The following is a 56,318-nucleotide window of genomic DNA, read 5'->3' on the forward strand; positions in this document are numbered from 1 at the left end:
CGGGCCGGGCCGGAGGAAACACCACCCGATGTCCATCAAGTCCGACAAATGGATTCGCCGCATGGCGGAACAGCAGGGGATGATCGCGCCCTTCGCGCCCGAGTTGGTCCGCCACAACGGCACGGGGAAAATCGTCTCGTACGGCACTTCGAGCTACGGCTATGATGTGCGCTGCGCGAATGAATTCAAGATCTTCACCAACATCAACTCGACGATCGTCGACCCGAAGGATTTCGATGCGCGGAATTTCGTCGATTTCGTCGGCGACGTGTGCATCATTCCGCCGAACTCGTTCGCCCTCGCGCGCACGGTCGAGTATTTTCGCATCCCGCGCAATGTCCTGACGGTGTGCCTGGGCAAGTCGACCTACGCGCGGTGCGGCATCATCGTGAACGTCACACCGCTCGAACCCGAGTGGGAAGGTCACGTGACGCTCGAATTTTCGAACACCACGCCGCTGCCGGCGAAGATTTACGCAAACGAGGGCATCGCACAGATGCTTTTCTTCGAGGCCGACGAGGTGTGCGAAACATCGTACAAGGATCGCGGCGGCAAATATCTCGGCCAGACGGGCGTGACGTTGCCGAAAATCTGATTCATCGACTCGATCCGCTGCGCGCGGACCACACGACGAACGGGGCCGGCTGACGGCCCCTTGTCCTTTCCGCTAGTCGGGAAGCAGGATTCACGTGGGTATGATGCCCATGGCCCCAACGCAAGAAGCTGGAGAAGAGGGATGCGCTTTCACTTTCCGATCATCATAATCGACGAGGATTTCCGCTCGGAAAACACGAGCGGCCTCGGCATTCGCGCGCTGGCCAAGGCGATCGAGGAAGAGAGCATGGAAGTGCTCGGTGTCACGAGTTATGGTGACCTGACCTCGTTTGCGCAGCAGCAAAGCCGTGGCTCCGCCTTCATCCTGTCGATCGACGACGAGGAGTTCTCGTCGCCGGAGGCGTCCGACAAGGCGATCGCCGACCTGCGCGCGTTCGTCGAGGAGATCCGGTTGCGCAACGCCGACATCCCGATCTTCATCCATGGCGAAACCCGCACCAGCCGGCACATCCCGAACGACGTGCTGCGCGAGCTGCACGGCTTCATCCACATGTTCGAGGACACGCCCGAGTTCGTCGCGCGCTACATCGTGCGCGAAGCGAAGAACTATCTCGAGAGCCTGGCGCCGCCGTTTTTCCGCGCGTTGGTGCATTACGCAGCCGACAGCTCGTATTCGTGGCACTGCCCCGGCCATTCGGGCGGAGTGGCGTTCCTGAAGAGCCCGGTCGGGCAGATGTTCCACCAGTTCTTCGGTGAAAACATGCTGCGCGCGGATGTGTGCAACGCGGTCGAGGAGCTCGGGCAGCTGCTCGATCATACGGGGCCGGTGGCGGCTTCCGAACGCAACGCGGCGCGCATCTTCAACTGCGACCATCTTTATTTCGTCACCAACGGCACCTCGACGTCAAACAAGATGGTGTGGCACACCACCGTCGCGCCCGGGGACGTCGTCGTCGTCGACCGCAACTGCCACAAGTCGATTCTCCACTCGATCATCATGACTGGCGCGGTGCCGGTGTTCCTGACGCCGACACGCAACCACTACGGCATCATCGGTCCGATCCCGCTGGAAGAATTCAGCATCGAGACGATTCGGCGCAAGATCGAGGCGAACCCGTTCGCGCGCCCGAGCGCCGGCAAGAAGCCCCGCATCCTGACGATCACGCAGTCGACGTACGACGGTGTCGTGTACAACGTCGAGACGATCAAGGAGATGCTGGACGGCGAGATCGACACGCTGCACTTTGACGAAGCCTGGCTGCCGCACGCGGCGTTCCATGATTTCTATGGCGATTACCACGCGATCGGCGCGGATCGCCCGCGCTGCGAGCAATCGATGGTGTTCTCGACGCAGTCGACGCACAAGCTGCTGGCCGGGCTGTCACAGGCTTCGCAGATCCTCGTGCAGGACTCGCAGACCCGCAAGCTCGACCGCGACATCTTCAACGAAGCCTACCTGATGCACACCTCGACGTCGCCACAGTACGCGATCATCGCTTCGTGCGACGTCGCGGCGGCGATGATGGAGCCTCCCGGCGGGCCGGCGCTGGTGGACGAGTCGCTGTCGGAAGCCGTCGAATTCCGCCGCGCGATGCGCAAGGTGGAGGCCGAATTCGGACCCGCCGACTGGTGGTTCAAGGTCTGGGGGCCCGAATACCTGCCCGAGGAGGGCATCGGCGAGCGCGAGGACTGGATGCTCAAGGCCGGCGAACGCTGGCACGGATTCGGCAATCTCGCGCCGGGGTTCAACATGCTCGACCCGATCAAGGCGACGGTGATCACGCCGGGGCTCGACGTCGACGGTGACTTCGCAGATTCCGGTATCCCCGCCGGGATCCTCACGCGTTATCTCGCCGAACACGGCATCATCGTCGAAAAGACCGGGCTGTACTCGTTCTTCATCATGTTCACGATCGGCATCACTAAGGGCCGGTGGAACACGATGGTGACCGAATTGCAGCAGTTCAAGGACGACTACGACCGCAACCAGCCGTTGTGGCGCGTAATGCCGGAGTTCATTGCCAAGCATCCGCGCTACGAGAAAGTCGGCCTGAAGGACTTGTGCGCGCAGATCCACAGTTTCTACAAGTCCTACGATATCGCGCGCCTCACCACCGAAATGTATCTGTCGGATATGGTTCCGGCGATGAAGCCGGCCGATGCGTTCGCCAAGATGGCGCACCGCGAGATCGAGCGGGTGCCGATCGATGAGCTCGAAGGGCGTGTGACCGCGATGCTCGTCACGCCGTATCCGCCTGGGATCCCGCTGCTGATTCCGGGCGAGCGTTTCAACGCGACGATCGTGCGTTACCTGAAGTTCGCGCGTGATTTCAACGCGGGCTTTCCGGGGTTCGAGACCGATATCCACGGCCTCGTCAGGGAGCTGGCCGAGGGACGGTTCGACTATTACGTCGACTGCGTGAGGCAGGACTGACCGATGACGCTGAACTGGGAGCGAGCTTCCCGGTTCAGCGTGTCTTGCGCCGGTACTCGACGAAATCGAACGAAAATTCGTTATGCGCGTCCGCTTCGTGCCTTTCGCGCCGCACCTCGTCGAAGTCTCCGCGGTCGAACGCCGGGAAATGCGCATCTCCGTCCACATCGGCGTGCACTTCCGTAAGCAGCAGCGCGTCGGCCCTGTCGAGCAACCGGCGATACAGTTCGGCGCCGCCGATGACGAAGACGGTCTCGTCGCCCGCAGCTTCGAGCGCTGCTTCCGGATCCGGAAAAACCTCCGCCCCGGTCGCGGAGTAACTACGGTCACGGGTCACGACCAGATTGCGTCGGGCCGGTAGCGGCCGCCCCAGCGATTCCCAGGTTTTGCGCCCCATCAGCACGGAATGCCCGGTCGTCGTTTCCTTGAAACGGGCGAGATCCGACTTCAGTCGCCACGGCAATTGATTGTCTCTTCCGATCGCGCCGTTTCGCGCAGCCGCTGCGATGATGATCACTTGCCGCTTGCCCGCGCTCATACGGCCACTTCCGCTTTGATGTGGGGGTGGGGGTCATAGCCTTCGAGGCGAAAATCCTCGAAGCGGAATCCAAAGATGTCGGTGACGCCGGGATTCACGATCATCCGCGGCAAAGCGCGTGGTTGCCGCGAGAGCTGCACGCGTGCCTGCTCGAGATGGTTGAGGTACAGGTGGCAGTCCCCCCCTGTCCAGACGAAATCGCCGGCACGCAGCCCGCAAACCTGCGCCACCATCAGCGTCAGCAGCGCATAGGACGCAATGTTGAACGGCACCCCGAGGAAGATGTCGGCACTGCGCTGATACAACTGGCAGGACAGGCGTCCGCCTGCGACGTAGAACTGGAACAGGGCGTGACACGGGGGGAGCGCCATCCCTTCGACCTCGCCCGGATTCCACGCGGAGACGATGTGGCGGCGCGAGTCCGGGTTGCGCCGCAGACCGTCGATCAGTTGCCCGATCTGATCCACCGTTCGCCCATCGGCCGTTTCCCAGCGTCGCCACTGCTTTCCATACACCGGCCCGAGATCGCCATTCTCGTCGGCCCAGTCGTCCCAGATCGACACGCCATTCTCTTTGAGGTAGCGGATATTGGTATCGCCGCGCAGAAACCATAGCAATTCATAAATTATCGAGCGGGTGTGCAGCTTCTTCGTCGTAAGGAGAGGAAAGCCGTCGTCGAGATTAAACCGCATCTGCCAGCCGAAGGTCGAAAGTGTGCCGGTGCCGGTCCGGTCGGATTTCCGGTCGCCATGATCGAGGACATGGCGCATCAGATCGAGATACTGTTTCATGGGAGGTCCCTGGCGTCGAGGCCGAAATTCTACGGTGATGGAAGACTCTCCCGATTTTATTTTTGAGTGGCTTCGCTTCAGCAACCGGTTGACTGCCTGTTGGAAGTGTCTATAATTCGCCCCTCTTCGCGGCACCGAGCGGTTTTGGCAGTACGGTGCGAGGCGCGGTGGCGATGGAGAGAGCTTCCCCGGTGGTCAGGAAAAGGTCCGGTGGGGGTTGACGGCAGCGGCGAAGTCGATCAGAATCTCTTTCTCGCTGCAACGGCAGCAGTTCTTTAAAAAGTTGAACAACCGATAAGTGTGGGTACTGGGTTGCTGCGGTGGTCGAACTGCCTTCGGGTGGATTCGGCAATTGCAAAGATTGAGTGCTCGCAAGTCAGAGATGATTTTGAGTACTTTGTTGGATTGAACTTAAGAGTTTGATCCTGGCTCAGATTGAACGCTGGCGGCATGCTTTACACATGCAAGTCGAACGGCAGCGGGGGCTTCGGCCTGCCGGCGAGTGGCGAACGGGTGAGTAATGCATCGGAACGTACCCAGTCGTGGGGGATAACTACGCGAAAGCGTAGCTAATACCGCATACGCCCTGAGGGGGAAAGCGGGGGACCTTCGGGCCTCGCGCGATTGGAGCGGCTGATGTCGGATTAGCTAGTTGGTGGGGTAAAGGCCTACCAAGGCGACGATCCGTAGCTGGTCTGAGAGGATGATCAGCCACACTGGGACTGAGACACGGCCCAGACTCCTACGGGAGGCAGCAGTGGGGAATTTTGGACAATGGGCGCAAGCCTGATCCAGCCATGCCGCGTGAGTGAAGAAGGCCTTCGGGTTGTAAAGCTCTTTCAGACGGAAAGAAATCGGGCGGGTGAATATCCCGCCTGGATGACGGTACTGTCAGAAGAAGCACCGGCTAACTACGTGCCAGCAGCCGCGGTAATACGTAGGGTGCGAGCGTTAATCGGAATTACTGGGCGTAAAGCGTGCGCAGGCGGTTGTGTAAGACAGGTGTGAAATCCCCGGGCTTAACCTGGGAACTGCGCTTGTGACTGCACGGCTAGAGTACGGCAGAGGGGGGTGGAATTCCACGTGTAGCAGTGAAATGCGTAGATATGTGGAGGAACACCGATGGCGAAGGCAGCCCCCTGGGCCGATACTGACGCTCATGCACGAAAGCGTGGGGAGCAAACAGGATTAGATACCCTGGTAGTCCACGCCCTAAACGATGTCGACTAGTTGTTCGGGAAGGTAACTTCCTGAGTAACGCAGCTAACGCGTGAAGTCGACCGCCTGGGGAGTACGGCCGCAAGGTTAAAACTCAAAGGAATTGACGGGGACCCGCACAAGCGGTGGATGATGTGGATTAATTCGATGCAACGCGAAAAACCTTACCTACCCTTGACATGCCTGGAATCCTGCAGAGATGCGGGAGTGCCTTCGGGAGCCAGGACACAGGTGCTGCATGGCTGTCGTCAGCTCGTGTCGTGAGATGTTGGGTTAAGTCCCGCAACGAGCGCAACCCTTGTCGCTAATTGCCATCATTAGGTTGGGCACTTTAGCGAGACTGCCGGTGACAAACCGGAGGAAGGTGGGGATGACGTCAAGTCCTCATGGCCCTTATGGGTAGGGCTTCACACGTCATACAATGGTCGGTACAGAGGGTTGCCAAGCCGCGAGGTGGAGCCAATCCCACAAAGCCGATCGTAGTCCGGATCGTAGTCTGCAACTCGACTACGTGAAGTCGGAATCGCTAGTAATCGCAGATCAGCATGCTGCGGTGAATACGTTCCCGGGTCTTGTACACACCGCCCGTCACACCATGGGAGTGGGTTTCACCAGAAGTAGGTAGCTTAACCTTTCGGGGAGGGCGCTTACCACGGTGAGATTCATGACTGGGGTGAAGTCGTAACAAGGTAGCCGTATCGGAAGGTGCGGCTGGATCACCTCCTTTCAAGAGATGACGCCGCGGCGGCGCAGTATCCACAACTTATCGGTTGTTCAGGCAACGAGAGCCTCGAAGGCATGAGGGTCTGTAGCTCAGCTGGTTAGAGCACCGTCTTGATAAGGCGGGGGTCGTTGGTTCGAACCCAACCAGACCCACCACACGATCAAGCGGGGGGATTAGCTCAGCTGGGAGAGCACCTGCTTTGCAAGCAGGGGGTCGACGGTTCGATCCCGTCATCCTCCACCAGCGTTCGGGGGTGGGCAGAAGCAGGCGTCGAAGGGCTAAGCGGTGCGGATCGTCGGGTCCGCAGCGCTTAGGCCTTGGCAGGTTTTTGAGGTCGCGTTCTTTAACAAAGTGGAAGAAGTAAAGTGTGCGACAGTGGGCCGCAAGGCGCACTGTTGCATGGGTTGGTGTGATTGCATTTTTGCATTCATCTGCGCTTTGAACCAGCGGCAGGTGAGTGCGCGCACAAGCGTGAGTTCGTCTATGGCGGTGGGTGCCCTGGCAACACAGGGTCCATGGTTATAGGATCAAGCGACTAAGTGCATGTGGTGGATGCCTTGGCGATCACAGGCGATGAAGGACGTGCAAGCCTGCGAAAAGCGGGGGGGAGCTGGCAATGGAGCTTTGATCCCCCGATGTCCGAATGGGGAAACCCACTCCTTTTGGAGTATCCCGCGCTGAATACATAGGCGTGTGGAGGCGAACGCGGCGAACTGAAACATCTAAGTAGCCGCAGGAACAGAAATCAACCGAGATTCCCCAAGTAGTGGCGAGCGAACGGGGAGGAGCCTGCACGACTAAACCATCTACTTAGCAAAACGGTCTGGAAAGTCCGACGATACAGGGTGATAGTCCCGTATGCGAAAAGTAGGTGGCGGGTCTGAGCGTGCGACAAGTAGGGCGGGACACGAGAAATCCTGTCTGAAGATGGGGGGACCATCCTCCAAGGCTAAATACTCGTGATCGACCGATAGTGAACCAGTACCGTGAGGGAAAGGCGAAAAGAACCCCGGGAGGGGAGTGAAATAGATCCTGAAACCGCATGCATACAAACAGTGGGAGCCTCCTTCGTGGGGTGACTGCGTACCTTTTGTATAATGGGTCAGCGACTTACGTTCAGTAGCGAGCTTAACCGAATAGGGGAGGCGTAGGGAAACCGAGTCTGACAAGGGCGATTGAGTTGCTGGGCGTAGACCCGAAACCGGATGATCTATCCATGGCCAGGATGAAGGTGCGGTAACACGCACTGGAGGTCCGAACCCACTAATGTTGAAAAATTAGGGGATGAGCTGTGGATAGGGGTGAAAGGCTAAACAAATCCGGAAATAGCTGGTTCTCCCCGAAAACTATTTAGGTAGTGCGTCGTACGGACACTTGCGGGGGTAGAGCACTGTAATCGTTGGGGGGGTCACTGCGATCTACCCCGCGATAGCAAACTCCGAATACCGCAAAGTGATATACGGCAGACAGTCCTGGGGTGCTAACGTCCTGGGACAAGAGGGAAACAACCCAGACCGCCAGCTAAGGTCCCAAATACATGGCTAAGTGGGAAACGAAGTGGGAAGGCCCAGACAGCTAGGAGGTTGGCTTAGAAGCAGCCATCCTTTAAAGAAAGCGTAATAGCTCACTAGTCGAGTCGTCCTGCGCGGAAGATGTAACGGGGCTCAAGCCATGAACCGAAGCTGCGGATCTCGCAAGAGATGGTAGGGGAGCGTTCCGTAAGCCTGCGAAGGTGTCTCGAGAGGGATGCTGGAGGTATCGGAAGTGCGAATGCTGACATGAGTAGCGATAAAGGGTGTGAAAAGCACCCTCGCCGAAAGCCCAAGGTTTCCTGCGCAACGTTCATCGGCGCAGGGTGAGTCGGCCCCTAAGGCGAGGCAGAAATGCGTAGTCGATGGGAAACGGGTCAATATTCCCGTACCGGTCCTAGATGCGATGGGGGGACGGAGAAGGTTAGGCCAGCCGGGTGTTGGACGTCCCGGTTTAAGCGTGTAGGCGTGCCCCGTAGGCAAATCCGCGGGGCTGAGCTGAGGCGTGATGACGAGGGCTCTTTGAGCCCGAAGTGGTTGATACCATGCTTCCAGGAAAAGCCTCTAAGCTTCAGTCTAGGATCGACCGTACCGCAAACCGACACAGGTGGGCAGGTAGAAAATACCAAGGCGCTTGAGAGAACTCAGGAGAAGGAACTCGGCAAATTGATACCGTAACTTCGGGAGAAGGTATGCCCCGTTAGCTTGTAGGAGTACATCCGAAGGGCGAAGGGGCCGCAGAGAATCGGTGGCTGCGACTGTTTATTAAAAACACAGCACTGTGCAAACACGAAAGTGGACGTATACGGTGTGACGCCTGCCCGGTGCCGGAAGGTTAAGTGATGGGGTGCAAGCTCTTGATCGAAGCCCCGGTAAACGGCGGCCGTAACTATAACGGTCCTAAGGTAGCGAAATTCCTTGTCGGGTAAGTTCCGACCTGCACGAATGGCGTAACGATGGCCACACTGTCTCCTCCTGAGACTCAGCGAAGTTGAAATGTTTGTGAAGATGCAATCTCCCCGCGGCAAGACGGAAAGACCCCATGAACCTTTACTGTAGCTTTGCATTGGACTTTGACGGGACTTGTGTAGGATAGGTGGGAGGCTGTGAAGCGGGAACGCCAGTTTCCGTGGAGCCAACCTTGAAATACCACCCTGGTGTCGTTGAGGTTCTAACCTTGGCCCGTGAATCCGGGTCGGGGACCGTGCATGGCAGGCAGTTTGACTGGGGCGGTCTCCTCCCAAAAGGTAACGGAGGAGTACGAAGGTCGCCTAGACACGGTCGGACATCGTGTTGATAGTGCAATGGCAAAAGGCGGCTTGACTGCGAGACCGACAAGTCGAGCAGGTGCGAAAGCAGGTCATAGTGATCCGGTGGTTCTGTATGGAAGGGCCATCGCTCAACGGATAAAAGGTACTCTGGGGATAACAGGCTGATTCCGCCCAAGAGTTCACATCGACGGCGGAGTTTGGCACCTCGATGTCGGCTCATCACATCCTGGGGCTGTAGCCGGTCCCAAGGGTATGGCTGTTCGCCATTTAAAGTGGTACGTGAGCTGGGTTTAAAACGTCGTGAGACAGTTTGGTCCCTATCTGCCGTGGGCGCTGGAAGTTTGAGAGGACCTGCTCCTAGTACGAGAGGACCGGAGTGGACGCACCCCTGGTGTACCGGTTGTGACGCCAGTCGCATCGCCGGGTAGCTAAGTGCGGAAGAGATAACCGCTGAAAGCATCTAAGCGGGAAACTCGCCTCAAGATGAGACTTCCCCGGGGCCTCGAGCCCCCTGAAGGGTCGTTGAAGACCACAACGTTGATAGGTCGGGTGTGGAAGCGCAGCAATGCGTTGAGCTAACCGATACTAATTGCCCGTGAGGCTTGATCCTATAACCCTGGATCCAACACCGCGACAACTCACCGAAAAACGCATCACACCCCCACACACACTTTGCTTCCCCACTTTGTTACCCTTTACAGTCTGACGACCATAGCCTCCTGGCCCCACCCCTTCCCATCCCGAACAGGACCGTGAAACAGGAGCGCGCCGATGATAGTGCCCACTGCGGGTGCGAAAGTAGGTCATCGTCAGACTACCCCTTGCACCGAAAAGCCGCTTCCCCCTCCACGGGAAAGCGGCTTTTTGCTGCCTATTCGCCGCAGAAAAGAGCTTGCGCCGCGCCGGCGACGCGTCTGCGCCCGCTACCCGGCGAGGACGTCGCGTTGCGCTGCGCGCCCCCCGCCCCCGGCGTGACTTGCCGAGCGCGTTGCAGACCGAATCCTGCCTGCGGCTCATGCCGCCGTGTCTGCACAACGCGATGCCTTGGCTCCAATAGCCCCGTTCAGGATGCCTATCCAGCCTTAACGCCTACCTAGTCCTGGGAGCACGATCATCGGATCCCGGTACAGAATGTCTTCGGAATTTCGGATATGCTCCGGAAACCTAATTCGACAGCGAATAACCATGCAGGTCGTCGTCGGATTTCATGCTATTAACGAGCTAAAACGGGATGCAAGATGAGTGAAGCGGTCCGCGATTTTTCGCAGTGCTATGGTCATGATTTCGAGGATCTCAAAATAGGTATGTCAGCGGCGATCGGGCGTACCGTCACGGAGGCGGATATCGCTATGTTTGCCGGTATTTCGGGTGATACGAATCCCGTTCACCTCGACGGCGAATTCGCGGCCTCGACGATGTTTGGCGAACGCATCGCTCATGGAATGCTGTCGGCGAGCTTCATTTCCGCAGTGTTCGGTACGAAGCTGCCAGGACCGGGATGCATCTACCTCGGGCAGTCGCTGAACTTCAAGGCACCGGTGAAAGTCGGCGAAACGGTAGTCGCCCGGGTGACAGTACGCGAACTCGTGACTCACAAGCGCCGGGCGTTCTTTGATACTGTCTGTACGGTGGCCGGAAAAGTGGTACTCGAAGGCCATGCGGAGATCTATCTCCCCGCCAGGCAATAACGGTCTTCCTCGCTAGCAGCAGCGAGGGCGTGGCCGATGAGCGACTACGCCACTTCCGGGATGAGCGCGGGCTTCAGTTCGCGCCAAGACCCAAGCGCTTGTCGCATTCAATCAGCGCATATGCGGAATGGTTGTGGATGGATTCGAAGTTTTCGGACTCCACGCGGTAGCAGTCGATGCGAGGCTCGGCATTCAGAAGACCAGCGACGTCCCGAACCATGTCCTCGACAAACTTTGGATTGTCGTATGCGCGCTCGGTCACGTATTTTTCGTCCGGGCGCTTCAGTAGGCCGTAGAGCTGGCAGGAAGCCTGGCTTTCCACCAGCTGTACGAGTTCTTCGATCCAGAGAAAACTGTTGGTTTGAGCAGTGACGGTGACGTGAGAGCGCTGATTGTGCGCGCCATATTCCGAGATTTTTTTCGAGCACGGGCACAAGCTCGTTACCGGCACGACGGTCTTCATCGTGAAACTGTACGCGCCCCCTTCCCGTATTTCTGCCGTAAACGTCACCTCATAGTCCATGAGGCTCTGAACTCCCGAGATCGGGGCGGCCTTGTTGATGAAATAGGGGAAGGTGAGTTCGATCTGGCCGGTCTCGGCTTCAAGGCGTTTGACCATTTCACGCAGCATCGGCTCGATGGACTCGACCGAAATCTCCCGCTCGTTCCCATTGATGATCTCGATGAAGCGCGACATGTGGGTCCCCTTGAAATTATGAGGGAGGCCGACGTACATGTTGAAAACGGCAATCGTGTGCTGCACGCCGCCGTTCTTGTCGCTGACTCGAACTGGATGACGAATGGATTTTATGCCGACCTTGTCGATGGCCAGTTTACGGCTGTCGTTGAGATTTTGGACGTCGGGAATGGCATGAGCCTTTTGGGAAGTCATCTGCTGTTCTCTGTGAAGCCGGTAGTGAATCCTATCATTCCCGACAAAAACACTCAACTATTGTCAGGGTAGGCACGCCTTATTGCGGCCACCATGCCCGCAGCGTCAAGCTCGACCGACTCGAGGAGCTGAGACTGGTCTCCGTGGTCGATGAAGGTGTCCGGCAAGCCCAGACGCAGCAGCCGGGGACGGTTTGTCAGGTTTTCCAGCACTCTCGCCACCTCCGATCCGGCGCCTCCGATGACCGCATTTTCCTCGAGGGTGACGAGGAGGTCGTGACCGGCGGCAAGTTCCTCGATAAGCGCGACGTCGAGCGGTTTGACGAAACGCATGTTGGCGACGGTCGCGTCGAGTTGCTCGGCGGCCTGCAGTGCATTGAGGAGCAGGCTGCCGAAGACGAGCAGCGCGATGCGCTGGCCGTTTCGGCGGATCTCGCCCTTGCCGATCGGAAGTGCCGCCATTGCGGTTTCCGGCTCCACCTGCATTCCGGTGCCGCGCGGGTATCGCACCGCGGCGGGTCCGTTGTGGCGGTAAGCCGTGTAGAGCATCTGCCGGCACTCGTTTTCATCGGCAGGCGCCATGACAACGAGGTTGGGAATGCAGCCGAGGTAGGAGAGGTCGAAGGCTCCGTGATGCGTGGCGCCGTCGGCCCCGACGAGTCCGGCGCGATCGATCGCAAACACCACGGGGAGGTTTTGCAGCGCGATGTCGTGGATGAGCTGGTCGTAGGCGCGTTGCAGGAAGGTCGAATAGATCGCCACGACGGGTTTGAAGCCTTCGCACGCGAGGCCTGCGGCGAACGTCAGCGCGTGCTGCTCGGCTATTCCTACATCATAGTAGCGATCCGGGTATTCCTGTGCGAACCGCACCATCCCGGAGCCTTCGCGCATCGCGGGGGTGATGCCGACGACTTTTTCGTCCTGGGCGGCGATGTCGCACAGCCAGTCGCCGAACACCTGCGTGTACGTGAGTTTGGCGGCGCCTTTGGCGGTCTGGATGCCCGCTGTATGGTCGAATGTCGAGACCCCGTGGTAAAGGACGGGATCTGCTTCGGCGAGCTTGTAACCTTGTCCCTTGCGCGTGATGACGTGCAGGAAGTGCGGACCGTTGAGCTTGCGCAGGTTCTGCAGTGTCGGGATCAGGGCGTCGAGGTCATGCCCGTCGATCGGGCCGTAATAATGGAAGCCGAACTCCTCGAACAGCGTTCCCGGGGTGATCAGGCCCTTCACATGCTCTTCGACCTTGCGGGCGAAGTCGAGCATCGGCTGGGACACGCCGAGCACTTTTTCGCCGGCACGGCGCGCGGCATTGTAGGTCCGGCCCGAAAACATGCGGGCGAGGATTTTCGTCAGCGCGCCGACCGGGGGCGATATCGACATTTCGTTGTCGTTGAGAATCACCAGCAGGTTGATGTCGCGCATGTCTCCGGCATTATTCAGGGCTTCGAAGGCCATGCCGGCCGACATCGCGCCATCGCCGATCACCGCAATTGAGCGCCGCTGCTCGCCCCGGTTGCGCGCGGCCACCGCCATTCCCAGCGCGGCCGAGATCGAGGTCGACGAGTGCGCGGTGCCGAACGTGTCGTAGCTGCTTTCCGAGCGGCGCGGGAAGCCCGAAATTCCGCCCCACTGCCGCAGCCTGCTCATTGCCTCGCGTCGGCCGGTGAGGATCTTGTGCCCGTAGGTCTGGTGGCCCACGTCCCACACGATGCGGTCCTCCGGCGTGTCGAAAATGTAGTGCAGCGCGATCGACAGCTCGACCGTGCCGAGGTTGGAAGACAGGTGTCCGCCGGTCTTCGAGACCGACTCGATCAGAAATGCGCGCAGCTCCGCGGCCAGGGCCGGGAGTTCGCGACGGTCCAGCTGGCGCAGATCAAACGGTGAGTCGATGCGGTGAAGCAGGGGGTACGGGGGCATGTGCAGGTCCGGCGGAATCGGAATTCAGAATCTTCGATGGACGATGAAAGTGGCGAGTTCGTCGAGTCTGGCGGCCTGGGATCCGAAAGGCGTGAGGGCTTCACGGGCGTCGGCAAGCAGCGATTCGGCGAGCGCGCGCGCTTCCGTCATGCCGAGGAGAGTTACGTAAGTCGGTTTGTTATTGTCGGCGTCCTTGCCGGCTGTTTTTCCGAGCGTCGCCGTGTCGGACTGCGTATCGAGGATGTCGTCGACGACCTGGAACAGCAGGCCCACAAGCTTCCCGTAGTGATCGAGGCGTTCCAGGCGGTCGGAGTCGAGGCTGGTGCCGCATGTTGCCCCCAGGAGGATCGAGGCCCGGATCAAGGCGCCGGTCTTGTGGATATGCATGTATTCGAGCTCTTCGCGGCTAAGCTGTTTCCCGACTGCGGCAAGGTCGATCGCCTGCCCGCCCGCCATGCCGCGCGAGCCGGAGGCGCGTGCGAGCTGGGCGATCATCGCCAGCTGTTCCGACGGGTCATCGCTTAGCGGATGCTCGGAGAGGGACTGGAAGGCGAGCGCCTGCAGCGAATCCCCCACGAGCAACGCGGTCGCGTCATCGTATTCGACATGCACGGTCGGTTTCCCGCGCCGCAGCACGTCATTGTCCATGCAGGGCAAGTCGTCGTGGACCAGGGAATAGGCGTGAATCAGCTCGACGGCACACGCAACTTTGTCCAGCCGCTCCAAGGCAGCACCGACGAGTCCTCCTGCCGCATGGACGAGCAGCGGCCTGATGCGCTTGCCGCCGCCGAGCACGGCGTAGCGCATCGCCTCGTGGAGCCGGGCGGGAGCGATGTTAGCGTCGGGGAGAAGGTTTTCCAGTGCAGTTTCGGAGCGTCGCTGGATGGCTTCCATCCAGGCCAAAAAATTCGTGTGGCTCATTCCTGGTCCCTCATGTCTTCAGCCGGATTCCGCGGCGCCAGAACATCGTTTTCCAGCTGGCGCACCCGCTGTTCGGCAGCTTGCAGAGTTTCCTGACAGTGTTTCAGCAGGTTGGCGCCGCGTTGATACCGTTCCAGCGCCTGTTCGAGCGAGATTGCTCCGCTTTCCATTTCCTGAACAATCGCTTCGAGTTCGGCAATGGCGGATTCGAAGGATTTCGGCGCAGTTGGGGCCTTGGCCATGATTCGAAGCCGTGCAAAATAAAAGGGGGAAAAGTAACCGATCGGGCTACTGGCGGTCAAACAACTTCTCTAATAGAATCATCCGCTCATTTTTCCGAATTTCTTGGAATTTACAGGGGAGGTTCGGGGATGTCCGATCTCGCATCCAAGGCCAAAACGGCCCCGGCGATTTCCCAGTTGCCGGTTTCGATGTACTTCGACGAAAAAATCTTCGAACTGGAGAAGCGCCTGTTGTTCCAGGGCGGGGCGGGATATGTCGGCCACGAGTTGATGGTACCGGAAGTGGGGAACTATCGCTCTCTGGAATGGCTGGACCACTCCAGGTTGCTGTTTCGCACGCAGGACGGCATCCATCGCCTTTCGAACGTCTGCCGTCACCGTCAGGCAATCATGTTGCAGGGGGCGGGCACTGCCGAACGGATCGTCTGCCCGGTCCACCGCTGGACGTACGACCAGCAGGGCCGCCTGCTCGGTGCACCGCGTTTCCCCGAGAACCCCTGCCTCGACCTCAAGCGTGATGCGCTGGAAAACTGGCGTGGTCTGCTGTTCGCCGGTCCGCGCTCGGCCCGAGCCGATCTGGCGGGAATGGAGATGGCGCCGGAACTCGACTTTTCAGGCTTCAAGCTCGATCGCGTCGAGATTCACGAGTGCAATTACAACTGGAAGACGTTCATCGAGGTGTACCTCGAGGACTACCACGTCGTGCCCTACCACCCTGGCCTGGGACGCTTCGTCAGCTGTGACGACCTGACCTGGCAATTCGGCGACTGGTACTCGGTGCAGCGTGTCGGCATCACTTCGCTGGCCAAACCGGGTTCGAACGCATACCGGAAGTGGCATGAGGCGATCCTCGCCTATTACGGCGACAGCCGGCCGGCCCAGGGCGCGATCTGGCTGACGTATTACCCGAATGTGATGGTGGAGTGGTATCCGCACGTGCTCGTCGTCAGCACGCTGATCCCGCGCGACGTGAATAGGACGACGAACGTTGTCGAGTTTTATTATCCCGAGGATATCGTCGAGTTCGAACGCGAGTTCGTCGCAGCCGAACAGGTCGCCTACATGGAAACCGCGATCGAGGACGACGACATCGGCGAGCGCATGGACCGGGGTCGCCGGGCATTGCTGCAGGAAGGGCGCGACGAGGTCGGGCCGTACCAGTCGCCGCTCGAGGACGGGATGCGGCATTTCCATGAGTTCTACCGACGCATCCTCGGGCCGCATCTCTGATTGTGGGCGGGCGGGGAGGGACGTCGGTACCGCGCCCGGCGATCCCGCTCGGTGAAATGCCGGGGCGCGTGCTGGCGGGAGTTCAGCCCGGAGTCTGAAGCTCGCGCGGCAGCGGGAAGGTTACGCGCTCGGGCACTCCCTCGAGCGTGCGCACCGAGCTTGCCCCCAACTCCTTGAGGCGTTCGACGACCGCATCGACGAGCACTTCCGGCGCCGATGCCCCGGCGGTCACGCCGACACGTTTCTTGTCTTCGAGCCATGCCGGGTCGATCCCTGCCGCGTTATCCACCAGATATGCCGGCACGCCGAGCAGTTCGGCAACTTCGCGCAGGCGGTTCGAATTCGAACTGTTGCGCGAACCGACGACGAACACGATATCGACTCGCGGCGCCATGAACTTGACCGCGTCCTGGCGGTTCTGCGTCGCATAGCAGATGTCATCCTTCTTAGGGCCGACGATCGCCGGGAAACGGGCTCGGAGTGCGGCGACGAGCGTCGCGGCGTCATCGACCGACAAGGTTGTCTGTGTGACGTACGCAAGGTGCTGAGGGTCGGCGACCTTCAGGTTCGCGACGTCCTCGACGACCTCGACGAGGTGAATGCCGTCACCGACCTGTCCCATTGTCCCTTCGACTTCGGGGTGACCCTTGTGTCCGATCATCACGATCTCGCGCCCCTGCTCGCGCAGGCGTGCGACTTCCAGATGAACTTTGGTCACCAGCGGGCAGGTCGCGTCGAAAACTCGCAGGCCGCGTCTTTGCGCTTCGCTGCGCACGGCTTGCGGCACCCCGTGCGCGCTGAAGATCACGGTCTGGCCGGTCGGCACTTCGTTGAGGTTTTCGACAAAAATCGCGCCCTTCGCGCGAAGCCCGTCGACGACGAACTTGTTATGCACGACTTCATGGCGTACGTAGATCGGCGCACCGAAACGAGCGAGCGCCTGCTCGACGATCTCGATCGCGCGCTCGACGCCCGCACAGAAGCCGCGCGGATTTGCGAGCAGGATTTCCTTGTCGTTCATGGCTGGTTCCTGTGGAGGCCGAGGCCGTTAGCGGACGCTCAAAGAACGCCGATCACTTCCACTTCGAAGCGGATCGTCTTGCCGGCGAGGGGGTGGTTGAAATCGACGACCGCGAACGTTTCATTGATTTCCCGCACCAGCCCCGAATAGCGGGAACCGTTCGGGGCGCCGAATTCCATGATCGTCATCGGTTCGATCTCCTCTTCGGGCATGTGCTCGCGTTTCACACGCTCGACTAGCTCGGGATTGTGGGGGCCGAACGCATCTTCGGGCGCGAGCGTGAACAAGTGATGCTTGCCAACCTCGATGCCTGCGAGCAGGCGCTCGAGGCTGGGAAGCAGCTCTCCGGCGCCCAGCTGCAGCGTCGCTGGCGTGGCTTCGAAGGTGCTGATCAGCGGCTGGCCGTTTTCCATGGCGATGCGGTAGTGCAGCGTCACCAGGCTGTCGGGTTGGACGATCTGGGTCACGAGGGGTTCTCCGAAGTGGATGTGTCGCGGGAGGCGTCGCGAGGTGAGCGGAACTGCGCCCACAGCATCAGGGCGACGCCGACAGTGATGGCGGAATCGGCGACGTTAAAGGCCGGCCAGCCGTGGCGGCCGATATGGAAGTAGAGGAAATCGACCACTGCGCCATGCACGATGCGGTCGATGACATTGCCGACCGCTCCGCCGATGATGAGGCTGAACGCCAGCGGCAGCGCGCGTTCACGCTGGTGATGACGCAGCATCGCGAGCAGCCAGCCGCAGACGACGAGCGCGAGCGCAATGAAGAACCAGCGCTGCCAGCCCGAATGGTCCGCAAGAAAGCTAAATGCCGCGCCCGGGTTGTAGACCAGGACGAGCTGGAAGAAGCCCGTGACGGGCACCGCCTCGCCGAAGTCGAGCCGCGACAGCACCAGCCATTTCACGAACTGGTCCAGCGCCACGACCAGCGCAGCCAGTTCGAGCCAGCCGAAGAAGCGTCGCGTCAGCGCTTGCCGCGCGGCTGGCGCGGGTTCCCGGGAGGGTTCAGGCATGCGTGCGGCTTTCCCCGTCGCCATGGAGGTTCGTGCGGCAGCGTCCGCACAGCTCCGGGTGATCGGCATCGACGCCGACGTCTTCACGGAAATGCCAGCAGCGACCGCACTTCTGGTGACTCGATGGCGCAGCGTCCACGCCTTCATCGGCTTCGGTTTTGACGCGCACCAGTTCCGCGCGGGACGTGATCAGCACGAAATGCAGATCTGCGCCGACACTCGCGAGCGCGTCGAAACGCGCGCCGCTCGCGTGCACGCGCACTTCGGCCTGCAGCGAAGCGCCGATCCTGCCGTCGCTGCGCAGGCTTTCGAGCACTTTCTGCACCTCCGCCCTCGCGCTGCGGATCAGCTCCCACCGCGCGAGGATTTCATTGCCTCGCGCGAGTTCGGGCAATTCGTGCCAAGTGTGCAGCATCACGCTGTCGTCGGCGTCGTTGCCGGTCACCCGCCAGATCTCCTCGGCGGTGAAGCTCAGGATCGGCGCCATCATCCGGGTGATCGCCTGAGTGATGTGCCACAGCGCGGTCTGGGCGGCGCGGCGCGCGCGGGAGTCGGCTTTCGTCGTGTACAGGCGGTCCTTGAGGATGTCGACGTAGAACGCGCCCAGATCCTCGGCGGCGAAGTTCTGCAGCGCCTGCACGATCTTGTGGAACTCGAAGCGCGCGTAGTCCCCCGTGACCTGCTCCTGCAGGCGGCGAGTCAGCGCGAGTGCGTAGTGGTCGATGTCCAGCCACTCCTCGACCGGCACGGCGTCGCGGGCGATGTCGAAGTCGGCAGTGTTGGCGAGCAGGAAGCGCAGCGTGTTGCGCAGGCGGCGATAGACTTCGACGACACGGTCGAGGATCTCCTTCGAGATCGTGAGCTCGCCCGAATAATCGGTGGCGGCGACCCACAGGCGCAGGATCTCGGCGCCGAGCTTGTCCGAGACTTCCTGCGGCGCGACGACGTTGCCTTTCGACTTCGACATCTTCTTGCCTTGGCCATCGACGACGAAGCCGTGCGTCAGCAGGGCGTCGTACGGGGCACGCCCGTCGATCGCGCAGCCGGTCAGGAGCGACGAGTGGAACCAGCCGCGGTGCTGGTCCGAGCCTTCGAGATAGAGGTCTGCGGGCCACTGGCTATCGGCAGCGTGCGAGCCGCGCAGTACCGTCCAGTGCGTCGTGCCCGAGTCGAACCAGACGTCGAGCGTGTCGCGCATCTTGTCGTACTGCGCGACGTCGCTGCCGAGCAGTTCCGCCGCGTCGAGCTTGAACCAGGCGTCGATGCCGTGCTGTTCGACGCGCTGCGCGACTTGCTCGAGCAGGTCGAGCGAGCGCGGATGCGGTTCGCCGGTTTCCTTGTGCAGGAACAGCGGAATCGGCACGCCCCAGTTGCGCTGTCGCGATACGCACCAGTCGGGCCGGTTCGCGATCATCGAATGCAGCCGCGCCTTGCCCCACGCGGGATAGAACTGCGTCTCGTCGACGGCCTTCAGCGCCAGTTCGCGCAGCGTCGCGCTGCCCGGGTCGACCGCTTCGCGTCCCGGCAGGCGGTCCATGCCGACGAACCATTGCGTCGTCGCGCGATAGATCACCGGCGTCTTGTGGCGCCAGCAGTGCATGTAGCTGTGCGTCAGCGTGCCCGAGGCGAACAGGCTGCCGACTTCGGCGAGCTTGTCGACGATCTTCGGGTTCGCGTCCCACACCGACAGGCCGCCGAAGAACGGCAGGCTTTCGTGGAACACGCCGTCGCCCTGCACCGGGTTGAGGATGTCGTCGTTGCGCATGCCGTAGCGCATGCAGGACTGGAAGTCGTCCAGGCCGTACGCGGGCGCGCTATGCACGATGCCGGTACCGGCGTCGGCCGCGACGTAGTCGCCGAGGAAGACCGGCGAGAGGCGGTCATAGAACGGGTGGCGAAACTGGATGCGGTCGAGCGCCACGCCACGCGCGGCGGCGAGGACTCGCCCTTCGAGTGAATAGCGTTCGAGGGCCGAGGCGCGCAGTTCGGCGGCGAGGATCAGCAGACCCTTTGGCGTTTCGACCAGTTCGTACATCAGCTCGGGATGCACGTTGAGCGCCTGGTTGGAGGGAATCGTCCACGGCGTCGTCGTCCAGATCACCGCATACACGGGGTGATCGGGCAGCGCATCGAGGCCGAACGCGTGCGCGAGCTTGGTCCGTTCGGCCGTGTCGAGCGGGAAGCCTACGTCGATCGCCGGCGATTTCTTGTCCTGGTACTCGACTTCGGCCTCGGCGAGCGCCGAACCACAGTCGAAGCACCAGTTCACCGGCTTCAGTCCCTTGAACAGGAAGCCTTTGCGGAACATCTCGCCGAGCGCGCGGATCTCGTCCGCTTCGTTCGAGAAGTTCATCGTGCGGTACGGGTTGTCCCAGTCGCCGAGCACGCCGAGGCGGATGAAGTCCTTCTTCTGCCGCTCGATCTGCTCGCCCGCGTACTCGCGGCACAATTCGCGCGCCCGATCGGCGGGCAGGTGCTTGCCGTGCTGCTTCTCGATCTGGTGCTCGATCGGCAGGCCGTGGCAGTCCCAGCCCGGCACGTACGGCGCGTCGAAACCGGCGAGCGTCTTCGAGCGGACGATGATGTCCTTGAGGATCTTGTTCACCGCGTGGCCGATGTGGATGTCGCCATTCGCATACGGCGGCCCGTCGTGCAGGACGAACTTCGGCCGCCCGGCCGCCGCCTTGCGGATCTTCTGGTACAGCTTCTTCGCTTGCCAGTCGGCGACCCAGCCCGGTTCGCGCTTCGCGAGATCGCCGCGCATCGGGAACGGGGTGTCTGGCATGTTCAGGGTCTTGCGGTAATCAGCCATGATGGTGTTTTCGGCCTCAGGGGCGAATCGGGTGTTGTGCGAACCAGGCGCGCGCATTTTCGGCGTCCCGGGCAATCTGGGCGATGAGGGCGTCGAGCGATTCGAACTTGGCTTCGTCGCGCTGCTTGTTGAGGAAATGGATGCGCAGATGGGCGCCGTAACAGTCGCGGCCCCAGTCGAAGAGATGGACTTCAAGCGTCGGACGCCCCGACGCGGTTATCGTCGGCCGCACGCCGATGCTCGCGACGCCTGCGACGAGTTCCGCGGCGAGTCCTTCGACGGCGACCGCGAACACGCCGGACAACGCCGGCCGGCGATGTTTCATCTGGATGTTGACGGTCGGATAGCCAAGCGTGCGGCCGATCTTGTCGCCGTGCACGACACGCCCGGCGATGCTGTAGGGCCGGCCCAGCAGCCGCGCGGCATGGGCGAGATCGCCTTCCGCGAGCGCTTCCCGCACCGCCGAGCTCGACGCGCGTTCTCCGCCGACATCCAGCGTCGGCATCGCTTCGACCGCGAACCGGTGGCTGGCGCCGCGTGCCTGGAGCAACGCGAAGTCGCCCTGGCGCTTCACGCCGAAACGGAAGTCGTCGCCGATGATCAGGTGGCGCACGCCGAGGCCGCGCACGAGGATGTCGTCGATGAACTGGTCGGCGGTCAGCGCCGCGAGGCGCGCGTCGAAGCGGCAGACGTGGACCCGGTCGACGCCGCAGCTGGCGAGCAGCAGCAGCTTTTCGCGCAGCGACGCGAGGCGCGCCGGGGCGTCGGCCGGGGAGAAATATTCACGCGGATGGGGTTCGAACGTGAGCACCACCGCCGGCAGGGCCAGCGAACGGGCCTTGTCGGTGAGCAGCTTGAGCAGCGCCTGGTGGCCGCGGTGCACCCCGTCGAAATTGCCGATGGTGAGGACCGAGGACTGCGCCGCGCGCTCCGGAATCCCGCGAAAAACCTGCATGACCGCCCGAAAAAGCGGTAATTATAACGGCAACGCGAGCGCTCTGGCGGTTCGCGCCGGTCAGTCCACCTGCGCGACCCGGGTTGGCCCGAGCGGCGGGTTGTCCTTGAAGTAGCGGCGCAGGCCCCGCATGATCGCTTCGGCCATCTTGTCCTGATAGGCGTCGTCGTTCAGGCGCCGCTCTTCCTCCGGGTTGCTGATGAAGGCGGTCTCGACGAGGATCGACGGGATGTCCGGCGCCTTCAGCACCGCGAAGCCGGCCTGTTCGACGTGCGCCTTGTGCAGCGTGTTGATGTCACCGAGCTCGTTCAGCACCGCCTTGCCGAGCTTCAGGCTGTCGTTGATCGTCGCCGTCTGCGACAAGTCGAGCAGCGTGCGCGCGAGATGGCCTTCCTGTTTCGCGAGATTCACGCCGCCGATCAGGTCGGCGTCGTTTTCCTTCTGCGCGAGCCAGCGCGCGGCCGAACTCGAGGCGCCGCTTTCCGACAGCACGAACACCGAGCTGCCACGTGCTTCGGGCCGGACGAAAGCGTCGGCGTGGATCGACACGAAAAGGTCGGCCTGTACGCGTCGTGCCCGCGTCACGCGCTGGCGAAGCGGCACGAAATAGTCGCCATCGCGCGTCAATACCGCGCGCATGTTCGTCTCGGCGTCGATCTTCCGCTTCAGCCGTCGGGCGATCGACAGCGTGACGTTTTTTTCGAAGCTACCGCGCCGCCCAACCGCGCCGGGATCCTCGCCGCCGTGGCCGGGGTCGAGCGCGACCGTGAGCAGCCGGTTCGCGGGCGGACGTCTCTGGCGTTTTGCCCTGTCCTGCACGGCGGCCTGCTGCACCGGCGCGTCGTCGCTTCCGGCAGGGGCGGTATCGCCGGCGGCGGCATCGAGCGGCGAGGATTTTTCGATCAGCGCGAGCAGCGGGTCGACCGGCACGGTGGGATACAGATCGAGCACCAGGCGGTGACGGTAATCGCCGACCGGCTGGAGCGTGAATATCTGTGGAGTGATCTCGTTCTTCAGTTCGACGACCAGCCGCACCACCCCGGGGCGATTCTGCCCGGCGCGAATCAGCCGGATATACGGGTCGGACTCAAGCACCTTTGATGGCAAGGTCTGCAGCACGCTGTCGAGTTCGACATCTTCGAGATCGACGACGAGGCGGTCGGGATCCTTGACGAGAAGGTGGCTGAACTTCAGTTGGCGGCTGCCTTCGAGCGTGATGCGCGTGTAATCGTCAGCGGGCCAGACACGCACTGCGACGAGGCTCGCCGCGGCGGCGACCGGACTCACCAGCAGCACAAGGGCGCCGCCGGCAAACTTCAGAAGGTCGCGCCGGCCGAATTTCGACGTGGCGGGCATCACGGAGCGGGCCGGTTCAATTCCGAGTTCAGTTTTCTTGTACATGTCCGTCCTGCCTCCGTCAGCGCAGAGGCCTCGAGGCGCCGACCCGTGCCGGCGACGACAAGGCGCACTTCCACGTCCGCCGGTGCGAGATACGGGCTGGCTTTGTCGGGCCATTCCACGAGACACACGCCGGGGCCGCCGAAGTACTCGTCGAGCCCTGCTTCCAGATATTCTTCGGGTACTGCGAAGCGATAAAAATCAAAGTGATATAAGTTTAATCTAGAAAGAACATAAGGTTCAATCAAGGTGTAGGTCGGGCTTTTTACTTTTCCGTCGTGACCGAGGGCGCGCAGCACGCCGCGGACCAGCGTCGTCTTCCCGGCGCCGAGGTCCCCGCGCAGGTAAATCACCAATCCGGCGTGCAGGGCAGGTGCGAGTGCTGCGCCGGCAGCTTCGGTGTCGGTTTCGTCATCGAGCTGCGCGATGAATCCGCAGCCGTTATCATCTGCCGGGTGAAGAATCCGAATCATCAGGGTGCCTCCGGGCACGCCGCGCCGCACGAATCGCTGACGACCGTCGCGGAGCAGTTGGATATATGGGCCAGGGAACTGGGTTTCGCTGCCGTCGGCGTCGCGGACATCGATCTTGCCGGCGCCGAGCCGGGCTTGGCGGCGTGGCTCGCCAGCGGTTATCACGGCGAGATGGATTATATGGCGCGTCACGGCATGAAGCGGGCGCGCCCTGCCGAACTGGTTCCGGGCACGCTGCGCGTCATCAGCGTCCGCATGAATTACTGGCCGCAGGGCGCCGACGCGCAAGCTGCGCTCGACGAGCCCGCGCAGGCCTATGTGTCCCGCTACGCGCTCGGGCGCGACTACCACAAGCTGATGCGCACACGCCTGCAGAAGCTCGCCGAGCGCATCGCCGCCGCGGCGCCGCACGGCTACCGGGTCTTCGTCGACTCCGCGCCGGTGCTGGAGGTCGAACTCGCGACGCGCGCCGGGCTGGGCTGGCGCGGCAAGCACACGCTCACGCTCGACCGCTCGGCCGGTTCGTTCTTTTTCCTCGGCGAGATCTTCACCGACTTGCCGCTGCCGGTCGACGTGCCGACCAAACCCCATTGCGGCTCCTGTCGTGCCTGCCTCGACGCCTGTCCGACCGGGGCGATCGTGGAGCCGTACCGAGTAGACGCTCGCCGCTGCATCTCGTACCTCACGATCGAGCTGAAAGGGGCGATCCCCGAGGATCTGAGACCGCTGATCGGCAATCGCATCTACGGCTGCGACGACTGCCAGCTGGTATGTCCGTGGAACCGCTTCGCGCAGCTCACCGCCGAGCCCGATTTTGCGCCGCGCCACGGTCTCGACCGCGCGAGCCTGGTGGAACTCTTTCGCTGGACCGAGCCCGATTTCTCTGCGCGCATGGCGGGGAGCGCGATTTACCGCATCGGCTTCGAGCGCTGGTTGCGCAATCTCGCCGTGGCGCTCGGCAATGCCCCCACGTCGCCCAGCATCGTTGCGGCGCTGCGCTCCCGGGCCGACGACTCGTCGGAGCTGGTGCGCGAGCACGTCGCCTGGGCGCTGAAGCGGCACGGCGCTGACTAGCGCGGGTTCTGCGGAAGGCCCGCCATAGGCAGGCGACGGTCTGTCCCCGACCGATTGCGGCTAGAATCCCGCGCTTCCAACCGCTCCGGGCTTCCTCGTGAATTCTTCGCGACCAATAGGCGTTTTCGATTCCGGCATCGGCGGGCTTACGGTCGTGCGTGCGCTGATGGAACGGCTGCCGCTCGAACATATCGTCTACTTCGGCGACACCGCGCGCGTTCCGTATGGCGTCAAGTCGGTCGCGACGATCCGCCACTTTACCGAACAGATCACCGATTTCCTGCTGCAGCAGGATGTCAAGATGCTGATCGTCGCGTGCAACACGATGGCGGCGGTCGCGGCCGAAACCGTGCGCCAGCGTGCGGGCTCCATCCCTGTGCTGGATGTCATCGAAGCCGGAGCGCAGGCTGCGGTCGCGCAGTCGCGCAGTCGCGGCATCGGCGTCATCGGCACGCCGACGACGGTCAATAGCAACGCCTACGCGCGACGCATCCACGCGCTCGACTCCGGCGCACGCGTCTATTCGCAGGCCTGTCCGCTGTTCGTGCCGCTCGTCGAAGAGGGCTGGCTCGACCATCCCGTGACGCGGCTGACCGCGCAGGAATACCTCAAGCCGGTGCTCGCCGAGGAAGTCGACAGCCTCGTGCTCGGCTGCACGCATTACCCGTTGCTGAAGCCGCTGCTGCGCGATGTCGTCGGCCCGGGCGTGCGGCTCGTGGACTCCGCGCTGACGACCGCGGAACTCGCCGCGGCGAAACTGCACGCGCTCGGCCTCGCGAACACGCATCCGGGCGAAGCGACGTACCGGTTCGTCGTCACCGACGTGCCGCTGCGCTTCCAGACGATCGGCGAACGCTTTCTCGGCCGTTCACTCGGCGAGGTCGAGAAGCTCGACTGGTAGCGAGCGCCGGCGCAGCTTTCCGGCCGCTGCGCTGCGCAGCCTTTTTTCGTGAACTAAGCTTCAGGCAGACGCGATGCGCCCGGACGAGCGCCGCGATGCGGAGGAGGCGGACATGGAGCAGCAGCGCAAACTTGCGGTGATCGTGGGTGCCGGACCGGGGCTGGGCTGCGCGCTCGGACGGCGTTTCAGCAAGGCGGAGATGAACGTCGCGATGGCGGCCCGCGACGTCGCGCGGTTGGAGTCGCTGACGATGGAGTGCGCGGCGATCGGGCATGGCGCGAAAGCGTATTCGTGCGATGCCGGCGACGAGAAATCCGTCGAGGAGCTCTTCAGTCAGGTGCGCGCCGAGTTCGGCGAGCCGGACGTCGTGATCTACAACGCCGGCGCCTTCGTGCCGCGTGCCCTTCTCGAAACCACCGCCGAAGAGTTCGAGCGCTGCTGGCGCATCGGCTGCATGGGAGGGTTTCTCGTCGGGCGCGCAGCGGCCCGCTCGATGCTGGAAAGGATCGGGCGCGGCGGGCGCGGCGGCACGATCCTCTTCACCGGCGCGACGGCGAGCCTGCGCGGCAGTGCGGGTTTCCACAACCTCGCGGTCGGGAAGTTCGGGCTGCGGGCGCTCGCCCAGAGCATGGCGCGCGAGCTGCAGCCGGAGGGCATTCACGTCGCGCATGTGATCATCGACGGGCGCATTCGCCCACCGTCCAGCATCGAACACAGCGCAGAAGCGAGCGACGACATGCTCGACCCGTCGGCGATCGCGGAAGCCTATTTCCAGCTGCATTGCCAGCCGCGCAGCGCCTGGACGCACGAAATGGACCTGCGTCCGTGGGTCGAGAAATTCTGAAGGCCGGTTGCCGGAATCTATCAGGGCGTCCTATTCCTCCGGGCCGGTCGCGATCGGTCGGCGCGGATCGGCGCACCACTCGCTCCACGACCCCGCGTAAAGCCGCGACCCGGACAGGCCCGCCGACTCCATCGCCAGCAGGTTGTGGCAGGCGGTCACGCCGGACCCGCACTGGTGGACGACGCGGTGCGCGTCGCGCCCCTTCAGCAGCGCGCCGAATTCCTCGCGCAGCACCGAAGCCTGCTTGAAACAGGCGCCCCCGATGAGGTTGTCGCGGAAAAACCGGTTTTTCGCTCCCGGAATGTGGCCGCCGACCGGATCCAGCGGTTCGTTCTCGCCCCGAAAGCGATCCGGGCTGCGGGCGTCGATGAGCAAGATCTCGTCGGTATAGAGGTGGTCGAGCACGAACGCGGCGTCGACGACGGCGGGCTGCAGCGAAAGCGAGTAGGTCGTGGGTTGGACGGACGGAGTTTTGATCGTCAGGGCCTGCCCCGCCGCGCACCACGCGACGAGGCCGCCATCGAGGACCGCGACGCGGCGGTGGCCGAGCCAGCGCATCATCCACCACAGCCGGGCCGCGAACATGCCGCCGGCGTCGTCATAGGCGATCACCTGGGTGTCGTTGCCGATGCCGATGCGCCCGAGCCGGGCGGCGAAGTCGGCCGGATCGGGGAGGGGGTGACGTCCGTTGGTGCCGGTCATGCGGCCCGACAGGTCGTCGTCGAGATGCAGGAAATGCGCGCCCGGCAGGTGGCCGCGCTCGTACGCCGCCCGTCCGAAGCCGGGGTCGGCGAGATCATGCCGGCAATCGACGATGCGCCAGTCGGGGTCGTCGAGCTGATCCACCAACTCACGAGCGCCGATCAGCGTGCTGTACGAAGCGTTCACTGCGCGGGCTCCGCGGCCGCCTCCAGCCAGCTGCGCGCTTCGGTTTCGTCGGCAAAGACAAGCACTTCTGCTTCGACGAAGAGCTGCGAGATCCACGCGCTCCAGGTCAGCCACTGGTCTTCGGTCAACACCGCGATGCGGCCGAAATCCCGGGCGTGGCGCCGCGAGAACTTGATTTCTTCCCATGCGACATCCAGCGTGAAGCCGGCCATCTGGCGCAGGTCGAAGAGCAGGTTGACCGGGCCTTCGAACTGCACCTTGTAATTGACGATCTCTTCGAACTCCTTGTAGTCGGCGAGGGTGAATTCGCCGAAGACGGCGACGGAGACGAGGTTGGGCTGGTGGTCGGTGGTGATCATGGCTGCCTCCGCAGGGCCATTGAATTATGCGGACTACTATAGTCCCGGCCGATGGGCGCTTCAATCACGATGTCCGCCGCCGACAGACCATCGCCCGGGATGGTCACGCGGACGGGCGCGCGGTAGTCTTGCGTCATCGCGAGCACAGCCGGAGGCGTCATGAGTTATCTGCTGGCCCTGGACCAGGGCACGACGAGCTCGCGGGCGCTCGTGCTGGACCGCGATGGGCAGGTGAAAGGGGTCGCCCAGCAGACGTTCGCGCAGCACTACCCGCAGCCGGGCTGGGTCGAGCACGATCCGACGCAGATTCTCGCGACCCAGTTCGATTGCGCGCGCACCGCGCTGGCGCGGGCCGGCGTCGCCGCTTCTGCGCTGGCTGCGGTTGGCATCACGAACCAGCGTGAAACCACCTTGCTGTGGGAACGGGCGACGGGCCGGGCGCTTGGGCCGGCGATCGTCTGGCAGGATCGGCGCACTGCGGCGGTATGCGATAGGCTGCGCGAGGCCGGTCACGCCGACATGATCCGCGCGAGCACCGGGCTCGAGCTCGACGCCTATTTCTCCGCTACGAAGCTCGCCTGGCTGCTGGACCATGTCCCCGGCGCGCGCGCCCGGGCCCGGGCGGGCGAACTGGCGTTCGGCACCGTCGACAGCTGGCTGGTCTGGCATCTCAGCGGCGGGGCGCTGCACGTGACCGACGCCGGCAATGCGTCGCGAACGATGCTGTTCAACATCCACCGCTGCGAGTGGGACGAAACGCTGCTCGCGCTGCTCGACATTCCGCCCGCGCTGTTGCCACGCGTCGTCGACAGCAGCGGAGTGTGCGGCACCACCTGCGCCGACGTGCTCGGCGCGGCGGTACCGATCGCCGGCATCGGCGGAGACCAGCAGGCAGCGACGTTCGGCCAGGCATGCTTTGCCCCGGGGATGGCGAAAAACACTTACGGCACTGGCTGCTTCCTGCTGATGAACACCGGCACGGCGCCGGTGACGTCGACGAACCGCCTGCTGACGACGATCGGGTGGCGTTCGCGGGGCGAGACCTGTTACGCGCTCGAAGGCAGCATTTTCATCGGTGGCGCGCTGGTGCAGTGGCTGCGCGACGGGCTGGGGCTGATCAGGCGCGCCGAGGATGTCGAGGCGCTCGCCGCGAGCGTCCAGGACAGCGAGGGCGTCGTGCTGGTGCCGGCGTTTACCGGGCTTGGCGCACCGTACTGGGACGCGTACGCGCGCGGCACGTTGTTCGGGCTGACCCGCGGCACGGGTGCTGCGCACATCGCCCGTGCGGCCCTCGAGGCGATCGCGCTGCAGACGGTCGATCTCGTCGCCGCGATGGACCGTGACGGCGCCGGGCCGCTGGCCGAACTGCGAGTCGATGGCGGCGCGGCGGCAAATGATCTGCTGATGCAGATCCAGGCGGATCTGCTCGGGGTTCCGGTGGTCCGTCCGAAGATGCTCGAGACCACTGCGCTCGGAGCGGGGTATCTCGCCGGGCTGGGAGTGGGGATGTGGTCCGGCATCGACGAGCTTGCGTCGCACTGGCGCGCCGAACGCCGCTTCGAGCCGCTGATGGCTGAAGATCGGCGCGAGGCGGCAATCGCGCGCTGGCGGCGGGCGGTGGAACGGGCGCGGGGCTGGGCCTCGGCATGAGCGCAGGCGGCGAGGAGGAAGGCGTCCGTGCGGCGCCGGATAGTCTTCATGCGCACGCCCGATCCGCTGCGGCAGAGCGCCGGCTTGCCCGCACGGCGTTGCTCCATCGCCTGCGCCAGTCGCAGCGCTGGGACGTGGTCGTCATCGGCGGCGGTGCGACCGGGCTCGGATGCGCAGTCGATGCCGCCGCACGCGGCTATTCGACGCTGCTCGTCGAAGCGTACGACTTCGCGAAAGGAACCAGTTCACGCGCGACGAAGCTGATTCACGGCGGCGTGCGTTATCTTGCCCGGGGTGAGCTGGGGCTGGTGCGTGAAGCCCTGGCCGAGCGTTCGCGGCTGCTTGCGAATGCACCTCACCTCGTTCATCCGCTGCGTTTCGTCGTGCCGGCTTATCATTGGCACGACCGGGCGCGGTTCGGGCTGGGGCTCGGGTTCTACGATCTGCTTGCCGGCATTCACGGCATCGAACGCAGCCGCATGCTCGACGCGGCCGCGACAGCCGCGGCGCTGCCGGGTCTGAATCCCGCCGGGCTGAGGGGCGGGATCGCCTACTGGGACGCCCAGTTCGACGACGCGCGGCTGGCGATCGCGCTGATGCGCACGGTCTTCGACCTGGGCGGCCTGGCACTCAACTACCTGCCGGTCGACGATCTGATCCTCGAAGCCGGCCGCGTGCGCGGGGTCATTGCACGGGATGCGGAGAGCGGCGAGGTTTTCCGCATCGCTGCCCGCGTCGTCATCAACGCGACCGGTGTATGGGCCGACGCGGTGCGGCGTCTGGAACGTCCCGCGGCCAGTGCCCTGGTGCGTCCGAGCCAGGGCGTGCACGTCGTCGTCGACCGGAGTTTCCTGCCTGGCGATACCGCGCTGCTGGTGCCGGAGACGTCGGACGGACGCGTGCTGTTCGTCATTCCATGGCAAGGCAAGGTCCTGATCGGGACGACCGATACGCCTCGCTCCGACGTTCCTCTGGAGCCTGACGCGCTGCCCGGTGAAGTGGATTTCATCCTCGCGACCGCGGCCCGCTATCTCGCGCCGGCGCCGACACGGGCCGACGTGCGCAGCCTCTTCGTCGGCCTGCGGCCGCTGGTCGGTGAGGACGAGAGGACAGCGACGCACCGCCTGTCGCGCGAACATTGCATCGAGGTGTCGCCCGGCGGGCTGGTGACGATCACCGGCGGCAAATGGACGACGTACCGGCGGATGGCCGAGGAAACGATCCACCAGGCTTGCGCCGTCGGAATGCTGCCGCGACGCCCGGCAGCCACCGCCGCGCTGCGCCTGCATGGCGCGACGCCCGGCTTTTCCGGCGATTGCTACGGCAGCGATCGGGCTGTCGTCGACCTGCTGCCCGGTGCCGCGCGGCGCATACAGGACGGCCTGACGCTGACCGAGGCTGAGGTGCGTCATGCCGCGCGGTTCGAGCTTGCGCGCAGCGTCGAGGACGTGCTGGCGCGCCGGCATCGCGCGCTGGTTCTCGATGCTGCGCGGGCTGCCGCGGCAGCACCGGCGGTCGCGGGGCTGCTCGCCGAGGAACTCGGACACGATGCGCAGTGGTGCGTGGACGAGGTCGCACGCTTTCGCGCGCTGGCGATCCGCTATGGCGCGCCGGCTGGAGAACGCCCGTGACGAAAATCCGCGCGATATCGCTGACGGCGGTCGCGATGCTCGCGTTCGCTGCGAACTCGGTGCTGTGCCGGCTCGCGCTGCAGCAGGAGGCGATCGACGCCGCGAGCTTCACCGTGATCCGCCTGCTGTCGGGCGCGCTGGCATTGGCGCTGCTGCTCGGCGCGCGCGGCGTTCCGCCTGCGCGAGCGGGGAACTGGCGCTCCGCGTTCGCGTTGTTCGCGTATGCCGCGGCCTTTTCGTTCGCGTACGTGTCATTGCCGACCGGCATCGGCGCGCTGCTGCTGTTCGCGGCGGTGCAGGCGACGATGATCCTCACCGGGCTCGTGCGTGGCGAGCGGCTGGCGAGGACGCAACTGGTCGGGCTGCTGCTCGCGTTCGGCGGGTTCATCCATCTGCTGTCGCCGGGCCTGTCCGCGCCGCCGCTCGGCGGAGCGCTGCTGATGATCGGCGCCGGTGTCGCGTGGGGCGTCTATTCGCTGCGCGGGCGCGGCACCGGAAACCCGCTCGCAGCGACCGCCGGAAACTTCCTGCGCACTGTGCCGATGGCGATCGGCCTGGCGATGCTCGGTATCGGCAGCGTGAATATCCAGTCGTCCGGCGTGCTGTACGCGGTGCTGTCGGGGGCGTTGGCGTCCGGTGCGGGGTATGTTGTCTGGTATGCCGCGCTGGGCGGCCTCAGCGCGACCGGCGCGGCGACTGTGCAGCTCAGTGTGCCGGTGATCGCCGCGCTCGGCGGCGTGCTGCTGCTCGGCGAAGTCGTGACGTTGCGGCTTGTACTGGCTTCGGTGGCGATTCTCGGAGGCGTTGCGATCGTGCTGCGCGGGCGTTGAGGGCGGCGGGGCCGTCGGGCGGCGAGGCGCGGGGATCGGTTCCGGTTCATTCAACGTGCCGATCGGTTCCGGTTCATTCAACGTGCCGTATTGCTGCGCGTGCTCGGGTGCGGCAGCGTGACGAGCGCTTCGAGCCCGCCATCGGGCCGGTTCGCCAAGGAAACGTCACCCCCTTGTGCGCGCAGCAGATTGCGCGCAATGGCCAGGCCGAGGCCGGTGCCGCCGGTGTCCCGGCTGCGCGACGCTTCGGCACGATAGAAAGGCTCGAACACTTTTTCGAGTTCGGCTTCCGGCACGCCCGGGCCGTGGTCGCGCACGCGGATCTCGAAATGTTCCGGCGTTTCGGCGATCGTGACGTCGACGCGGCCACCGAACTTCACGCCATTTTCGATCAGGTTCCACAGCGCGCGGCGCAGCGCGTCCAGCCGCGCATGGCACGGCGTTCCCGCCCGCCCCGCAAGCGTCACCTGCCAGCCCATGTCGCCTGCGTCCTCGCACAGTGCAGCGACCAGCGCATTCAGGTCGATCGCGCTGGCGGCAGCGGTCACCTCCAGGCTGCGCGCGTAGTCGAGGCCTTCCTTCGCGAGCGCCTGCATGGCGTCGAGATCGGACTGGATTTTCGCCCGCACCGCTTCGTCCTCGACGAGCTCGGCGCGCAGCCGCAGCCGCGTGATCGGCGTCTGCAGGTCGTGCGAGATCGCAGCCAGGATCCGGGTGCGCTCGCCGACATGCTGCTGCAGGCGTTGCTGCATCCGGTTGAACGCATGCGCCGCACGAGCGACTTCGACCGGACCACCGGTGTCGATGGACGGGTGGTTCGGATCGGCGCCGAGCGCATCGGCTGCGGCAGCGAGCCGCGACAGCGGCCGCGTCGCGATGCGCACTGCGAGCCACGACAACAGCGTCACGCCGGCGATCAGCGCCACCAGCGCGGCAACGAGGCTGCCGGGGGGCTGCGGCGGAGGGGGGGCCAACAGGACTCCCGGCAAGCGGACGGTCAGCGGCGCGCCGTCGGCGAGGCGTACGCTCGCGAGCGGTTGCGGACGGCGCGAATGGCCGTCGTCGTGTGTCCGGGACCGCTCGAAAACCGCCACCTCGCGCTCGGGCAGGGCCTGATTCAGCGCTTTACGTAGTGGAGAACCGGCGGACAGCGGCTGCGCGTCGGACGGCGGCACGTCGAGCGTGAGCCGCAGGCGCCGCCGGCCAAGCGTCCTGATCCAGTCCTCGCGCTGCTCGGGCGGGAGGCTGTCGAGCACGTCGACGATCGCGGCGATCTCCCTTGCGACGCCTTCGAACAGCACGTCGCGTCCGTGCCGATCCCGTTCGCTGACGAACAGTGCAAGGCTCACCGCCAGCACCAGCGCGATGCCGACCAGCCAGATCAGCATCAGGCGGGCGAACAGCGTGCGCGGCCAGGGAGGTCTCATGGTTGGGCAGGCGGCTCGGCAACGGCGACGGTGCTCGCGAGCACGTAACCTTCGTTGCGCACCGTCTTGATGATCGCGGGCTCGCGCGCGTTGTCGCGCAGGCGCTGGCGCAGCCGGCTGACGAGCAGGTCAATCGAGCGGTCGAACGCGTCGGCTTCGCGGCCCTGCGTCAATTCCATCAGCTGATCCCGGCTGAGCACGCGCTGAGGATGGGTGAGGAACACCATCAGCATGCGATGCTCGGCGCCCGACAGCGGGACGATGGTGCCGTCCTGGTCGATCAGGTGCCGGGCCGCGGTATCGAGCCGCCACCCCGCAAAGTGCAGCTGGCCCGCATGATCGGCGGGCGAGCCTTCGAGGTTCGGCGGCAGCGCGCGGGCCCGCCGCAGGATCGCGCGGATGCGGGCGTAGAGCTCGCGCGGCACGAACGGCTTGGGCAGGTAATCGTCGGCGCCCATCTCCAGGCCGACGATGCGGTCCATGTCTTCGCCGCGCGCGGTGAGCATCAGCACCGGCAGGTTTGCGTGGGCACTACCACCGGCACGCAGGTTGCGACACAGCGTCAGTCCGTCCTCGCCCGGCATCATGATGTCGAGGACGATCAGGTCGATGCGATGACGCTCGAGAGCGGCTTTCATCTCGCGTCCGTCGGCCGCAGTGGTGCAGCGCAGCCCCTGTTTCTCGAGATAATCGGCGAGCAGGCTGCGGATCTCTTTGTCATCGTCGACGATGAGGATGTGGTCGTTGGAGGCGGTCATGTTCCGGGCTGGCGGCGGTCGAAGCAGGGCGGGCAGATGATGCCCCGATGTGAATCATAAGGGGAGCGCCGGAGCGTCTTGTATCCCAGAGTATCTCCGCCGCGCGCCGAGACATGCTCATGCAAACGGGAGTGCTGCGGACAAATGCGGCTTACATCCCGGTGTTCAAATGGTTTCGCCGCCCGCAGTCGAAGGGCGTTCCAGATCAACACGGAGAACCATCATGAAAACCTGGATCAAGACCGCAATTGCCGCCGCTGTCGCAGCGACGGCAGGTTTCGCCGCTCCCGCCGCCATTGCCGGAGGCGGAGGTGGCTGGCACGACATGCACGGAGGCATGCATGGAGAAATGCATGGAGAAATGCATGGAGAAATGCATGGAGGGATGCACGGCAGGAAGCATCGCATGGATCCCGCAGCGATGACTGCGCGCGCGGACCAGCATCTTGCCCAACTGCAGGAAGCCCTTGCGCTCCGGCCGGAGCAGCGCCCGGCGTGGGAGACGTTCAGCACTGCGATGCGTACCAGGATGCAGAAGGCTGCCGAGCAGATGCAGTCGATGCGAGGCGGAGAGCGGCCGATGACAGCGCCCGAGCGGATGGAGCGCATGGAGACGTTCGCCGAAATGCGGCTCGCATCGATGCGGGAGATGCACGCCGCCACCGCGAAGCTTTATGACGTGCTCGATGCGACGCAGAAGAAGACTTTCGACGAGCAGTTTCGCGTCGGTGGCCCTCGCCGCGGCGACCGGCAACAACGGCCGGGGCGCATGGAGCGTTCCCCGGCGCCGTGAGCTTATCCTGACAGCCTCGGCCGCTAGGAACGGGCGAAAGCGAACTGCAACGGGCCGCGCTTTCACGAGCGGCCCCGGCGCGAAGCGGATGGCGGACGAATGCCGTTCGCCAAACAAAAAGCCGCGTCTCGTGAACGCGGCTTGCTGTGATGGGCAGGCCTGGATTACGGCCTGCCCGAATCGAAACGATCAGTGGAACTGTTCTTCTTCGGTCGAGCCGGTCAGCGCGGTAACGCTCGAAGCGCCGCCCTGGATCACCGTCGTCACTTCGTCGAAGTAACCGGTGCCGACTTCCTGCTGGTGCGACACGAAGGTGTAGCCACGGTCGCGTGCGGCGAACTCGGGCTCCTGGACTTTCTCGACGTAGGCCGACATGCCGCGCTTCGCGTAGTCCTGGGCGAGGTCGAACATGTTGTACCACATCGAATGGATACCGGCCAACGTGATGAACTGGTACTTGTAGCCCATCGCGCCGAGTTCGCGCTGGAACTTGGCGATGGTCGCGTCGTCGAGGTTCTTCTTCCAGTTGAACGACGGCGAGCAGTTGTAGGCCAGCATCTTGCCCGGGTGCTTGGCATGCACGGCTTCGGCGAACTTGCGCGCGAACTCGAGGTCCGGCGTGCCGGTTTCGCACCACACGAGGTCGGCATATTCGGCGTAGGCGATCGCGCGGGAGATGGCCTGGTCGAGCCCCTTGTTGGTCTTGTAGAAGCCTTCAGCCGTGCGCTCGCCCGTCAGGAAAGGTTTGTCGTTCGCGTCGTAGTCGCTCGTCAACAGGTCGGCGGCTTCCGCGTCGGTACGGGCAATCACCAGCGTCGGCACACCCATGACGTCCGCGGCGAGGCGGGCGGCGAGCAGCTTCTGCACGGCTTCGGCGGTCGGCACCAGCACCTTGCCACCCATGTGGCCGCACTTCTTCACCGAGGCGAGCTGGTCTTCCCAGTGCACGCCAGCGGCGCCGGCACGGATCATCGCCTTCATCAGTTCAAAAGCGTTCAGCACGCCGCCGAAACCGGCTTCGGCATCGGCAACGATCGGGGCGAAGTAGTCGACGTAGCCCTTGTCGCCCTTGTTGATGTTCTTCGACCACTGGATCTGGTCGGCACGCTGGAACGCGTTGTTGATGCGCTCGACGACCGTCGGCACCGAGTTGACCGGGTACAGCGACTGGTCCGGGTACATCGCGGCGTACGAGTTGTTGTCGGCCGCAACCTGCCAGCCCGACAGGTAGATCGCCTTGATGCCGGCCTTGACCTGCTGCATCGCCTGACCGCCGGTCAGCGCGCCGAGGCAATTGACGTACGGTTCGTTGTTCACAAGGTTCCACAGCTTTTCTGCACCGACGCGCGCCAGGGTGCTTTCGGGCTGGATGGAACCGCGCAGGCGGACGACATCGGCGGCAGTGTAGTTGCGCTTGATGCCTTTCCAGCGGGGGTTTTCGGCCCAGTCTTTCTCGATGGCGGCGATTTGCTGTTCGCGGGTCAGGGTCATGGCAGGTTCCTTGTTGGCTGACGATTTATGAGCGTGGAAACGTTCCTCGTGCGCGTCTGACGATATGCCCGCGGATCATTTCCGTTCGATTGCCGTCGTGCTGCAGAGGCGGCGTCGAGTGAGGAGGAGTATAGGAAGGTTTTCGCTCTGCAGCAACAGGTCTTATATAAGATATAAGAAATTATTTAGGCCTTGATTTTCAGGAGTTTAAACTCTGCATTTTGTATCGTGGAACGGCAGACGGCGTTGTGAAATGAATTGCTGCTGCAATGCCGCAGAAAATGCTGTTGCCCGAGCCGTTCCGGAAAGCCCCGTTGGGGGCGTGCAGTGAATGACGCCAGCGCAGCGCGATGCCCGCTCGCGGGGAATGAATCAGAGCAGCGACGATTCCGAAACGACGACGCCATCCTCGTCGGCGTAAATGAAATGCCCGGGAGTGAAGGTCACGCCGCCGAACGTCACAGCGATGTCACGATCTCCGGCGCCTTTTTTGATGCTCTTCAGCGGATGGGTGCCGAGCGCGAACACTCCCAGTTCCATCGTGCCGATCGCCTTCGAGTCGCGGATGCAGCCATACACGATGATCCCGGCCCATTGATTCTTCACGCCGAGCAGCGCCAACTGGTCGCCGACGAGCGCGCACCGCATCGAACCCCCGCCGTCGACGACGAGCACTTTGCCTTCGCCCGGCCCTTCGAGCGCAGTGCGCACCAGGGAATTGTCCTCGAACACCTTGAGTGTCGTGATCCGGCCGCAAAAGGCACCGCGCCCGCCGTAGCTCCGGAACATTGGGCTGACGATTTTCACGCGGCTTTCGTTGGCATCACACAGATCGGCGGTCTGGAATTCCATGCTTCTTCCTTCGTTTTGAGGGGGGAGAAAGTGTACTGCGACGTCGCCATTCACGAGCGGCAACGGGGGGCGACAGGGGCAAAAAAAAAGCGGCCCGCAGGCCGCCTTTTCGGAGTGCGACCACTTAGGCCGTGGCCGCCTCCATCTGGTCGAAGACCAGCTTGACCTTCCCGTCGGCGTCCAGATCGATGGTCACCTTGCCGCCGTTCGCCAGGCGGCCGAACAGCAGCTCGTCGGCGAGCGCGGACCGGATCGTGTCCTGGATCAGGCGAGCCATCGGACGCGCACCCATCATCGGGTCGAAGCCTTCGCCCGCCAGCCATGCCTTCAGCTCGTCGGTGAAATGCGCCTCGACCTTCTTCTCGTGCAACTGCGCCTCGAGCTGCATCAGGAACTTGTCGACAACGCGCAGGATGACTTCGTTGTCGAGCGCCTTGAACGAGATCGTCGCATCGAGCCGGTTGCGGAATTCCGGCGAGAACATGCGCTTGATGTCCGCCATCTCGTCGCCCGCTTCGCGCTTGGCCGAAAAACCGATCACCGCCTTCTGCATCGACTCCGCTCCCGCGTTCGTCGTCATGATCAGGATGACGTTGCGGAAGTCCGCCTGGCGTCCGTTGTTGTCCGTCAGCGTGCCGTGATCCATCACCTGCAGAAGGATGTTGTAGATGTCCGGGTGCGCTTTCTCGATTTCGTCGAGGAGCAGCACGCAGTGCGGCTTCTTCGTGATCGCCTCGGTCAACAGCCCGCCCTGGTCGAACCCGACATATCCTGGCGGCGCCCCGATCAGGCGGCTGACTGCGTGGCGCTCCATGTATTCGGACATGTCGAAGCGCACCAGTTCGATGCCCATCGTGAACGCCAGTTGTCGCGCGACTTCAGTCTTGCCGACGCCGGTCGGACCGGAGAACAGGAAGCTGCCGATCGGTTTCGCCGGATTGCCCAGGCCGGAGCGCGACATCTTGATCGCCTTGGCCAGTGCGTCGATGGCGGCTTCCTGGCCGAACACGACGTTCTTCAGGTCGCGCTCGAGGTTCATCAGCGCAGTCTTGTCGTCGTTCGACACGCTGCGCGGCGGTATCCGTGCGATCTTCGCGACGATATCCTCGATTTCGCCCTTGCCGATCAGCTTGCGCTGCTTCGATTTCGGCAGGATCCGCTGGGCCGCGCCCGCTTCATCGATGACGTCGATCGCCTTGTCCGGCAGGTGGCGATCGTTGATGTAGCGCGCCGAAAGTTCGGCCGCAGAGGACAGCGCCGCCGCCGAATACTTGACGTTGTGATGTTCCTCGAACCGGCTCTTCAAGCCCTTCAGGATTTCGACCGTTTCCGCTACCGAGGGCTCCGAAACATCGACTTTCTGGAAACGCCGCGACAGCGCGTGATCCTTCTCGAAGATCTGGCGGAACTCCGAATAGGTCGTCGCGCCGATGCACTTCAGTTGCCCGGACGACAGCGCCGGCTTGAGCAGATTCGACGCATCGAGCGTGCCCCCCGAGGCCGCGCCGGCACCGATGAGGGTATGAATCTCGTCGATGAAGAGAATCGCGTTCTGCGTTTCGCGCAGTTGCTTGAGTACGGCTTTCAGCCGCTGCTCGAAGTCGCCCCGATACTTCGTCCCCGCCAGCAGCGCACCCATGTCGAGCGCATAGACCTGAGCGCCCTCGAGGATCTCGGGAATCCGCCCTTCGATGATCCGCCGTGCCAGACCTTCGGCGATCGCAGTCTTGCCGACCCCCGCTTCGCCGACCAGCAAGGGGTTGTTCTTGCGCCGGCGGCATAACGTCTGGATGACGCGCTCGAGTTCCCGGTCGCGTCCGATCAGCGGGTCGATCTTGCCGACCAGTGCCTGCTGGTTGAGGTTCTGCGTGTAATTCTCGAGTGCACCGCCTGGTTGTGCCGTTTCCGTCTCCTGCTCGCCTTGCTCGGACTCGCTGCGTCCCGGCGCATTCGCACCTTGCTGGGGCGCTTTCGCAATGCCGTGCGAAATGAAGTTGACGACGTCCAGTCGCGAAATATTCTGCCGCTGGAGGAAGTACACCGCGTGCGAATCCTTCTCGCCGAAAATGGCGACCAGGACGTTCGCGCCGGTGACTTCCTTCTTGCCCGACGACTGGACGTTCAGTATCGCGCGCTGAATTACGCGCTGGAATCCGAGCGTCGGCTGCGTGTCGATCTCGTCCGCGCCTTCGACCCTCGGGGTGTGTTCGTTGATGAAAGTCGTCAATTCTCGCCGTAGTTCATCGACGTTTGCGGCGCATGCGCGCAAGACTTCGGCGGCTGACGGATTGTCGAGCAGCGCGAGCAGCAGATGTTCAACAGTGATGAACTCGTGCCGCTTCTGTCGCGCCTCGACAAAGGCCATGTGCAGACTGACTTCAAGTTCCTGCGCGATCATTCTCAATTTTCCTCCATCACGCACGCCAGCGGATGCTGGTGCTGCCGGGCAAAGGCGACGACCTGTTCGACCTTGGTCGCGGCGACGTCTTTCGGAAAAACGCCGCACACCCCCATGCCTTCTCTGTGGACTTGGAGCATGACCCGTGTCGCCCGTTCGCGGTCCATGCCAAAAAATTTCTGCAGCACGACTATGACGAAATCCATCGGCGTGAAATCGTCGTTGAGCAGTAGCACCTTATAAAGTGGCGGCGGCTTGGTGCGAGTTTGCTCCGCCTCGAGTAAAAACTCGTCCTGCTTTTGAGTGGCCATGCGGTTCATTCTAATGAAGTCGAGGCAGAGTGCAACATGCCGCCGGGAGAGTAAAAACGGCCTGTGCGACGGCAAAAAAGCGATGCGAGCGCTGTTGCGATGCAAGAACGGCTCCCGGGAGCGCCGGTCAGTTTCATTCAACGGAGGTGGGCGTTGTACGGCAAGAAGGGAGGGCAGGAATTGGTGCAATGCAAAAAAGCCGCCACCCACGAAACGCTTGACGCTGTTCGCGCAAATGCGTAAAAGCAGGATCGTGCGAAATGCGAAGCTAAACGCGGTGGTTCTGCACGTTTTGGCTGCTTACGTAGTCCGATTTGGCTTTACCGGCTTCGTTTTACTGCGCATTGATGCACTAAAGGGGTGATTTCCTGCATCGTTTCAAGCAATTTTGAAGGATTACGGCAACATGGCAACTGGTACCGTCAAGTGGTTCAACGACTCGAAGGGCTTCGGCTTCATTACTCCGGACGATGGCAGCGAGGATCTCTTCGCGCACTTCTCCGCGATCAACATGAACGGGTTCAAGACGTTGAAGGAAGGGGAGAAGGTTTCCTTCGAAGTTACCCAGGGTCCGAAGGGCAAACAGGCTTCTAATATCCAGAAGGCCTGATAGTCCTGGCAATCCGGCACGCTGAATCACTGTCGCGGGACGGGTTCCAGAAAGCAAGAGGCCGCCGGAGCGATCCGGCGGCCTCTTGCTGCTTGCGGGAGCCAATGCGTGCGCGGGCATCGCCCGCCGGGCACATCACTTCAGCTTGATTTCCTTGTACAGCACGTGCTTGCGTACGACCGGGTCATACTTGCTGAACTCGAGCTTGTTGGGGGTGGTGCGCTTGTTCTTGGACGTCGTGTAGAAGTGACCGGTACCTGCGGTCGACTCCAGCTTGATTTTTTCGCGGGCGCCTTTGGCCATGTGAGTCTCCGTACGTTTGCTTCAGTTGCGTGGCGAGGCGTCAGACCTTCTCGCCGCGGGCGCGAAGTTCGGAGACGACCACGTCGATGCCCTTCTTGTCGATCGTGCGCAAGGCGGCATTGGAAACGCGCAGGCGGATCCAGCGGTTTTCGGATTCGCTCCAGAACCTGCGGTTTTGCAGGTTCGGCAGGAAGCGGCGCTTGGTTTTGTTATTAGCGTGGGAAACGTTGTTTCCCACCATCGGTGCTTTACCGGTCACTTGACAGACGCGAGCCATACGATGCTCCAGGGAATTCGGATTTCGGAAAACCTCGGATGGTATCGTAGAAGCCCGGGTGGGTGCAAGAAAACAAAATGGAATCAGCGCTCCGGCGTGACCGCCGCGGCATCCTCGCGGAGGGCTTCGAGGGCCTGGTGTTCGGTCCGGTAGTCGGCGTGCTTGCCGAGCCGCAGCCACAGGCCCGTTTTCTGCATCACGTCGATGACCTGTTTTTTCAGGCCGCAAAAAGCCAGGTTCGTGTTCGTCCCGCGCAGCCGCTCGATGAGCAGCGAGAGCGTGTGCAGGCCGGTCGCATCGATCGTGTTGATGCCCGCGGCGGAGATCAGTACGGTGCGCAGGCCGGCGTGGGTCGCCGCTGCTGCGAGCACGGCGCGCTCGAAGGCTGCAGCGGTGACGAACGTGAGCGGGCTGTCGAAGCGCAGGATGACGATGGCCGGGTCGGGATGCTCGAGTCCGAAGCGTGCGAGGTCGCGGTAGGTGCCGTCGGGATGCAGGCCCAGCAGGGCCGTGCGCGGGCGCATCTCGCGGTAGAGCATCAACGCCAGTGACAGCAGCAATCCGGCGACGACGCCGTTCTGGATGTTCGGCGCGAACACCAGTGTGGCGATGAAGGTGAGCGTCGAGGCGAGGCCGTCGTCGCGCCCGGCCTGCCACGCGCGGGCGAGCGCCCGCAGATCGATCAGGCCGGTGATGACATGCAGGATGATCGCGGCAAGCACCGGCTTGGGCAGATGCCACAGGAGCGGCGTGAGGTAAAGCAGCGTCACGAGCACGCACGCGGCGGCGATCAGCGACGAGAGGCCGCTCCTCGCGCCGGAGACGTAGTTGAGCGCCGAACGCGAGAAAGAGGCGCTGACCGGCAACGCGCCGCTGATCGCCGCGGCGATTTTCGCCACACCCTGGCCGATCAGTTCCTGGTTCTGGTCCCAGTCCTGGCCGCTTTTCCCGGAGATCAGCTTGGCGCTCGAAGTCGCTTCCATGAAGCTCACCAGTGCGATGACGAAGGCAGTCGGGATCAGCGCGACTGCGGCATTCCAGTCGAATTCCGGAACGCCGAGGACGGGGAGGCCGGCCGGGATCGCTCCGACGACCGCACCCCCGCGCGAGCCGTAGCCGACGGCGGCGGAGGTCGCTGTTGCGCAGGCGACGACGATCAATACCGCCGGGGATCCTGGCGCAAAACGCTTGAGCAGGAGCAGTGCGAGCAGGGAGCCTGCTCCGAAGGCCGCCGACAGCGGATGCGCGGTGTCGAGGGCTCCCAGCGCCGTCCAGAAGTCGACCAGGAAATGTGTCGACTGCGGCATCACCACGCCGAGCAGCGCCGGCAATTGCGACAGCCCGATGATCAGGGCCGCGGCGTTGATGAAACCGGTCATCACCGGACGGGAAAGCAGATTCAGCAGCCAGCCGGCGCGCAGCGCACCGAGTGCCAGCTGGATGAGGCCCGACAGCAGCGCGAGCAGGATCGCGAGCGTCAGGAAGGCCGGGGACGCCGGGTCGGCGAACGGCAGCAGGCTCGCACCGGTGAGAATCGACGTCAGCGCGACGGGGCCGGTCGACAGCTGCGCGCACGAGCCGAAGAGCGCCGCGACGACTGCCGGCAGCAGCGCAGCGTAAAGCCCGACATGAGGCGGCAGGGAGGCGAGCTGTGCGTAGGCCAGCGACTGCGGGATCAGCATCAGCGCCACCGTGACGCCGGCGATCAGGTCGCCGCGCAGGGACGCTGCCGACCATTGCCGACGCCAGGCGAGGAAGGGGAGCAGGCGGTCGATCAGCGGCGGGAGCGAGGTCATTGAAACTGGAGCCTCGGGCGGCGGGCGGGAAGTCGATGGTAGCAAATGGCGGATGAATGCATCGGCGCAATCGGCGGGGGCGCATCAGGGTAAGTCCCGATGCTGACATCGAAACGTTTGGAGGTTAGTATTCTGAAGTTGTCAGACAACTTTGCGAAGACATGAGCGCCGCCCCGATACCCGAACGTCCTCCCGATCTCAGCGCCGCCGTCGCCCGGCAGCTCGAGCAGTGGATCAGCGAGCAGCAGCTCCCGAAGGGTGCGCAGCTGCCGACGGAAAAGCTGCTGTGCGAGAAATTCGGCGTGAGCCGGGCGGTTATCCGGGAAGCGATCTCGCGGCTCAAGGCCGACGGATGTGTGACGACGCGCCAAGGGTCGGGCGCCTATGTCGCTGCGCCTCCGGGTCACGGCAGTTTTCGCCTGCTGCACGGACTGTTGCCGTCCGCGACGATCCCGACGGACGAGATCTCGGATGTTTTCGAGCTGCGCTGTCTCGTCGAAACCGGCGCGGCCGAGCGCGCCGCGCTGCGCCGCACGCCGGCGGACCTGGCCCGCATGCGCGAAGCGCTAGCGCGGATGGACGAGGCGCTGGCGGCGGGATCCGATGCGGTGGGGGACGACGACGCGTTCCATGTCGCCATCGCCGCGGCGACGCAGAATCCGCATATCGAGCGCTTCCAGGCTTTCATGGGGCGCCAGTTCTCCGATTCCCGGGCGCCCACTTGGAGCGGCGAGGGCCACCGCAGCGGACGTGCGCGGCAGGCGCAGGCCGAACATGCAAGGATTTTCGACGCGATCGCGTGTGGCGATGCGGACGCTGCGCGTGCTGCGGCGCAGGCCCATCTCGTATGCGCCGCGCGCCGCCTCGGGCTCGATCCGCTGCGCTGGGGTAATGAACGACTGGAGGGGACACAATGAACTTCGACGCCGAAGCGCCGGCACCGGGAGAGCGGGACGTCGATTTTTCCGCAGTCGACAAGGTGCGGCTGGTCGAAGCGCTGGCGCGCGTGCTGCCGGCCGGGGCGCTGAGGTATGACGCCGAGGATCTGCGCCCGTACGAATGCGACGGTCTTTCCGCATACCGGCAGCTGCCGCTGATTGTTGCGCTGCCGACGCGCGAAGAAGAGGTCGTCGAGGTGCTGCGCACCTGTCATGAGCTGGGCGTGCCGGTGGTCGCGCGCGGCGCGGGCACCGGCCTGTCGGGCGGCGCGCTGCCGCATGCGCATGGCGTCGTGCTGTCGCTCGCGCGCTTCAACCGCATCCTGCATCTCGACCCGCATGCGCGCACCGCGGTGGTTCAGCCGGGGGTGCGCAACTTGGCGATCTCGGAAGCGGCGGCACCACACGGGCTTTATTACGCGCCGGACCCGTCGTCGCAGATCGCGTGCACGATCGGCGGCAACGTCGCGGAGAACTCGGGCGGCGTGCATTGCCTGAAGTACGGCCTGACGGTGCATAACCTGCTGCGCGTGCGGGGCGTGACGATCGAAGGCGAGATCGTCGAGATCGGCAATCACGGGCTCGACGCGCCCGGCTACGACCTGCTCGCGCTGATTACAGGCTCGGAAGGAATGCTGGCCGTCGTCACCGAAGTGACCGTCAAGCTCACGCCCAAACCGCAGCTCGCGCAGTGCGTGCTCGCCGCGTTCGACGACGTTATCCGCGCGGGCGAAGCGGTCGCGGAGATCATCGCGGCAGGCATCATCCCCGCCGGACTCGAGATGATGGACCAGCCGGCGACCGCCGCAGTCGAGCAGTTCGTGCATGCGGGCTACCCGCTCGATGCGAAAGCGATCCTGCTGTGCGAATCGGACGGCACGCCCGAAGAGGTCGCCGAGGAGGTCGCGCGCGTCCGTGCGGTCCTCGAGGCGGGCGGTGCGACCGAGATTCGCGTGTCGCGCGACGAGGCCGAGCGGATGCGCTTCTGGGCCGGGCGCAAGGCGGCGTTTCCCGCTGCGGGGCGCATCTCGCCGGACTACTACTGCATGGACGGCACGATTCCGAGGAAGCGCCTCGGCGAGATGCTCGAAGCGATCCAGGCGATGGAGCGCAAGCACGGGCTGCGCTGCATCAACGTCTTTCACGCCGGCGACGGCAATCTGCATCCGCTGATCCTGTTCGACGCGAACGAGCCGGGCGAACTCGCGCGGGCGGAAGACTTCGGCGCTGAAATCCTCGAGCTGTCGGTCGCGCTCGGCGGCACGATCACCGGCGAACATGGCGTCGGCATCGAGAAGATCAACCAGATGTGCAGCCAGTTTTCGCGGCCCGAGATCACGACGTTCTTCCGCGTGAAGGCGGCGTTCGATCCGGCCGGGCTGCTCAATCCCGGCAAGGCGATTCCGACGCTGAACCGCTGCGCCGAGTACGGCCGCGAGCGGGTCAGCAAAGGGCATGTGCCGTATCCGGATATCCCCCGCTTCTGATGGAGAAGGGGTGGATCCAGCTGCTGCTCGTCGGCGTGCCGGTGCTGTCGCTGATCGGTTCGTGGCTGGCGCTGCGGGTGGTCGCGCAGCGCGGCGCGCGGCGGCGGCGGGGGGAATCCGGGACGGAGCACAAGAAAATCATCAAGGCAGAGGCGAATGAGCGATTTGATTGAGCAGTGGCAGGAACGCGTGCGGGCAGCCTCAGCGGCCGGGACTGCGCTGCAGATCCGCGGCGGTGGGACAAAAGCGTTTTACGGGCGGGCGCCGGCCGGCGAGGCCTTCGACGTGCGGGGGCACGCCGGCGTCGTCAACTACGAACCGACCGAGCTGGTCGTCACGGCGCGGGCCGGCACGCCGCTCGCCGAACTCGAAGCGCTGCTCGACGATAGCCGGCAGATGCTGGCGTTCGAACCGCCGCATTTCGGCGCCACGGCGACGATCGGTGGTTGTGTCGCAGCCGGGCTTTCCGGGCCGCGCCGCGCGGCGGCCGGTGCGTTGCGCGATTTCGTTCTGGGCGTGAAGATCCTCGATGGCCGCGGGGAAGTGCTCACGTTCGGTGGCCAAGTGATGAAGAACGTTGCCGGCTACGACGTGTCGCGGCTGATCGCGGGCAGCCTCGGGACCCTGGGCGTGATTCTGGAGGTGTCGCTGAAAGTGCTGCCGCGGCCCGTCGCGGAAGCGACGTTGAGCCTCGCGATGAGCGAAGGCGAGGCGATCGCGCGGCTCAACGAATGGGGCGGTCAGCCGCTGCCGCTATCGGCGTCGGCGTGGAGCGACGGGGTGTTGAACGTGCGCCTGTCGGGCGCGGAAGCCGCAGTGCGCTCGGCGCTCGTGCGGCTCGGCGGGGAGGTGGTCGCGGAGGATGCGGCCGACGCGTTCTGGGCAGGGCTGCGCGAACAGACTACGGACTTCTTCGGCGACGCAGCGCTCGACGAGGCAGGGACATCCCTGTGGCGGCTGTCGGTGCCAAGTTCCGCCGCGCCGCTGAAACTGGACGGGCAGCAGTTGATCGAGTGGGGTGGCGCGCTGCGCTGGCTGCGCTCGACGGCCGCGGCGGAAGCCATCCGCGAGCGGACGGCGGCGCTCGGCGGCCATGCGACGCTGTTCCGCGGCGGCGACCGGACGACCGAGGTTTTCCATCCGCTGCCGGCTCCGCTGATGACGATCCACCGCCGCCTCAAGCACGCCTTCGACCCGGCCGGCGTCTTCAATCCCGGCCGCCTCTACGAGGGACTCTGAACATGCAGACCCGGCTTGCCGACTTCATCAAGGACACGCCCGAAGGCCGCGAGGCCGAAGCGATCCTGCGCAGCTGCGTGCATTGCGGTTTTTGCACCGCGACGTGTCCGACCTACCAGCTGCTCGGCGACGAGCTCGACGGGCCGCGCGGACGGATCTACCTGATCAAGCAGCTGCTGGAGGGGCACGACGTCACCGAAAAGACGCGCCTGCATCTGGATCGCTGCCTGACGTGCCGCTCGTGCGAAACCACCTGCCCGTCCGGCGTGCAGTACGGTCGCCTCGCCGATATCGGCCGCCACCTCGTCGAAGCACGGGTGCCGCGTACCGGCGCGGACCGTGCGAAGCGCTGGGCGCTGCGCGAGTTCGTTCCGCGCGCCGGGCTGTTCGGCGCCGCGATGAAGGCGGGCCGCGCCGTGCGCAGCCTGCTGCCGCCGGCGCTGCGGGAGAAAGTCGCCGAGCTTCGGCGCGCCGGACCATGGCCCGCGCCGCGCCATCCCCGACGCATGATCGCGCTGGCCGGTTGTGCGCAACCGGCGATGGCGCCGTCGATCAACGCTGCGACTGCGCGCGTCCTCGACACGCTGGGTGTGTCGCTCGTCGAGATGCCGAGGGCCGGCTGTTGCGGCGCGGTGCGTTATCACCTCAACGACCAGGAAGGCGGACGGGACGATGCGCGTCGCAACATCGACACGTGGTGGCCGGCCATCGAGCGCGGCGAGGTCGAGGCGATCGTCATGACCGCTTCGGGCTGCGGGATGCAGGTCAGGGACTACGGGCACCTGCTCGCGCAGGATGCGGCTTATGCCGACCGGGCCGCGCGCATCGCAGCGATGACCCGCGACGTCGCCGAGGTCCTCGCCGCCGAAAGCGACCGGTTGCGCGGGCTGCTGGAGCGTCGTCGCGGCGAGCCGGATCCGGTCGCGTTTCATTCGCCGTGCACGCTGCAGCATGGGCAGCGGATTCGCGGCGTCGTCGAAAATCTGCTCGCCGCGGCAGGATATTCACTGACGCCGGTGCGCGACGCCCATTTGTGCTGCGGTTCGGCCGGCACCTATTCGCTGCTGCAGCCGGAATTGTCGCAGCGCCTGCGCGACGACAAGCTGGCCGCGCTCGGCGAAGGCGGGGCGCCGCTGATCGCGTCGGCCAACATAGGTTGCATCGGCCATCTTCAGGGCGGCACGGCGACGCCGGTGCGGCACTGGATCGAGCTCATCGACAGCCGGCTGAACGGCACGGTGCTCTGAGTGCGACCCGGCCGTCGTGTTCACCGTCCGGGATTGTCGGCGACCAGCATTTTCGCCTCGGCTTCGGCGACCTTAACGCCGTCCTGATTCGTGCACGCGCCGGACAGGCTGACGATGCCGCCCTGGTGTTTCGGCTTGTCATCCAGCGCCTCGACTGTCCACACCATCGTCAGCGTGTCGCCGGCGACGACCGGCGCGATGAACCGTGACGTGTGCTCGACGTAGGCGATCGCGGTGCCGTGAAAAACCATACCGAGGTGGGCGGCCATGAACGACGTGGTCACGTAGCCGTGTGCGATCCGGCTGCCGTACCGGCTCTGCCCGGCGATGCGCTGGTTCACGTGCAGCGGATTGAAGTCTCCGAACAGGCCTGCGCTGAGCACGATGTGGGTTTCGGTCAGGGTCATCGAGGTTTCGAATGCGTCGCCGATGCGCACCTCGTTGTAACCGCGTCCTGAATGCATGCCTAGCTCCTTCGCAATATGAGTGGATATGAGGTGTGATGCATTTCACGCAACACACGTAGCAGACTGGCATGAACGTACCGCAGCGCGGCGCCGCTGGCTATCATTGCCGGCGGTCAATCCCGGTCGTAACCATGCCACTCATCGTCGAAACCTGCATCGCACGGCATATCGGGGATCGGAGCGAACAGCAGGATCGCGTCGCGGTGTTCGGGCATCCATCGCAGCCCGGCACGATGATCGCCGTTCTTGCCGACGGCATGGGCGGACACGCTGGCGGCGAACTTGCGGCGGAACAGGTGGTGCTCCATGCGAGGCGGAATTTCGAAGCCAGCGTTCCGCACGCCGGCAGCCCCGGGCAACTGCTGGAGAAAATCGTCACCGACGCCCACGGAGGGATCCGGCGGGTTCGGGCTGGCACCGGGAAGGATCCGCACAGCACCGCTGTCGCAGTGATGCTGCGAGGCGGGCAGGCGGACTGGATCCACTGCGGTGATTCGCGCGTCTATCACTTTCGTGGAAGCGAGACGATGCGCCGCAGCCAGGACCATTCGCTGGTCGCCGAACTGCAGCGCCGGGGCAGGCTGGACGAGGCCGGGGCGGCGTTTCATCCGCAGCGCGGCGTCCTGTTGTCGTGTCTCGGCGGTCACCGGCCGCCGCAGATCGCGTTCGGCGAAGCTCCCGCATCGGCCGGCGACAATTTCCTGGTGTGTTCGGATGGGCTGTGGCGCCATTTTCCCGACGACGAACTGGCGACGGTGATCGCCTCGAACCCGGCGCGGGACGCGGCCGAGACGCTCGTCCGGCTCGCCCGCCGGCGGGCGGCCGGAAGCGGCGACAACATCTCGCTCGTCGTCATGAAGGTGTGCAGCGCTGCGGCGCAGGCAGGTGCCGGACACCCCGAGGCTATATCCGCAACCAGTTGCGCCGCCAGAAAATCGCCGCCATCCCCAGTGCCACCGACCCCATCATCCCCATTGCGACAGGGAAGCCCCAGTCTTCGGCGAGCAGCGGCATGACTTCGAAGTTCATGCCGAAGATGCCGGTGATCAGGGTCGCCGGCAGGAACAGCGTCGTCAGCACGGTGAGAATCCGCACCTCGACGTTGAGGCGGTTGCTGACCGACGACAAATAGATGTCCATCAGGTCGCCGAGCAGTTCGCGCACGGCGTCGAGCGTCTCGATGACGTGGACCAGATGGTCGTAGATATCGCGCAGGTACAGACGCGTGTCGGCGCTGAAGAACCTGCTCTCGCCCCGGATCAGGCCGTTCAGCACCTCCCGCAGCGGCCAGATCGCCCGTCGCAGCAGGTGCGTGTCGTGCTTGACGAGGTTGATCGTTTTCAGCAGCGCCGGCGTCGGACTGGCGAGCGCATCATCTTCGAGATCCTCGGCAGTGTCGCCCAGGCGATCGACGATGACGAAATACTGGTCCACGATCGCGTCGAGCAGCGTGTAAGCGAGATAGTCGGTGCCGTGCTGCAGGAATGGCGCTCCCGGGACGCGCATCCGCTCGCGGATCGGTTCGAAAGTGCCGCTGCGCCGTTCCTGGAACGTCAGCACGAAGTTTTCGCCGAGCACGAGGCTGACCTGATCCGAGCTGAGCGTGCGCGTCGCGCTGTCGTATTCGAACACCCTCGCCACGCAGTAGAGATACGTCCCGTAGTCTTCGATCTTCGGGCGCTGATGAGTGTTCAGGATATCTTCGAGCACCAGCGGATGGAGCCCGAAGCGGCGTCCGATCTCGCCGAGGATTTCGGCGTCCTGCAGGCCATACACGTTGAGCCACAGCCGCTTGTGCTGCGGCCGGTAGGCGCGCGATTCGGCGATGCTCTCAAAGCGATGCTCCTCGATTCCGTCATCGTCGTAGGCGAGCAGCGAGATCAGCGGGTGGTCCGTCTTGACTGCGCCGACATGCACCAGCGTGCCGGGCGGCAGGCCCGCCTTGACCGCCGTCAGCGACTTAGACTTGCGGCGTTTCGTGTTGGCTCGTGTCGTATTCATCTGTCGCACTGCAAAAAAACGGTATTGCGTTGAAGTAGGGTATCAGTATTATCCCGTATGCGCTGCTCATGCATCGGCCTTGATGCAGAGCAAGAAATTCATAAAAGCAACAGGGTGACGGCGCATTCACCCACGAATACTTGCGGATCACGGGGGAGGGCGGGCGACGGACCCGATCGGGTGGCAGCGGTTGCTGCCTCCCGGTTTTTTTGTCTGTCGCCGGCCTGCGGTTGGGTCTGCGCAAGGTTCATCACACAAACCTTTCAGGGAGAACGGCCTATGGCTCTGTTGATCGGAGTGCCTGCGGAGACCGTGCCGGGCGAGCGACGTTTGTCAGCCGTCCCGGACGTGGTCAAGAAATACCTGGATCTCGGGGCGCAAGTCATGGTGCAGTCTGGCGCCGGCCAGCCGGCCCACTATCGCGACGAGACTTTTATCGACGTGAGGTTCGCCGCTTCGGCGGAAGAAGTGTGCGCTGCCGCCGACGTGGTGTTCTGCGTCCAGCCGCCGTCGCCCGAACGGATCGCCGCGCTGCGTGAAGGAGCGGTGCTGATCGGCCTGCTGCAGCCGTGGTCGGATGCCGAACGCGTGAAGCAGCTCATGGAAAAGCGCATCACCGCGTTCGCGATGGAGCTCTTGCCGCGCATCTCGCGGGCGCAGAGCATGGACGTGCTGTCCTCCCAGGCCGCGGTCGCCGGCTACGAATGCGCGCTGATCGCGGCCGACCACAGCCCGAAGTTCTTCCCGATGCTGACCTACGCGGCCGGCACGATCCGTCCCGCCAAGGTCCTCGTCATCGGGGCCGGGGTCGCAGGCCTGCAGGCGATCGCGACCGCGCGGCGCATCGGCGCGATGGTCGAGGCGTACGACGTGCGTCCCGAGACGCGCGAGCAGATCGAGTCGCTCGGCGCGAAGTTCGTCGACACCGGGGTTGCTGCCGCCGGCGCGGGTGGTTACGCGCGCGAACTCACCGACGAGGAGAAGGCGAAACAGGCCGAGCGTCTCGCGAAAGCGGTCGCGCAGTGCGACGCGCTGATCACGACCGCGGCGATCCCCGGCAAGCGCGCGCCGCGCATCATCACTGCCGACATGGTGCGGCGCATGAAGCCGGGCGCAGTGGTCGTCGACATGGCGGCCGAATCGGGCGGCAACGTCGACGGCACGGTCGCCGGCGAGAAGACCTGGATCAACGACGTGCTCGTCATCGGGCCGGCCAACATCGCCAGCCGCATGCCGGTCCATGCCTCCGAAATGTACGCCAAGAACCTGTTCAACTTCATCTCCCCGTTCATCAAGGAGGGCGCGCTCGCGCTCGACTGGGAAGACGAAGTGTTGGCCGGCACCTGCCTCACCCACGCGGGCGAGATCAGGCACGCGGGCGTCAAACAGGTACTCGGGCTCTAATCGGAGGACGCAATCATGGATGGCATAACTGCTCTGTACGTTTTCATGCTGGCCGCGTTCACCGGTTACGAGGTGATCTCGCGCGTGCCGGTGATCCTGCACACGCCGCTGATGAGCGGCTCGAACTTCATCCACGGCGTCGTGCTCGTGGGCGCGATGGTGGTGCTCGGCCACGCCGATCCGGAAGACCCGGTGCAGCTGGCGATCGGCTTCGTCGCGGTGTTCCTCGGCGCGGCGAACGCCGCAGGCGGCTACGTCGTCACCGAACGGATGCTCGCGATGTTCAAGTCCGACCGCAAGCCGGGAGGTGCGAAATGAACACGCTGATCCAGTTGGCGTATTTCGGCGTGGCGGTCGTCTTCATCCTCGGCCTCAAGGCGATGAGCTCGCCGGTGACCGCCCGCAAGGGCATCGTCTGGGCCGGCTACGCGATGATCGCGGCGACCCTCGTCACCTTCTACACGCCGGGCATGCAGAACTATGGCCTGATGATCACCGCGATCGTGCTCGGCGGCGGTGTCGCGTGGTGGAGCGGCCGGGTCGTCAAAATGACCGACATGCCGCAGATGGTCGCGATCTACAACGGCATGGGCGGCGGCGCGGCGGCGGCGATCGCGGCGCTCGAGTTCGCCCGCGGCGGCGTCCATAGTCCCGGCGTCGCGACGCTCGCGGTCCTGGGCGCGTTGATCGGCTCCGTCGCGTTCTCGGGCTCGTGCATCGCGTTCGCGAAGCTGCAGGGCATCATGACGAAGACCTGGCGCCTGCCGCAGCAGAACCTCGTGAACATCGGGCTCGCGGCGCTCACCGTGCTGCTCGGACTCGCGATTGTCGTTAGCGGCACGCCGGTGCCGGCGCTCATCATCGCGTTCTTCATCGTCGCGCTCGCGCTTGGCGTGATCCTCACCAGCCCGATCGGCGGCGCCGACATGCCGGTGGTGATCTCGCTGCTGAACGCCTTCACCGGTCTTGCGGTCGGCTTCGAAGGCTTTGTCCTCGGCAATCCGGCGCTGATCGTCGCGGGCATTGTCGTCGGTGCGTCCGGCACGCTGCTGACACAGCTGATGGCCAAAGCGATGAACCGTCCGATCCGGAACGTCATCTTCACGCCGATCACCGGCGAGGCGGCTGGCGGCGGCGAGGCGATCGAGGGTTCGATGAAGGAGTTCTCGGCGCTCGACGCGGCGTCCGTCATGCGTTACGCCTCCAAGGTCATCATCGTGCCGGGCTATGGCATGGCGGTCGCCGGGGCGCAGCACAAGGTGTGGGAGATGGCGCAGCTGCTGGAAGAAGGCGGCGTCGAGGTGGTGTTCGCGATCCATCCGGTCGCGGGCCGCATGCCCGGCCACATGAACGTGCTGCTTGCCGAAGCGGGCGTGCCGTACGACAAGATCTTCGACCTCGAGGAGATCAACGCCGACTTCCCGCAGGCGGACGTGGCGCTGGTGATCGGCGCCAACGACGTGGTGAACCCGGTCGCGCGCACCGACAAGTCGAGCCCGATCTACGGCATGCCGATCCTCAACGTCGACATGGCGCAGAACGTCATCGTCGTCAAGCGCGGCAAGGGCGCGGGCTACTCCGGTATCGAGAACGCACTGTTCTACAGGGACAACTGCCGGATGTTGTACGGCAGCGCGCAAGCCGCGATCGGCGAGGTGATCACGCACGTCAAGGCGCTCGAAGCCTGAGCATGTCGTGAGAGCCGCCGGCCGGCCCTTCCTCGGGAGAGCCGGCCGGTGGCGTTTACGCCATTGGTTCTCGCACCCGGAACGGCTGCCGCGGCGCCGCGATGTTCACGGCGGCGATGCGGGATGGCCATGCATCACGACCATCGCGTCCGGGTGGCCTGCGGCGTCGATCCGGTAGGCGACGATGACGGCGTCGAAAGTCGTGCCATTCGCGCGGCGGTGCCGCCAGCTGCCGGACTCGGCGAGGCTGCGGCCGTTTTCCGGCCCGCTGCGCAGATCGGCAAGGTGCATCCGGCACAGGCGCTCGTAGGGATAGCCATACGCTTTCACCGCACTGGCGCTGGCGGCAAAGATTCGCAGTTCGGGGCCTTCGCACAGCAGCGTCGGCAGGGGGCAGTCCGCGAACAGCCGCTCGACCGACACATCGTCGTTCAATGCGGCGCGCTGCGGCGGCGCGTCGAGATGGCGCGCCGTCGCAAGCGCACGTGTCGCCTTCGCGCTGTTTGCCGGGAGTATCAACAGTTGCCAGCCGGGTTTCGGCCCGGGCAGGATGCGCCCGGACAGTGGTTCGCCATGGCCCGGCGCGTCGATGCGGGCGAACTGCGGCTCGCCGCGTCCGGGCCAGGTTACCCGAAGTCGCGAGTCGAGGGCGTGTCCGACGAGATCTGCGCGAGCGAATCCGAGCGTGCCCAGTGCCGCCGCATTGGCGGCAGCGATGCGGCCCTGATCGTCGAGGACGATGACCGGCTGTTCGAGCGCCGCAGCAAGGCGCGGCCACACGGTGTCGACCGGAGCGGAAGGGGTGTTGGCTTCCTGTGCGGGGCTCAGGATCAGCGCGTGAATCCCGGGGCGCAGGCGCGCGGCCGCGACGAAGCGCAGTTCCCGGTCGCGCTTTTGCGGCAGCGAGACAAGCAGGCTGCCGCGCGTTTCCCCTCGGATGAAAAGCCGGGCGCGCGCGTCGAGGAATTCCCGTTCCGATGGAAACAGGTCGGCGAGCGGGCGACCGGCGACCTGCCGATAATCGCGTTCGAGCAGCCGGCACGCCGCGCTGTTGGCTTCGAGCACGACTTCGTCCCCGGTGATGACGAGCCCTTCGTCGAAGAGCTCGAACAGGGCCAGATACAGGCCCGCCTCCATGCCCTCGGAAAAATCCGGGATGAAGGGCTGTGCGGGATCATCGTTGCCCTTGGGGGGGCGGAAGGCATTCATCTGGGCGGGCATCCAAGGATTCCGAAAGCTTATCGTTGTAAGCCCAGATTAATTGAAGCCCGCCGCAGGAAAGGCCCGGAATAGGCGGGTTTGCCGGGCCTATTTCCGGCCGAGGCCGCCGAGCAGCACCGCGATCGGGCGTTGGGTGCGACGCGGCGAGCCGGATGTCGGCCCTTCTGCGGCCTGCTCTGCCGGCCGATTCAGGTCGGTCGACGCAGCTGCTGGTTGATAGGGCTTGGTGTAGTCGAACCCGTCCGAGGCGATTGTCGATCGTCCGGGACGCCGGCGGACTTCACTGCTTCGCGAGGACGATGCGGGCCGGGCATCGCGCGGCGCAGGAGCTGTCTTCTGGCCGGTTTCCTTCGTCGCTTCGGGAGCGCTGCCGGCGCTGCGCCGGCCATGCCGGCTGCGGCTGCCGGTTTCGAAAAAATCCGGCTCGGGGTCGAAGCCCGGCACGATTTCCTGCGGAATCTGCAGCTTGATGAGCTTTTCGATTTCCGCAAGATGGTGTTTCTCTTCGGCGCTCACCAGCGACACCGCGTTGCCCTGACGCCCGGCGCGCCCGGTGCGGCCGATGCGATGCACGTAGTCTTCGGCGGTATGCGGAAGTTCGAAATTGATCACCGACGGCAGGTCGTCGATGTCGAGCCCGCGCGCAGCAACGTCGGTCGCGACGAGCACCCGTAGCTTGCCGGACTTGAAGGCTTCGAGCGTGTCGGTGCGTTGCGCCTGGCCTTTGTCGCCGTGGATCGCATCGGCGGCGATGCCGTGGCGCTCGAGGAAATGCGCGAGACGACCGCACGCGAGCTTCGTCGCGACGAACACCAGCGCCTGCGTGTCCGGCTCATGGCGCAGCAGATGCGCGAGCAGGTTGCGCTTGAGGCCCGCGGAGACCGGGTGCACGCGGTGGGTGATCGTTTCGGACACCATGTTGCGGCGCGCGACTTCGATCAGTTGAGGTTCCTTCAGCATCTGGTCGGCGAGCTTCTTGATCTCGTCCGAGAACGTCGCCGAGAACAACAGGCTCTGGCGCGCGGCGGGCAGCAGGTCGAGGATGCGGCGGATGTCGGGGATGAACCCCATGTCGAGCATGCGGTCGGCTTCGTCGAGCACGAGCATCTCGACTTGGCCGAGCTGGATGGTTTTCTGCTGGACGTGGTCGAGGAGCCGCCCTGGCGTCGCGACGACGATCTCGATGCCGTTGCGCAACTCCTGGATCTGCGGCTTCATGTCGACGCCGCCATAGATGCACGTGCTGCGCAGCGGGACGTACTTGCTGTAGGTCTTGACGGACTCGAAGACTTGCATCGCGAGTTCGCGCGTCGGCGCGAGGATCAGCGCTCGTACCGGATGGCGCGCGGGACTCGTCGAAGTGCTGGCGTGGCGCGCGAGGCGCTGCAGCAGCGGGAGCGTGAAGCCCGCGGTCTTGCCGGTGCCGGTCTGGGCGCCGCCCATGACGTCGCGGCCGGACAGGACCACCGGGATCGCCTGCTGCTGGATCGGGGTGGGGGTGGTGTAGCCGGATTCGGCTACTGCACGTAGCAACTCGGGGATCAGTCCGAGGTCGGCGAAGCTCATAGGCGCCTTTCTTCGATATGGGCCTGCCGCGCGAGATGCGATGCCAGGAGAGGCGATTGCATGAACGGTATCCGGAACGGAACGGTTCCGGGAGGGCTCGTGCCATCCGGCAGGCCGGGTGCTTTAAACCGGCCATTATACATACCCGTACAACTCGACGGCTTCCGACGGGGCATGTGATTTCCCGACGGGGCAGACCGGGCCGGAGAAAGGCAGGCGGATCAGACTGCCGCAGTGCGCAACG

Annotated in this window: 50 protein-coding genes, 2 tRNA genes and 3 rRNA genes (1 of these 55 only partly in view); 26 read left to right on the top strand and 29 right to left on the bottom strand. The window is 64.2% G+C overall.

Annotated elements, in window-relative coordinates; all coding sequences use genetic code 11:
* The first annotated feature begins 28 nt into the window (after window positions 1–28).
* Complete coding sequence (dcd, locus tag GO608_RS06900) at window positions 29–595, top strand: dCTP deaminase (RefSeq protein WP_011238314.1); 567 nt, start codon at window positions 29–31, stop codon at window positions 593–595.
* 141 nt (window positions 596–736) lie between these two features.
* Window positions 737–2,989, top strand: a complete 2,253-nt coding sequence (locus tag GO608_RS06905) for an arginine/lysine/ornithine decarboxylase (protein ID WP_169198998.1) — start codon at window positions 737–739, stop codon at window positions 2,987–2,989.
* A 34-nt stretch (window positions 2,990–3,023) separates the two neighbouring features.
* Here GO608_RS06905 and GO608_RS06910 read toward each other — a convergent pair whose 3' ends face one another.
* Entirely contained in the window at window positions 3,024–3,527 is a 504-nt protein-coding gene (locus GO608_RS06910) for a dihydrofolate reductase (RefSeq protein ID WP_169198997.1), read from the bottom strand.
* Window positions 3,524–4,318 (bottom strand): thymidylate synthase, encoded by a 795-nt coding sequence (locus GO608_RS06915; RefSeq protein ID WP_169198996.1) that lies wholly within the window; start codon window positions 4,316–4,318, stop codon window positions 3,524–3,526. Before GO608_RS06915 ends, GO608_RS06910 begins: the two co-directional genes overlap by 4 nt.
* A gap of 407 nt (window positions 4,319–4,725) precedes the next feature.
* Between GO608_RS06915 and GO608_RS06920 the strand changes: the two genes are divergently transcribed.
* The 6 genes from GO608_RS06920 (at window position 4,726) to GO608_RS06945 (ending at window position 10,748) form a co-directional block, all read left to right on the top strand.
* A 16S ribosomal RNA gene (locus GO608_RS06920) occupies window positions 4,726–6,263 on the top strand.
* A gap of 75 nt (window positions 6,264–6,338) precedes the next feature.
* Window positions 6,339–6,415, top strand: a tRNA-Ile gene (locus GO608_RS06925).
* A 12-nt stretch (window positions 6,416–6,427) separates the two neighbouring features.
* Window positions 6,428–6,503 (top strand) — tRNA-Ala (locus GO608_RS06930).
* 282 nt (window positions 6,504–6,785) lie between these two features.
* Window positions 6,786–9,670, top strand: a 23S ribosomal RNA gene (locus GO608_RS06935).
* 91 nt (window positions 9,671–9,761) lie between these two features.
* A 5S ribosomal RNA gene (rrf, locus tag GO608_RS06940) occupies window positions 9,762–9,875 on the top strand.
* The 16S, 23S and 5S rRNA genes sit together here with 2 tRNA genes alongside, the layout of an rRNA operon.
* Window positions 9,876–10,298: 423 nt before the next feature.
* A complete protein-coding gene (locus GO608_RS06945; RefSeq protein WP_169200570.1) occupies window positions 10,299–10,748 on the top strand; it encodes a MaoC family dehydratase in 450 nt (149 codons plus the stop codon).
* 73 nt (window positions 10,749–10,821) lie between these two features.
* Here GO608_RS06945 and folE2 read toward each other — a convergent pair whose 3' ends face one another.
* The 4 genes from folE2 to GO608_RS06965 are packed head-to-tail and all read right to left on the bottom strand — an operon-like array spanning window position 10,822 to window position 14,719.
* Window positions 10,822–11,640 carry a GTP cyclohydrolase FolE2 gene (gene folE2 / locus GO608_RS06950; protein ID WP_169200569.1) on the bottom strand — a complete coding sequence of 273 codons (819 nt, stop codon included), beginning with the start codon at window positions 11,638–11,640 and terminating at the stop codon, window positions 10,822–10,824.
* A gap of 53 nt (window positions 11,641–11,693) precedes the next feature.
* On the bottom strand, window positions 11,694–13,556 hold the full coding sequence (gene dxs, locus GO608_RS06955; protein WP_169200568.1) for a 1-deoxy-D-xylulose-5-phosphate synthase: 1,863 nt from the start codon (window positions 13,554–13,556) through the stop codon (window positions 11,694–11,696).
* 24 nt (window positions 13,557–13,580) lie between these two features.
* Window positions 13,581–14,477 carry a polyprenyl synthetase family protein gene (locus tag GO608_RS06960; protein ID WP_169200567.1) on the bottom strand — a complete coding sequence of 299 codons (897 nt, stop codon included), beginning with the start codon at window positions 14,475–14,477 and terminating at the stop codon, window positions 13,581–13,583.
* The gene (locus GO608_RS06965; RefSeq protein WP_041646310.1) at window positions 14,474–14,719 is read right to left on the bottom strand and encodes an exodeoxyribonuclease VII small subunit; all 246 of its coding nucleotides are present in this window, start codon (window positions 14,717–14,719) and stop codon (window positions 14,474–14,476) included. The genes GO608_RS06960 and GO608_RS06965 overlap by 4 nt, the downstream gene beginning before the upstream one ends.
* 129 nt (window positions 14,720–14,848) lie before the next feature.
* On the opposite strand from GO608_RS06965, the gene GO608_RS06970 reads away from it, so the two are divergent.
* Window positions 14,849–15,949, top strand: a complete 1,101-nt coding sequence (locus tag GO608_RS06970) for an aromatic ring-hydroxylating oxygenase subunit alpha (RefSeq protein ID WP_169200566.1) — start codon at window positions 14,849–14,851, stop codon at window positions 15,947–15,949.
* Between the two features lie 82 nt (window positions 15,950–16,031).
* On the opposite strand, the gene ispH is transcribed toward GO608_RS06970, so the two are convergent.
* The 7 genes from ispH to tsaE are packed head-to-tail and all read right to left on the bottom strand — an operon-like array spanning window position 16,032 to window position 23,623.
* Entirely contained in the window at window positions 16,032–16,970 is a 939-nt protein-coding gene (gene ispH / locus GO608_RS06975) for a 4-hydroxy-3-methylbut-2-enyl diphosphate reductase (RefSeq protein WP_169198765.1), read from the bottom strand.
* 38 nt (window positions 16,971–17,008) lie between these two features.
* On the bottom strand, window positions 17,009–17,437 hold the full coding sequence (locus GO608_RS06980) for an FKBP-type peptidyl-prolyl cis-trans isomerase (protein ID WP_169198764.1): 429 nt from the start codon (window positions 17,435–17,437) through the stop codon (window positions 17,009–17,011).
* Window positions 17,434–17,985: a signal peptidase II gene (lspA, locus tag GO608_RS06985; RefSeq protein WP_247002917.1), complete on the bottom strand. Its 552-nt coding sequence runs from the start codon at window positions 17,983–17,985 to the stop codon at window positions 17,434–17,436. Before lspA ends, GO608_RS06980 begins: the two co-directional genes overlap by 4 nt.
* Window positions 17,978–20,797: an isoleucine--tRNA ligase gene (gene ileS / locus GO608_RS06990; RefSeq protein WP_169198763.1), complete on the bottom strand. Its 2,820-nt coding sequence runs from the start codon at window positions 20,795–20,797 to the stop codon at window positions 17,978–17,980. The genes lspA and ileS overlap by 8 nt, the downstream gene beginning before the upstream one ends.
* Window positions 20,798–20,813: 16 nt before the next feature.
* Window positions 20,814–21,752, bottom strand: a complete 939-nt coding sequence (locus GO608_RS06995; RefSeq protein ID WP_169198762.1) for a bifunctional riboflavin kinase/FAD synthetase — start codon at window positions 21,750–21,752, stop codon at window positions 20,814–20,816.
* A gap of 60 nt (window positions 21,753–21,812) precedes the next feature.
* Window positions 21,813–23,153 (bottom strand): N-acetylmuramoyl-L-alanine amidase, encoded by a 1,341-nt coding sequence (locus GO608_RS07000; RefSeq protein WP_425532292.1) that lies wholly within the window; start codon window positions 23,151–23,153, stop codon window positions 21,813–21,815.
* Window positions 23,108–23,623 (bottom strand): tRNA (adenosine(37)-N6)-threonylcarbamoyltransferase complex ATPase subunit type 1 TsaE, encoded by a 516-nt coding sequence (tsaE, locus tag GO608_RS07005; RefSeq protein ID WP_169198761.1) that lies wholly within the window; start codon window positions 23,621–23,623, stop codon window positions 23,108–23,110. The genes GO608_RS07000 and tsaE overlap by 46 nt, the downstream gene beginning before the upstream one ends.
* Window positions 23,624–23,659: 36 nt before the next feature.
* Between tsaE and queG the strand changes: the two genes are divergently transcribed.
* The 3 genes from queG (at window position 23,660) to GO608_RS07020 (ending at window position 26,442) form a co-directional block, all read left to right on the top strand.
* The gene (queG, locus tag GO608_RS07010) at window positions 23,660–24,697 is read left to right on the top strand and encodes a tRNA epoxyqueuosine(34) reductase QueG (RefSeq protein ID WP_211159408.1); all 1,038 of its coding nucleotides are present in this window, start codon (window positions 23,660–23,662) and stop codon (window positions 24,695–24,697) included.
* A 97-nt stretch (window positions 24,698–24,794) separates the two neighbouring features.
* Window positions 24,795–25,598 carry a glutamate racemase gene (gene murI / locus GO608_RS07015; RefSeq protein WP_011238332.1) on the top strand — a complete coding sequence of 268 codons (804 nt, stop codon included), beginning with the start codon at window positions 24,795–24,797 and terminating at the stop codon, window positions 25,596–25,598.
* Between the two features lie 73 nt (window positions 25,599–25,671).
* On the top strand, window positions 25,672–26,442 hold the full coding sequence (locus GO608_RS07020) for an SDR family NAD(P)-dependent oxidoreductase (RefSeq protein ID WP_247002919.1): 771 nt from the start codon (window positions 25,672–25,674) through the stop codon (window positions 26,440–26,442).
* A 30-nt stretch (window positions 26,443–26,472) separates the two neighbouring features.
* Here GO608_RS07020 and GO608_RS07025 read toward each other — a convergent pair whose 3' ends face one another.
* Window positions 26,473–27,330: a sulfurtransferase gene (locus tag GO608_RS07025; protein ID WP_169198759.1), complete on the bottom strand. Its 858-nt coding sequence runs from the start codon at window positions 27,328–27,330 to the stop codon at window positions 26,473–26,475.
* Entirely contained in the window at window positions 27,327–27,689 is a 363-nt protein-coding gene (locus GO608_RS07030; RefSeq protein WP_169198758.1) for a SpoIIAA family protein, read from the bottom strand. Before GO608_RS07030 ends, GO608_RS07025 begins: the two co-directional genes overlap by 4 nt.
* A gap of 159 nt (window positions 27,690–27,848) precedes the next feature.
* Between GO608_RS07030 and glpK the strand changes: the two genes are divergently transcribed.
* Genes glpK through GO608_RS07045 form a run of 3 tightly spaced genes read left to right on the top strand, consistent with a single transcriptional unit; the run spans window position 27,849 to window position 31,800 of the window.
* Window positions 27,849–29,339, top strand: coding sequence for a glycerol kinase GlpK (gene glpK, locus GO608_RS07035; RefSeq protein ID WP_169198757.1), 1,491 nt, complete (start codon window positions 27,849–27,851; stop codon window positions 29,337–29,339).
* A complete protein-coding gene (locus GO608_RS07040; RefSeq protein ID WP_169198756.1) occupies window positions 29,336–30,970 on the top strand; it encodes a glycerol-3-phosphate dehydrogenase/oxidase in 1,635 nt (544 codons plus the stop codon). Before glpK ends, GO608_RS07040 begins: the two co-directional genes overlap by 4 nt.
* The gene (locus GO608_RS07045; RefSeq protein ID WP_169198755.1) at window positions 30,967–31,800 is read left to right on the top strand and encodes a DMT family transporter; all 834 of its coding nucleotides are present in this window, start codon (window positions 30,967–30,969) and stop codon (window positions 31,798–31,800) included. Before GO608_RS07040 ends, GO608_RS07045 begins: the two co-directional genes overlap by 4 nt.
* Window positions 31,801–31,877: 77 nt before the next feature.
* Here the strand turns inward: GO608_RS07045 and GO608_RS07050 are convergent, their stop codons facing one another.
* Window positions 31,878–33,227, bottom strand: coding sequence for a sensor histidine kinase (locus GO608_RS07050; protein WP_169198754.1), 1,350 nt, complete (start codon window positions 33,225–33,227; stop codon window positions 31,878–31,880).
* Complete coding sequence (locus GO608_RS07055) at window positions 33,224–33,985, bottom strand: response regulator (RefSeq protein WP_169198753.1); 762 nt, start codon at window positions 33,983–33,985, stop codon at window positions 33,224–33,226. Before GO608_RS07055 ends, GO608_RS07050 begins: the two co-directional genes overlap by 4 nt.
* A gap of 223 nt (window positions 33,986–34,208) precedes the next feature.
* Between GO608_RS07055 and GO608_RS07060 the strand changes: the two genes are divergently transcribed.
* Window positions 34,209–34,778, top strand: a complete 570-nt coding sequence (locus tag GO608_RS07060) for a Spy/CpxP family protein refolding chaperone (RefSeq protein WP_169198752.1) — start codon at window positions 34,209–34,211, stop codon at window positions 34,776–34,778.
* A gap of 189 nt (window positions 34,779–34,967) precedes the next feature.
* On the opposite strand, the gene aceA is transcribed toward GO608_RS07060, so the two are convergent.
* The 4 genes from aceA to clpS all read right to left on the bottom strand — a co-directional run bounded on the left by aceA (window position 34,968) and on the right by clpS (window position 39,830).
* Window positions 34,968–36,269, bottom strand: a complete 1,302-nt coding sequence (gene aceA / locus GO608_RS07065) for an isocitrate lyase (RefSeq protein WP_169198751.1) — start codon at window positions 36,267–36,269, stop codon at window positions 34,968–34,970.
* 372 nt (window positions 36,270–36,641) lie between these two features.
* Window positions 36,642–37,121, bottom strand: a complete 480-nt coding sequence (rraA, locus tag GO608_RS07070) for a ribonuclease E activity regulator RraA (RefSeq protein ID WP_169198750.1) — start codon at window positions 37,119–37,121, stop codon at window positions 36,642–36,644.
* Between the two features lie 124 nt (window positions 37,122–37,245).
* Window positions 37,246–39,519 carry an ATP-dependent Clp protease ATP-binding subunit ClpA gene (gene clpA / locus GO608_RS07075; protein WP_169198749.1) on the bottom strand — a complete coding sequence of 758 codons (2,274 nt, stop codon included), beginning with the start codon at window positions 39,517–39,519 and terminating at the stop codon, window positions 37,246–37,248.
* A gap of 2 nt (window positions 39,520–39,521) precedes the next feature.
* A complete protein-coding gene (gene clpS, locus GO608_RS07080; RefSeq protein ID WP_053422617.1) occupies window positions 39,522–39,830 on the bottom strand; it encodes an ATP-dependent Clp protease adapter ClpS in 309 nt (102 codons plus the stop codon).
* A gap of 406 nt (window positions 39,831–40,236) precedes the next feature.
* Between clpS and GO608_RS07085 the strand changes: the two genes are divergently transcribed.
* Entirely contained in the window at window positions 40,237–40,440 is a 204-nt protein-coding gene (locus GO608_RS07085) for a cold-shock protein (protein WP_011238349.1), read from the top strand.
* Window positions 40,441–40,575: 135 nt separating this feature from the next.
* On the opposite strand, the gene rpmG is transcribed toward GO608_RS07085, so the two are convergent.
* The 3 genes from rpmG to GO608_RS07100 all read right to left on the bottom strand — a co-directional run bounded on the left by rpmG (window position 40,576) and on the right by GO608_RS07100 (window position 42,816).
* Complete coding sequence (gene rpmG / locus GO608_RS07090; RefSeq protein ID WP_053422469.1) at window positions 40,576–40,743, bottom strand: 50S ribosomal protein L33; 168 nt, start codon at window positions 40,741–40,743, stop codon at window positions 40,576–40,578.
* A gap of 40 nt (window positions 40,744–40,783) precedes the next feature.
* The gene (gene rpmB / locus GO608_RS07095; protein WP_011238351.1) at window positions 40,784–41,020 is read right to left on the bottom strand and encodes a 50S ribosomal protein L28; all 237 of its coding nucleotides are present in this window, start codon (window positions 41,018–41,020) and stop codon (window positions 40,784–40,786) included.
* Between the two features lie 83 nt (window positions 41,021–41,103).
* Window positions 41,104–42,816, bottom strand: coding sequence for a SulP family inorganic anion transporter (locus tag GO608_RS07100; protein WP_169198748.1), 1,713 nt, complete (start codon window positions 42,814–42,816; stop codon window positions 41,104–41,106).
* A 161-nt stretch (window positions 42,817–42,977) separates the two neighbouring features.
* Here GO608_RS07100 and GO608_RS07105 point away from each other — a divergent pair, with 161 nt between their 5' ends.
* Genes GO608_RS07105 through glcF form a run of 5 tightly spaced genes read left to right on the top strand, consistent with a single transcriptional unit; the run spans window position 42,978 to window position 47,727 of the window.
* Window positions 42,978–43,733, top strand: a complete 756-nt coding sequence (locus GO608_RS07105) for a FadR/GntR family transcriptional regulator (RefSeq protein WP_169198747.1) — start codon at window positions 42,978–42,980, stop codon at window positions 43,731–43,733.
* Window positions 43,730–45,241: an FAD-linked oxidase C-terminal domain-containing protein gene (locus GO608_RS07110; protein WP_169198746.1), complete on the top strand. Its 1,512-nt coding sequence runs from the start codon at window positions 43,730–43,732 to the stop codon at window positions 45,239–45,241. Before GO608_RS07105 ends, GO608_RS07110 begins: the two co-directional genes overlap by 4 nt.
* Window positions 45,241–45,414 carry a hypothetical protein gene (locus GO608_RS07115; protein ID WP_169198694.1) on the top strand — a complete coding sequence of 58 codons (174 nt, stop codon included), beginning with the start codon at window positions 45,241–45,243 and terminating at the stop codon, window positions 45,412–45,414. Before GO608_RS07110 ends, GO608_RS07115 begins: the two co-directional genes overlap by 1 nt.
* Window positions 45,398–46,480 carry a glycolate oxidase subunit GlcE gene (gene glcE, locus GO608_RS07120; RefSeq protein WP_169198745.1) on the top strand — a complete coding sequence of 361 codons (1,083 nt, stop codon included), beginning with the start codon at window positions 45,398–45,400 and terminating at the stop codon, window positions 46,478–46,480. Before GO608_RS07115 ends, glcE begins: the two co-directional genes overlap by 17 nt.
* A gap of 2 nt (window positions 46,481–46,482) precedes the next feature.
* Window positions 46,483–47,727: a glycolate oxidase subunit GlcF gene (gene glcF, locus GO608_RS07125; RefSeq protein ID WP_169198744.1), complete on the top strand. Its 1,245-nt coding sequence runs from the start codon at window positions 46,483–46,485 to the stop codon at window positions 47,725–47,727.
* Between the two features lie 20 nt (window positions 47,728–47,747).
* On the opposite strand, the gene GO608_RS07130 is transcribed toward glcF, so the two are convergent.
* On the bottom strand, window positions 47,748–48,191 hold the full coding sequence (locus GO608_RS07130) for a MaoC family dehydratase (protein WP_169198743.1): 444 nt from the start codon (window positions 48,189–48,191) through the stop codon (window positions 47,748–47,750).
* Window positions 48,192–48,325: 134 nt separating this feature from the next.
* Here GO608_RS07130 and GO608_RS07135 point away from each other — a divergent pair, with 134 nt between their 5' ends.
* Window positions 48,326–49,210, top strand: a complete 885-nt coding sequence (locus GO608_RS07135) for a protein phosphatase 2C domain-containing protein (RefSeq protein ID WP_169198742.1) — start codon at window positions 48,326–48,328, stop codon at window positions 49,208–49,210.
* On the opposite strand, the gene corA is transcribed toward GO608_RS07135, so the two are convergent.
* Window positions 49,098–50,195, bottom strand: coding sequence for a magnesium/cobalt transporter CorA (gene corA, locus GO608_RS07140; RefSeq protein ID WP_169198741.1), 1,098 nt, complete (start codon window positions 50,193–50,195; stop codon window positions 49,098–49,100). The two genes, GO608_RS07135 and corA, sit on opposite strands and share 113 nt — an antisense overlap.
* Window positions 50,196–50,474: 279 nt before the next feature.
* Here corA and GO608_RS07145 point away from each other — a divergent pair, with 279 nt between their 5' ends.
* From GO608_RS07145 to GO608_RS07155, 3 genes are read left to right on the top strand one after another with little or no spacing between them, the layout of a single operon-like run.
* Window positions 50,475–51,599: a Re/Si-specific NAD(P)(+) transhydrogenase subunit alpha gene (locus GO608_RS07145; protein ID WP_169198740.1), complete on the top strand. Its 1,125-nt coding sequence runs from the start codon at window positions 50,475–50,477 to the stop codon at window positions 51,597–51,599.
* 15 nt (window positions 51,600–51,614) lie between these two features.
* Window positions 51,615–51,917, top strand: a complete 303-nt coding sequence (locus tag GO608_RS07150; protein WP_169119340.1) for an NAD(P) transhydrogenase subunit alpha part 2 — start codon at window positions 51,615–51,617, stop codon at window positions 51,915–51,917.
* Entirely contained in the window at window positions 51,914–53,287 is a 1,374-nt protein-coding gene (locus tag GO608_RS07155; protein ID WP_169198739.1) for an NAD(P)(+) transhydrogenase (Re/Si-specific) subunit beta, read from the top strand. The genes GO608_RS07150 and GO608_RS07155 overlap by 4 nt, the downstream gene beginning before the upstream one ends.
* Before the next feature lie 105 nt (window positions 53,288–53,392).
* Here GO608_RS07155 and GO608_RS07160 read toward each other — a convergent pair whose 3' ends face one another.
* The 3 genes from GO608_RS07160 to rlmM all read right to left on the bottom strand — a co-directional run.
* The gene (locus tag GO608_RS07160; RefSeq protein WP_169198738.1) at window positions 53,393–54,508 is read right to left on the bottom strand and encodes a PAS domain-containing protein; all 1,116 of its coding nucleotides are present in this window, start codon (window positions 54,506–54,508) and stop codon (window positions 53,393–53,395) included.
* Between the two features lie 87 nt (window positions 54,509–54,595).
* On the bottom strand, window positions 54,596–56,074 hold the full coding sequence (locus GO608_RS07165) for a DEAD/DEAH box helicase (RefSeq protein WP_169198737.1): 1,479 nt from the start codon (window positions 56,072–56,074) through the stop codon (window positions 54,596–54,598).
* Window positions 56,075–56,295: 221 nt separating this feature from the next.
* A protein-coding gene (gene rlmM, locus GO608_RS07170) for a 23S rRNA (cytidine(2498)-2'-O)-methyltransferase RlmM (protein WP_169198736.1) crosses the window boundary here: on the bottom strand, window positions 56,296–56,318 show its 3' portion. Its footprint extends 1,084 nt past the window's final position; the window shows 23 of its 1,107 coding nt (coding positions 1,085–1,107); its start codon lies off the right edge, out of view; its stop codon occupies window positions 56,296–56,298.

The sequence above is a fragment of the Aromatoleum buckelii genome (genome assembly GCF_012910785.2).
Classification (GTDB): Bacteria; Pseudomonadota; Gammaproteobacteria; order Burkholderiales; family Rhodocyclaceae; genus Aromatoleum; species Aromatoleum buckelii.

Coding starts and splice junctions, on each gene's coding strand:
- dcd (WP_011238314.1), top strand. CDS start 29: ATGTCCATCAAGTCCGACAAATGGATTCGCCGCATGGCGGAACAGCAG.
- GO608_RS06905 (WP_169198998.1), top strand. CDS start 737: ATGCGCTTTCACTTTCCGATCATCATAATCGACGAGGATTTCCGCTCG.
- GO608_RS06910 (WP_169198997.1), bottom strand. CDS start 3,527: ATGAGCGCGGGCAAGCGGCAAGTGATCATCATCGCAGCGGCTGCGCGA.
- GO608_RS06915 (WP_169198996.1), bottom strand. CDS start 4,318: ATGAAACAGTATCTCGATCTGATGCGCCATGTCCTCGATCATGGCGAC.
- GO608_RS06945 (WP_169200570.1), top strand. CDS start 10,299: ATGAGTGAAGCGGTCCGCGATTTTTCGCAGTGCTATGGTCATGATTTC.
- folE2 (WP_169200569.1), bottom strand. CDS start 11,640: ATGACTTCCCAAAAGGCTCATGCCATTCCCGACGTCCAAAATCTCAAC.
- dxs (WP_169200568.1), bottom strand. CDS start 13,556: ATGCCCCCGTACCCCCTGCTTCACCGCATCGACTCACCGTTTGATCTG.
- GO608_RS06960 (WP_169200567.1), bottom strand. CDS start 14,477: ATGAGCCACACGAATTTTTTGGCCTGGATGGAAGCCATCCAGCGACGC.
- GO608_RS06965 (WP_041646310.1), bottom strand. CDS start 14,719: ATGGCCAAGGCCCCAACTGCGCCGAAATCCTTCGAATCCGCCATTGCC.
- GO608_RS06970 (WP_169200566.1), top strand. CDS start 14,849: ATGTCCGATCTCGCATCCAAGGCCAAAACGGCCCCGGCGATTTCCCAG.
- ispH (WP_169198765.1), bottom strand. CDS start 16,970: ATGAACGACAAGGAAATCCTGCTCGCAAATCCGCGCGGCTTCTGTGCG.
- lspA (WP_247002917.1), bottom strand. CDS start 17,985: ATGCCTGAACCCTCCCGGGAACCCGCGCCAGCCGCGCGGCAAGCGCTG.
- ileS (WP_169198763.1), bottom strand. CDS start 20,797: ATGGCTGATTACCGCAAGACCCTGAACATGCCAGACACCCCGTTCCCG.
- GO608_RS06995 (WP_169198762.1), bottom strand. CDS start 21,752: ATGCAGGTTTTTCGCGGGATTCCGGAGCGCGCGGCGCAGTCCTCGGTC.
- GO608_RS07000 (WP_425532292.1), bottom strand. CDS start 23,153: ATGTACAAGAAAACTGAACTCGGAATTGAACCGGCCCGCTCCGTGATG.
- tsaE (WP_169198761.1), bottom strand. CDS start 23,623: ATGATTCGGATTCTTCACCCGGCAGATGATAACGGCTGCGGATTCATC.
- GO608_RS07020 (WP_247002919.1), top strand. CDS start 25,672: ATGCGCCCGGACGAGCGCCGCGATGCGGAGGAGGCGGACATGGAGCAG.
- GO608_RS07030 (WP_169198758.1), bottom strand. CDS start 27,689: ATGATCACCACCGACCACCAGCCCAACCTCGTCTCCGTCGCCGTCTTC.
- glpK (WP_169198757.1), top strand. CDS start 27,849: ATGAGTTATCTGCTGGCCCTGGACCAGGGCACGACGAGCTCGCGGGCG.
- GO608_RS07040 (WP_169198756.1), top strand. CDS start 29,336: ATGAGCGCAGGCGGCGAGGAGGAAGGCGTCCGTGCGGCGCCGGATAGT.
- GO608_RS07050 (WP_169198754.1), bottom strand. CDS start 33,227: ATGAGACCTCCCTGGCCGCGCACGCTGTTCGCCCGCCTGATGCTGATC.
- GO608_RS07055 (WP_169198753.1), bottom strand. CDS start 33,985: ATGACCGCCTCCAACGACCACATCCTCATCGTCGACGATGACAAAGAG.
- GO608_RS07060 (WP_169198752.1), top strand. CDS start 34,209: ATGAAAACCTGGATCAAGACCGCAATTGCCGCCGCTGTCGCAGCGACG.
- aceA (WP_169198751.1), bottom strand. CDS start 36,269: ATGACCCTGACCCGCGAACAGCAAATCGCCGCCATCGAGAAAGACTGG.
- rraA (WP_169198750.1), bottom strand. CDS start 37,121: ATGGAATTCCAGACCGCCGATCTGTGTGATGCCAACGAAAGCCGCGTG.
- clpA (WP_169198749.1), bottom strand. CDS start 39,519: ATGATCGCGCAGGAACTTGAAGTCAGTCTGCACATGGCCTTTGTCGAG.
- clpS (WP_053422617.1), bottom strand. CDS start 39,830: ATGGCCACTCAAAAGCAGGACGAGTTTTTACTCGAGGCGGAGCAAACT.
- GO608_RS07085 (WP_011238349.1), top strand. CDS start 40,237: ATGGCAACTGGTACCGTCAAGTGGTTCAACGACTCGAAGGGCTTCGGC.
- rpmG (WP_053422469.1), bottom strand. CDS start 40,743: ATGGCCAAAGGCGCCCGCGAAAAAATCAAGCTGGAGTCGACCGCAGGT.
- rpmB (WP_011238351.1), bottom strand. CDS start 41,020: ATGGCTCGCGTCTGTCAAGTGACCGGTAAAGCACCGATGGTGGGAAAC.
- GO608_RS07100 (WP_169198748.1), bottom strand. CDS start 42,816: ATGACCTCGCTCCCGCCGCTGATCGACCGCCTGCTCCCCTTCCTCGCC.
- GO608_RS07105 (WP_169198747.1), top strand. CDS start 42,978: ATGAGCGCCGCCCCGATACCCGAACGTCCTCCCGATCTCAGCGCCGCC.
- GO608_RS07110 (WP_169198746.1), top strand. CDS start 43,730: ATGAACTTCGACGCCGAAGCGCCGGCACCGGGAGAGCGGGACGTCGAT.
- GO608_RS07115 (WP_169198694.1), top strand. CDS start 45,241: ATGGAGAAGGGGTGGATCCAGCTGCTGCTCGTCGGCGTGCCGGTGCTG.
- glcE (WP_169198745.1), top strand. CDS start 45,398: ATGAGCGATTTGATTGAGCAGTGGCAGGAACGCGTGCGGGCAGCCTCA.
- glcF (WP_169198744.1), top strand. CDS start 46,483: ATGCAGACCCGGCTTGCCGACTTCATCAAGGACACGCCCGAAGGCCGC.
- GO608_RS07130 (WP_169198743.1), bottom strand. CDS start 48,191: ATGCATTCAGGACGCGGTTACAACGAGGTGCGCATCGGCGACGCATTC.
- GO608_RS07135 (WP_169198742.1), top strand. CDS start 48,326: ATGCCACTCATCGTCGAAACCTGCATCGCACGGCATATCGGGGATCGG.
- corA (WP_169198741.1), bottom strand. CDS start 50,195: ATGAATACGACACGAGCCAACACGAAACGCCGCAAGTCTAAGTCGCTG.
- GO608_RS07145 (WP_169198740.1), top strand. CDS start 50,475: ATGGCTCTGTTGATCGGAGTGCCTGCGGAGACCGTGCCGGGCGAGCGA.
- GO608_RS07150 (WP_169119340.1), top strand. CDS start 51,615: ATGGATGGCATAACTGCTCTGTACGTTTTCATGCTGGCCGCGTTCACC.
- GO608_RS07155 (WP_169198739.1), top strand. CDS start 51,914: ATGAACACGCTGATCCAGTTGGCGTATTTCGGCGTGGCGGTCGTCTTC.
- GO608_RS07160 (WP_169198738.1), bottom strand. CDS start 54,508: ATGCCCGCCCAGATGAATGCCTTCCGCCCCCCCAAGGGCAACGATGAT.
- GO608_RS07165 (WP_169198737.1), bottom strand. CDS start 56,074: ATGAGCTTCGCCGACCTCGGACTGATCCCCGAGTTGCTACGTGCAGTA.